Genomic DNA, 57,671 nt, shown 5'->3' on the forward strand with positions numbered 1-57,671 from the left:
TCGCCCTGCCACGAATACCTACCGTGCTGCTCATCCGAACCTCCGCCACGGCCGATCTCGACGCTGGTACCAATAGCCACGTTTCTGTCACCCAAGCGCTCGAAAAGACAAATCACTCGAAATGGAGAGAACCGTCCCGTGCTTGCGTCGCCGCACCGAGACGCCTCTCTGTCGTACGAGTGACATGACCAGCGCCAAGGCGTCAGGCAGATGCCCTGATGCGGCCGACGGAGTGAGGGACTGGGCCAGAACGGTCACGCAACGGCTCCGGTCGAGAAGGTTTGAACCGCACAACACGCCGTCAGCCACGCGAGCCGCTTCCACGACCGGTGCAACCCCATTGACTGACGGCGAACTCCTTTGAAGTCAGGAATGGCGGGTATTTCATTGTCGTTCGGCATCCTCCGTGGATGCGATCAGGAATCCCGGTAATGTGACTGGAGAAGGAGAACGTGGTGAAAACCGTTCGCATGGCAGGACGCGGCCTCGTCGTCGCACTCTCGACGGCCGTGTTGCTGCCCTTCGTCGCGGGCACCGGTAACGCCGGCACCGCGCCCCAGACGAACTCCGTCGGCGCGCACTCTCAGGGCACGACGACCTCCGGCAAGCAAGACGCCCGCCTGCTCCGCGACGGCCGCTGGGTCCACGACCGGTGGATCCGCGACCGCTGGCACCACCGCTGGAACCGTCGCCCCTCCAACGGCATCGGGATCGGCCTGGGACTGCGCATCGGCCTCGGCGTCGGGATCGGTGTCGGAATCGGCACCGGCGACAGCGGCGATGACGGTGACGACGATTGACGCGGCAGTAGCAGCGTCAAATAGCGCGACGTCCGGGTCTCACGCCCGCTCAAGGCCATGACCACGGTGGGCCCGGCAGTGACACCTTTCCTGCCGGGTCCACCGTCCCTCAGACCGCCCCCTGTGGGGAACGGTCGCTCACGAGCAGCCCGTCGATGGTGTAGGAGACGAGCCGCGCCGCCTGTTCCGCAGACGCGTGCTCGCGGGTCCAAGCACCGGCGTTCATCAACGTGAAGACGTCCGCCGCGGTCACATCCGGTCGCACAGTCCCTGCCTCGATCGCGCGCGAGACGATCTGCTCTCCGATGTCGGCCATCCGCGTACAGGATGCGTGGAGCTCGGACGCTTCGTCGTCGATGCCGTCCGCCAGGAGTTCAGCGAGCCCCCGGTAGGTTGCGGCGTGGCTGACCACCAGGTCGACCCACTGGCGCAGCGCCTCCTCGGGTGCTTTTCCCGCCAGCGCCTCGCCCGCGTCGAACAGCGCTTCGTTCCGCTCCCGCAGCACGGCACCGACCAGTGCCCTCCGGTTCGGGAAGTGGCCGTACAGCGTGCCGACCGCGACGTCCGCCCGCCGTGCGATGCCCTCCAACGACGCACCGGTGCCCTGCTCGCGGAACACCGCGTCCGCCTCCGCGAGCAAGCGGTCGTGGTTGCGACGTGCGTCCGCTCTCGGCCGACGGCTCACCCTTGCCTCCCGGTTAATTCGAGGTACCCTCGACTTAAGTACTCGAGCCACCCTCAGTTTAACGGGAGATCGTGATGATCCTGGTCTTCGGCGCGACCGGCAGCATCGGCCGCCACCTCCTCCACCAGCTGCGCGGCGCGGAGGTCACCGCGTTCGTGCGCGATCCGGCCAAGGGCGAGGAACTCGGCTGCCGGTACGTGGTCGGCGACCTCGATGACCCGGACTCGGTCGCGGCGGCGCTGACAGGCGTCGACCGGGTCTTCCTCAACGCGGGCGGTGCTCAGCCCGCCGACGGCGAACAACCGATGGTGCGCCAGCAGCGCACGGTGATCGACGCGGCCGCCAAGGCGGGCGTGGACCACGTCGTGAAGCTCTCGGTGTGGCACGCGCGAGAGGGCGGCAAACTGGCCGAGGGCGCGCACTGGCTCATCGAGGAACACCTGAAGGCGTCCGGGCTCGGCTGGAGCGTCCTGCAACCGAGCGGATTCATGCAGAACTTCCTGACAGGAGCCGCGGTCTTCACCGAACACGGCCACATCCTCGGCGCGTACGGCGGCAGCCGGGTGTCCTATGTGGACTGTGCGGACATCGCGGCTTGCGCCGCCACCCTGCTCACCCAGGACCCCAGGCACGGCGAGACGTTCGTCCTCACCGGACCGGAGGCACTCACCCACACCGAGATCGCGGCGAAACTGTCGAAGGTGGCGGGTCGGGAGATCCGCTACGTCGACCTGCCCGCGTCCGCCTTCGCCACCCGGCTCACCGCACTCGGGCTGCCCGCGCACTTCGCCCACGACGTGGCCGGGTTGTTCGCCGAGGTCGCCCAGGGCAGGCTCGCGCCGACCACGACCGCGGTCACCGACCTCACCCGTCGCCCAGCTCGCACGCTTGAGGACTTCCTGCGCGACAACGCCGACACCATCAGGACGTCCTGGTCCGCCTGATCCGAGCGGCCTTCCCGAGACCGGCCACTGGCCCGGCCAGATCCGCGTCAACTGGCCCAGCACCAAGTGAGCAGAGCGGTGTCCCATTTCTGGGGCGCTTGGAAGGCCAGGGGAGCATCGCAGGCCGCTCAACCGCGCCGGGTGGGGGTTCGGGGCTCGGTGACCAGTCGCAGGCCTCGTGGTGCGAGGGCGGCGCCGATATGCGGTCGGACGCGGCTGCCCGGTGCCGGGCGTAGCCGCCAGTGGGCGGCGATCGCGCTGAGGATGATGGTGGCCTCGGTCAGGGCGAAGGTGTCGCCGATGCACTTGCGCCGTCCGGTGCTGAACGGGATGTGGGCGTGGCGGGCGTCGCCGGAGAGCGGGGTGTCCCACCGGTCGGGATCGAAACGCTCGGGGGCGGGGAACGAGGCGGGATCGTGGTGCAGCAGGTAGGAGCTGAACAGGAAGTCGGCACCGGCGGGAAACCGATGCCCGCCGAATTCGACGTCGGTGACGCTGACCCGGGTCAGCAGCCATCCCACCGGGTACAGCCGCAGCGTCTCCTGCAGCACGTTGCGCGTGAACGGCAGCCGCGGCAGGTCCTCCGCGGTGGCGACCCGCCCGGCCAGGACCGCGTCCAGTTCCGCGTGGAGCCTCTCCTCGACCTGCGGGTGCAGTGTGAGCAGGTGGAACAGCCACGCCACGGTCGTGGCCGTGGACTCGGTGCCCCCGACGAACATGGTCATCACCTGGTCGCGCAGGTCCTCGTCGGTGAAACCGTCCTCGGCGGCACCGGTGTCCATCAGCGCGGCCAGCAATCCGCCGCGCTCCGGATGGGCACGGGCGGCCGCGACGATGCGCTCCGCACCGGCGAAGGCCTCGGCGCGAGCACGGTTGAACCGCCGGTTCCCCGGGACGGGAAGCTGACGCAACACCTGCGAGGGCACGGCGATGCGGAACAAGAGGCCAGCCATCAGGAACCGGATCTGGGTGCTGAGGTGCTCGGCTTCCTGGGGGTCGGCGGTGGGCAGCAGGGTGCGAATCAGCACGCGCATGGTCAGGGACATCAGATCGGGAAAGAGGTCGACCGCGCCGTCCCCTTTCCAGGAGTCGGTCAGACCGGCGATCTCTTCGCGCATCACGGCCGCGTAAGCCGCTATGTGGGACGGACTGAAAGCCGGTTGCATCAACCGGCGCTGCCGCAGGTGATCCTCCCGGGTGGAGGTCCCCAGCCCGTTGCCGAGCAGTTCCCGGGCGTTGTCGAACAAGGGGCCGCCCTTGTCGAAGGACCGGTTCATCAACAGCTCGTGCACCAGGTGCGGGCAGCACACCAGGTGCGCTGAGCGCGGCCCCATCCGCACCCGCACCAGGGGACCCGTCTGTCGGCAGGCATCAAGCCAGGGCAGGGGATCCCGCAGCAGCCGCAGCGCGTGCCCGAGCACCGGGACGGCTCCGGGCGCCAGCGGAGCTCGGTCGACTTGACGATTCCTGCGCACGTGTCAGCTCCATCCGTGTTCTCAAGATTGACGGGGAGGCGAATTTTTCTCACCGTTCAAGTCATTTTCGGGACTGGGCGGACAATCCTTATGGATTCTAATTCGGCGGGCCTGTTGGTCATAGATGCGACCGGATGAGTTAGCGTGCAACTCCACGATCATCGGCATGACAGCGCCCCGTTCTGCGTGCTACTGGCGAGATCGGTCGATCACAATGTGCTTGTTCTCGATGATCGACTACCGCTGTCCCGGTGATTCTCTGTGGTAAAAACCCTGCCCGCAAGGAGCAGTTCGCGAGGTCGAGTCGCCGGTACCGTGGTGAGAATTCGTGATTCCTTCATGCCGTCAGCTCTGGCACGTCACGCCGGATTCCTCCCCTTTTCGCCGCGGGTTGCCGAGATGCTGAGGAAGGCAGGCACCATGACCGCTCACCGTCTGACCTGGTTACCCGACCCGCCGAGCGCCACCTGCTCGGCCGGTCAGATCCTGGACTGGGCCCGGCGGGCAGTGGAACCCGCCTTGCGGACCGCGATCGACCGGCTGTCCGAGCCCACCCGGAGGATCGCCGGGTACCACCTCGGGTGGTGGGACGCCCACGGCCACCCCGGTGAGGAGGTCACTGCGGGCAAGGCGCTGCGCCCGGCCTTGACGCTGCTGTGCGCGCACGCTGTCGGCGCGTCCACCGAGCGGGCCGTTCCCGTGGCGGCCGCGGTGGAGCTGGTGCACAACTTCTCGTTGCTGCACGACGACATCATCGACGGCGATCGCCTGCGCCGGCAGCGGCCGACGGCGTGGTCGGTGTTCGGGGCGCCTGCGGCGATCCTCGCCGGGGATGCCCTGCTGGCCCTGGCCGTGCGGATGCTGGCCGCCCACCCGGGAATGGCGCGCTTGGGCATCACCCTGGTGGAACTGGTCAACGGCCAAAGCGCCGACATCGCCTTCACCGAGCGAGAGGAGGTCGGCTTGGCCGAGTGCGTGGCCATGGCCGGGGGCAAGACCGCCGCCCTGCTGGGGTGCGCGTGCGCCCTCGGCGCGCTGGCCGGAGGTGCCGAGGACACCCAGGTGGAGCGGTGGCGCCGGTTCGGCCACCACCTGGGCTTGTCCTTCCAGCTGGTCGATGACCTGCTGGGCATTTGGGGAGATCCAGCCCGCACCGGCAAGCCGGTTGGCTCGGACCTGCGCGCGGGCAAGAAGTCCCTGCCCGTGGTGGCCGCGCTCACCGCCGGCAACGACGCCGCTCGTCGACTGGCCCGGCTGTACTCGCGCCCGACGCCCTTGGAAGAAGCCGACGTCGCGGTGGTCACCGAGCTGATCGAGCGGGCCGGAGGACGCGCCTGGGCGCAGCGGGAAGCCGATCGGCACCGGCGGATCGCGCTCACCCGCATGGGACAGGCCCGCCCGGCATCGGGCCCCGCCACGCACCTGGCCACGCTGACCGCGCTGATCACGCGCCGCGACCACTAGCCCGCCGTTCTCGCCCGAACCGACACAGCGAGGAGTTCGAGATGCCCTTCGTCGCCGACTTCGCAACGCCGTTCCGGTACCGCCTCAACCCGCACCTGGCGGAGATCACCCCGTTGGCCCGGCAGTGGATGCGCGACTTCGACCTGATCGACGACGCGCACGTGGCCGAGTACGAGATGGCAAGAATCCCGGAGCTGATGTCCGCCGCCTACCCCAAAGCCGACATCGCCGACCTGTTGCTGTCCTGCCACGCGATGGGGGTCATGTTCACGCTCGAGGACGAGGACTGCGGCAGCAACCCCCGGCACACCGTCGAAGGGATCACCGCGCGGTGCAACGCGATGATCTCCTTGATGCACAACGAGAAACCGGACACCGACGACCCTGTCGTCCACGCGTTCAACGACGTCTGGCACCGGCTCCGCGACGGGATGTCCGACGCCTGGGCCGCCCGGCACCGCGACAACTGGACCGCGTTCCTGACCAACCACTACGCGTGGGAGCCGGTGGTCGTCGAGAACCACGGCATGCCCAGCTTGACCGACTACCTGCGCGACCGTGCGGACTCCAGCGGGATGTACGTGCTCTACGACTGGTCCGAGCGCCTGAGCCCCGACAGGATCGAGATCCCCCAGCAGGCGCTCGACGATCCCAGGCTCGCCACCCTGCACCGGTTGTGCATCAACACGATCATCGCCATCAACGACCCGCACTCCTACGAGCGCGAGCTCCGGCGCAACGACCCGGTGCCCAACCTGGTGAAGGTGCTCGTACAGCACGAGAACCTCACCGTGGACCAAGCAGTCGAGTACGCGAGGACAATGCTCTCCGACGCGATCGAGGAGTACGTCGAAGTCGAGTTCGACTATCTCTCCCACTGGTGGCACGCGGGCCTGCCCCCTCGGCAGATGACCGCGGTGGAACAGCGGCTGCGCGATCTTCGGAACTGGACGAGCTCGAACTGCCGATGGCACTACATCACGCCCCGCTACGACCACGTCTCCCTCGACCCCGAGCGCGACCACCCGCGCGGCGGTCAACGCCAGGGTGGTGGTGCGTTCGCAGGACAGACCGCTGGCTTTGCCGACGGCGTAGGAGCCACCCCGCATGAGGACGAAGCAGACCAGTAGCGGCGCCGCGATCCGTGCGAGGGGGTCGATGGCGGGCAGGAACGTCCGCGCGCACCAGTCGCGGCCTCGTGCGCGTTCGCCGATGCGGCGGGAGAGGTACCCGGCGAGCAGCGGGATGCCGAGGAAGACCAAGAAGCAGGTCCGCCAGAGAGATCCAAACGAGGGTGAACATCAGCGCCGGGACGAGAATCCAGTTGAGCACCAACGACAACGCCAACGTGGTCTTGTCGCGGGTCGACGGTGTCGAGCGTGTCGTAGCGGAGCTTCGCCAGCACCGGACACATCAGCAGCAGCCCGAGCGCGATCGGCATCGAGACCTCGCCGATCTTCACCGCCTCCAGCACACCCTGTAGACCGGGAACGAAGCGTCCGAGCAGCAGCCCGGCGGCCCATCGCGACTCCGATCCACACCGGCAGGATCCGGTCGAGGAAGGACAACCGGTGCAGCACCTCGGCCCCGGCAGGCACGGGTGTTGCTCGCTCAACACGGTCTCTTGATCGCGGTGTTCGCGAGGGCGCGCTAGGTCAACGATGCGGCGGCGTTCTCCAGAGCCTCGGGGCGCAGCCGGTAGTAGGTGAACCGGCCGCACGGCTCGGTCTCCACGAGGTGACAGGCGCACAGCGCGCCCTGAGCGACCAGGTGCACGATCCGGGCGCGCAGCTGATGTGATGGGCTGCGGCATCGTCGAGTTCCGAGGAGCATCCCAGGTGAGCACCCCCGAGGTCCTGTTCGTCTGCGTGCACAACGCCGGCCGCTCGCAGATGGCCGCCGCGTTGTTGCAGCACTACGCGCTGGGGCGGGTGCGCGTGCGCTCGGCGGGCTCCGCGCCCGCCGAGAAGGTCAACCCGGCTGCGGCCGAAGCCCTGGCGGAACTGGGGCTGGACATCACCGCCGAGGTCCCGTCGAAGCTCTCCACTGCTGACGTCGAGGCATCCGATGTGGTGATCACGATGGGCTGCGGCGACACCTGCCCGGTGTTCCCCGGCAAGCGCTACCTCGACTGGGCACTGGAGGACCCTGCTGGGCAGGGTCTGGAGGCGGTGCGGCCGATCCGCGACGAGATCGACCGGCGGGTCCGCGGTCTGCTGGCCGAACTCCTGGACCAGTCCTGACCGTGGTGGTCGGGCGGGTGGTGTGCGACCGTGAAGCCGTGCCGTCCACACCCAGCCCGACCACCACGTCGATCAGTGCCGCGCCCCTGTCCGCCGAGCGCGCGGCGTCGACGGCGCTGGTGTTCAAGGCGTTGGCCGACCCGGTCCGGTTGCGGCTGCTGAGCCTGATCTCCTCCTCGCCGGGCGGGGAGATCTGCGTGTGTGACCTGACCGGTGAGTTCGAGCTGAGCGGGCCGACGATCTCTCACCACCTCAAGGTCCTCAAGGCCGCAGGGCTGATCGACGGTGAGCGTCGGGGCACGTGGGTCTACTACCGGCCGCTGCCCGACGCGCTCGCGGAGATCTCCGCGCTGCTGCGCCCCTGACCGGGCGGGAAGCTCGCGATCGCCCGCATGAGGGTGAACACGTCCCGGCTCACCCGACCAGGACTGAGCCGGTGATCAACAGGATCGCCGGTCCGGGGACGACCGCCGACGCGAAGGCGCTGAGCGCGCCCACCGCCAGCACCGAACCCCAACTCGTCACCACCCTCGGGCCGAACCGGTCCAGCCACCGCCCGATCGGCACGCCGACGACCTGCCTGGCGCAGAAGAGCACGCCCCAGCTGGTGATCTCGGCCCGGCACAACACGATCAAGACGCCGCGCAACCCCATGTCGGGGTGCGCGGCGTCCGTTGTCGCTTCGGGCATCTCTCAGCAGCGCGCGGCCGGGGCGGTCAGGGAGACCTCCACCGCACCCGCGGGACCGCAACAGCCACTGGCCGCCGTGTCAGCGGGTTCGTCGAAGACACCGGAGCCGCCGCACACGCCGGTTTCGGGCAGCACCAGCTCTACGCGCTCGGCGGCAGCGCGGTCCCCGGCGATCGCGGCGACGACGGAGCGGGCCTGCTCGTAGCCGGTCATCGCCAGGAACGTGGGCGCGCGGCCATAGCTCTTCATGCCGACCAGGAACACGTTCGGTTCCGGGTGAGAGAGTTCCTTGACGCCGTGCGGGTAGACGGTGCCGCAGGAGTGCACGTTCGGGTCGATCAACGGCGCCAACGCGACCGGTGCTTGCAAGGTCGCGTCGAGGTCCAAGCGCAGCTCCGACAGCCACGACAGATCGGGCCGGAAGCCGGTCAGGACAACGACTTCGTCGACCGGGTCGAGGGTGTGCCCGTCGAAGGACTCCAACACGAGTCGGCCGTCCACATCGGACTCGACCGCTGCGGTGCGGAACCCGGTCACCGTCTCCACGTGTCCAGCCTCGGCGGCCGCCTTCGCGCGCAAACCCAGCGCGCCGCGCGCAGGCAGCTGGTCGGACTCCCCGCCACCGAAGACCGCGCCGACGGCGCCACGCCGCAGCAACCACACGATCCGCGTGCCCGGAGCCTGCTCGGCGAACTCGGCAAGTGCGACCAGTGCGGTGAGCGCGGAGTGCCCGCTGCCCGCGACCGCGATCCGCTTGCCCGCGTACCGCGCGCGCACGGCTTCGTCGGACAGATCCGGCACCCGGTAGGAGATGCGGTCGGCGGCAGCGTTCTCGCCGACCCCGGGCAGACCGTCCCCGCCGAGCGGATTCGGCGCGCCCCAGGTGCCGGAGGCGTCGATGACCGCCCGCGCGGTGATCCGCTCCTCGCCGTGGGCGGTCCGCACGTGCACCGTCAACGGCTCACTCTCGCGCCCGGCGTCGACCACCCGGTCTCTGCCGCGTCGCGCGACGCCGACCACGCGTGCGCCGTAGCGCACCCGGTCTCCGAGGACCTCGGCCAACGGCTGGAGGTACTGCTCTGCCCACTGCCGCCCTGTCGGGTAGGCGGGCCGCTCCGGGCGCTGCCACCCGGTCGGCTCCAGCAACCGGACCGCGGCGGGGTCGACCAGTTCCGGCCACGCGGAGAACAACCGCACGTGGTGCCACTGCGCCACCGCCGAACCCGCCCGAGCCCCAGCTTCCAGCACCAGCACCGGGATCTCGCGCTCCACCAGGTTCGCCGCCGCGGCCAACCCGACCGGACCGGCACCCACCACGACCACGGGCAACTCGTCCACGAACCCACTCCTTGAATAGACGTTCATCGAAGCAACGGGACGGACTGTATCGACGGGCATCGATTGACGCAACCATCGATGTGTGTCGATACTGATGGCATGACCGCTGTTCCGGAAGCCCTCTCGGGCGAGACCGCCTCGACCTACTCGGAGTGGTTCGCCTGCCTGGCCGAGCCGACCCGGGTCCGCATCCTGCACACCGTCGCGGTCGCCGGCGGCGCGATCACCGTGGGCGAGTTGACCGAGCGCATCGGGATCAGCCAGTCCACCTGCTCCCACCACGTGCGCAAGCTCGCCGACATCGGGTTCGTGCTGCTGCGCAAGGAAGGCACCACCACGCTGGTCACGGTCAACCCGAACTGCTGCACCGGGCTGCCCCACGCCGCTGACGTGGTCATGGGCGTGCTCGCACCCCGCCCGTGCTGCCCCACCGACCTGCCCGTCGACGTCACCGTCCGCCCCCTGGAAGCCGGGGACTGGGCAGCAGTGCGGCGGATCTACCGCGAAGGCATCGACACCGGCAACGCCACCTTCGAGACCGAGGTCCCCGCACGCGCCACCCTGGACGCCACCTGGCTGCCCGAACACCGGTGGGTCGCCGAACTCGACGACCAGGTCGTTGGCTGGGCAGCGGCAAGCCCGGTCTCGGCGCGCGCGTGCTACTCCGGGCTCGCCGAGACCTCCGTCTACGTCGACGCCGCCGTGCGCGGCCGTGGTATCGGGAAAGCGTTGCTGCACAAGCAGGTCACCGCCGCCGACGCGGGCGGGCTGTGGACCTTGCAGACCTCGATCTTCCCCGAAAACCGCGCCAGCCTCGCCCTGCACCACACCGCCGGGTTCCGCACCCTCGGCGTCCGCGAACGCATCGCCCAACACCACGGCGTGTGGCGAGACACCGTCTTCCTGGAACGCCGCCGCACCACCGACTGACCACATCCACTGACCGCCGCTCGCCCTGATCCGGGCGAGGGCTTCTTCGAGGTGCCCATGAACAGCCCTGACGCTCTGATCATCGGTGGCGGCCAAGCCGGCCTCGCCGCCGCTCACGCCCTCCGCCAGCACGGCCTGCGCCCGGTCATCCTGGAGGCCGGCGCCGAGGCGGTCGGTTCCTGGCCGCGCTACTACGACAGCCTCACCCTGTTCTCCCCAGCCCGCTTCAGCTCCCTGCCCGGCCTGGCCTTCGGCGGCGACCCCGAGCGCTACCCGCACCGCGACGAGGTCACCGACTACTTGCGCCGCTACGCCACCCGGCTCGACGCCGACCTCCGCACCGACCACCGGGTGTCCACAGTGGAGCACCGCGCCGGTCGCTTCGACGTCACCACCACCTCCGGTGTCGAGTTGTCCGCGCCGTTGCTGATCGCGGCCACCGGCTCCTTCAACAACCCCCACCGGCCGGCCCTGCCCGGCTTGGACACCTTCACCGGCACCGTGCTGCACGCCGGCGACTACCGCGCCCCGAACTCGTTGGCGGACAAGAGGATTGTGGTCGTCGGCGCGGGCAACTCCGCCGTGCAGATCGCCGTCGAACTCGCCGAACACGCCCACGTCACCCTCGCCACCCGCGAGCGCATCCGCTTCGCACCACAACGCCCCTTCGGCCGCGACGTTCACCTCTGGGCCAAGCTCACTGGCGCCGACTCCCTCCCGATCGGCCCCTGGCTGACCAACCCGCCCGGACAACCGGTCTTCGACACTGGCCGCTACCGCACCGCGATCACCGCACGACGCCCCGATCGGCGCCCGATGTTCACCCGCCTCGACGGCGACCGCGTGCACTGGAGCGACGGCACCACCGAACCGATCGAGGTCCTCATCCTGGCCACCGGATACCACCCCGACCTGAACTACCTCACTCCGCTCAACACCCTTGCCCCGTCAGGAAAACCCGACCAACGGGCAGGACTGTCCACCACCCACCCCGGACTCGGCTACCTCGGCCTCGAATGGCAACGCATCCTCGCCTCCAACACCCTGCGCGGAGTCGGCCGCGACGCCGCCCACCTCATCCCACGCCTGCTCCGCGCCCGCGCTCGCCAGCTCGGACGCATGTAACCGGCGTCTCCCCGAAGGTCGTACCGAGACACAGGCCGTGCCCATGTCGCTCGAGGTCACCGGGGCGACCACGACCTCTCCCGATAAGAGCGGCGTGATCAGCCCCGGCTTCCGGTTCAGCCGGCCGCGATTTCGGTCAGCGGGTCGGCGTGCACCGGCGTCCACCCCAGCTCGCGCTGTGCCTTGGCCGAGGTGAACTGCTGGTCGAGCGCAAAGGCGTCGGCGATCGGCCCCATCTGGTCGCGGGCCTGCTCGATGCTGAGGGAGACGGTCTTCTCCGCGAGCCCGGCGCCGCGGGCGCAGGCTTCGGCGACCTCCTTGGCCGTCGGGTTGGCTCCGCTCACGCCGAGGTACGCCGAACCCGCCTGCGCCGACAGCGCCGCCACGTAGAGCCGGGCGAGGTCGTCGAGGTGGATCAGGGCCCAGTGGTTGCCGCCGTCGCCGATGTACGGGATCGCGCCGTTTTCCTTGCCCGGCTTGACGAAGAACATGTCGATCAGGCGGTTGTCTCCGCCGTGGAGGAGACCGGGTCGCACGATGACCGGCCGTCCGCCGTCGGCGACCCGGGCCAGCACCGCGTCCTCGACGGCCTTGCGCCAGGCCACGATCGGCGGCGGGTTCCACGGCGCGCTCTCGTCCTGCACGCCGTCGGTGTCGCCGTAGACCCAGCTGCCGCCGGTGTGCACGTACGTGCCGCCGCCGACTCCGCCCTGCATCGCAGTGGCGGCCGCCAGGTCCTCCTCGCCGCTGGTGGCCTGGGCGAGGTGGATCACGGCTTCCGCCCGCGCCGCTGCGCGGGTGAGCACGCCGAGGTCGGTCAGGCCGCCTCGGACGGCGCTCGCACCTGCTGCGGCCACGGTCGCCTCTGCGCGGTCGCTGCGGGCGAGCGCCTCGACCGTGTGCCCGGCGCGCACCAGCTCGCCGATCGTCGCGCGGCCGATGTAACCAGAACCACCGGTGAGGAAAACCTTCATCGCTGTCCCTTCCTTTGCGTTCCGTTCCTCTTCCACGGTGCCCCCGGCGCCAGGGGAGCGTCCAAGACCCGTTCCGCGCGCTGTGATGCCGCAGCGGCATCACTGGTCTGTGATGATGGGAGCTAGCGGACCGGAAGTGGTGAGCCACGTGGACTTCGACCTGCGCAGGCTGCGGTACTTCGTCGCCGTGGCCGAAGAACTGCATTTCGGGCGGGCCGCCGAGCGCCTGCACATCGCCCAGCCCGCGCTGTCGCGTCAAATCCGCGCCCTCGAAGACGAACTCAAGACGGCGCTGTTCGTCCGCAACCGCCGAACCACGGTCCTCACCGCGGCGGGCGATCAGCTCCTCACCGACGCCCGCGACCTGCTGGCAGCGGCCGAAGCCGCGCACCGCCGGGTCACCGCCGCCGCCGAGGCGAAGCCGATGCTCACCATCGGTTTCATGCCGGGCATCGTGGTCACCCCGGCGGTGCGAGTGCTGGCCCGCCACCTGCCGGACGTCACCGTCCAGCTGCTGCGCACGAGCTGGCACGACCAGGTGAAGGTCATCCAAGACGGCCGCGTCGACGTCAGCATCGTCCGGCTCCCAGTCGACCAGCGCGGGTTGACCGTGCGGCCGCTGTTCACCGAACCCCGTGTCGTGATGGTGCCCACCGGTCACCGGCTGGCCGGCAAGGAGACCGTGTCGGTCACTGAACTCGCCGACGAGCACCTGCTGCAGGACCCCGACGCCGTCCCGGAATGGCGGGACATCGCCCTCGAACTGCGCAAGCGGAACCGCCCCGAAGTGCCGCGCATCAACAGCGTCGAGGAGAAACTGGAACTTGTCGCCGCCGGAGCGGGAATCAGTGTCCTTCCCTTGTCGACGGCGACGTTCTACACCCGCCAGGACGTCATTTGCATCCCAGTCGAGGACATCGGACCGAACCAGGTGTGCCTGGCTTGGCTCGCGACACGCCGCTCACCCCTCATCGACGCCTTCGTCGACGCCGCAGCGAGCCTGGTGCCCTGATCTCGCCAAGCAAGTCGGCTTGCGTGAACGCACCGCAGCGCTGCGGACCCTCGACGGTGGTGTACGAGAAATCCCTCGCAGAATACGACCCCGCATTGGTGATCGCCGAGCAGGAGCGTATGGCGTCGCACAAGGGAGCACGAGACAACGCGAGGGGATCAAAACCGTTATCGCGAAGCTGGCGCAAGAACGGGACAAACCCACGTTCGTGATAGGGCAGCGACAGAAAGCGATCGCACGCATCCTCACCGCCGTCATGATCGCCAGCAGGCAAAGGCGAAAGGCTTAACCCGGAGCAGATCACGCCGGTGCGGCGAGAGACCGCTAACGGGACGGCAGGACACATGAGAGGGCGGCAGAGAAAACCTTGCCGCCCTCACGCTCCAGAGCGTGACGTGCACATGACCTACAACGCCGAAGGGCCGACGGTCGAGGTGACCGTCCGCCCTGTCGGTAAGGATGAAGCAAGTGTCCGAGGGGGACTCGAACACGTATTCGTCGCATCCATGCACAGGATGCGTGTTCATGCGACAGACCATAGCTCTGTCTGCTGTTCGGTCGCCAAGCCGTGCGCGTCGTTGATCAACATAAAGCGTCCTTGCGTCCCAAGGGTTCCGGCACTTCTGCGCTTGTACGATCTCTGGTTGTGTTGAACACTTGCCGTGGCGTCTAGCGACTATTGGAGTGGGGCGATGGCGGCTCAATCGACATGATCTGCATCGTCCGTCGGTAGTCGGAGAACTCGACCGCGCTCGCGACGATGAGGAGACTGCACGAGTAGGCGGCTGTGTGGAGCAAGACGGCAAGTGGGCGCTGACTTGTGCGCATGTACTGCTGATCAAGTCAGGCCGCCGACGACGGTCAGGTCGCTGGCCACCTCGGTGACCGCTGAGCGGGCGGAGTTGAGGAGATCCTCCAGCAGCCGTAGGCGCAACAGGTCATCGCTGACCGCTATGCTGCCGCCCCCTCGGAGGCGTTGATGGGTTCGCTGGCTCATGTGCGGCTGCACGATGACGATGTCCGTGCGGTTCCTGGCATCTCCGAGCTGCAGAGCCTCGAGGAACTCCGATCTTGAGGTGGTGCGAGCGCCGAGGTTCCAACATGCGGGCAGAGCGACGCAGGGTGATGACAGCGTCTTCAGGAGCAGGTCACGGTCGGTGTAGACCAGGTTCTTCAGGGCCTGGCTCACGACGACCTCGAAGGCGCCGAGTGCGACTCGTCGAGCGGGCGCTCGGCTCTTGGCACCCTTCACCTGGATGAAGGCGAGGTCGCCGTTGCCTGCGATGTGGATGAAGTCGGCTGTTTCTCCCGGTCCGTCGTCGCAGATCAGCCACCCGTCTTGGTACCGGTTGACGACCCAGGCGAACAGCGAGCGGTCGCCGTTCCGGGCGATCCCGGCATGGATGCGCTGCGCGTCGGGGAACGGCGGCTTCTCCTGCTCGATGTGGTAGTCGGAGAAGTCTTCGAATGACCAGTTGGGGAAGGCGAAGTCGCGTGGCCGTTCTTCCCAGATGCGGCCGTCCACCAGGGAGTGCCCTGAGCCGTAGTAGACGGCCACCAAGTCTTTGCTGTACTGCAATGCGTCGAGTACTTGTCGAACGGGTGCAAGGTCGGAAGGTGAGCCTTCGAACCCGAGGTCCAGGGCGAATCCGGAGTTAACCGGCTTGGGGTTGGCAGCAAGTCGGCCACCTGTGCTGCCGTTGAGCCCCACGTCCATGAAGAAGCGCGCCGAACTCTGCTGGCCGATCACGTCGAGCACGGCTCCCTGGAGGAGGGCCGACGCGTTGCGCATCTCGTCAGACGCGTTCTGTGGCAGGTGTTCCGGAGGAAGCACGCGTACCTCGTACGCCCCGTTTACAGCTGAAAGGTCTGTGACTTGTCTCGCATAGTGCGGGAAGGGCTCGTTCCCGGAGCCGTCAGCGCGCTCGTTCTCCAGCAGTGCGAACAGTTCGACCACCGCGGCGACGAAAGACGCGAAATCCGGCGCCGCCCTAAACCACACTGAGGACTCCCTCGGCGTACTGCCGACGATCCCGTTCAGCACCAATCGATCTGCCGAACCCGGCAACTCAGAACGCGCTGCGCCGACTGTGTACGAGCCATCCTCATGCGGGTGGGACGCGTCCTGCAGACGAAGCCCGCTGATGCTCTTCGTGTCGGGCTTGGTGGTACGAGGTCGATGTACACCGTTGAGCCAGAGGCTCTTGGCGTCACCATGGTGGAGGGCACACTCCATGACACGCTGTGGAATCCGCGTGAACGCAGGTTTCGGTGGCTTGTCAAGCCACCGCTGGAGGCGGTCGTGACTCGAGCTGTCGCAGTGGACCGCGACAAGGCGTCGACGCCTCAGAGCGACCGTGAGAAGATAAATTGTGTCTTGAAACCCGGCAGCATCAGTCGCCCACGAAGGACGACCACGCTGCTGGCGCACGAAGGCCGTGAGCTGATCGATACCACTGTCGAAATCCAGATCATCGTTCATCGCGACAATCTCAGTTTCTCGCCCCAAGCGGTTCCGTCCCGGTTTGAGGAGTTCCTCGCGCAGCCTCTCGAAAGCTAGCGAAGGGTCGTCCGCGACACACTCCAGCACCGTGACGGAGACGTACGGATGGACCGTCGCCCAGTCAAGCTTCCTCGTCCTGCTGTCCATCGGGTGCACCATCCCGTTCGATCAGACTGCAGCACTTACCGTTGTCCGCAACGCCTGTGCACACTCCGTCGAACCGGCACGAAATCTCGTTAGCCCCGAAGAGTGCATTCACTCGAATGCGCAGCACCTCGGATGTTCGTGACACAAAACGAACAAGCGGGGGGATCGAGAAAATAACAAGGATGCTTTTAAGTAATCATGACGTTGCAGAAAAAAGACTCTACTCGGGCGCCCCTCGCCATATGATCCCGGCGCGAACATCCTGGTCGTGCCACTCGTAGTTGACGGGCCGAAGATCGATCGCGAACAGGTCACTCGTTCGAGTGAATGCGCGTGCAGGCGGAGAAACCGTGCAGCAAATCGAGCCTCTGGAACGCCATTACAGGTGCGGGGATTCCCACAGGTGAGGAGCAGGAACGACATGCCGGTCAGAGGTTCAACGCAGCGGTGGGGGCGGGCGTCAGGTGACGCATGAGTCGGAACCAGACGGCGCTGCGCTGCTCCCGAACCTCAGGGCGAGCTACGAGACGTTCCTGACCGAGGACCTCGAGCGGCTCAAGATGGCGGTCCTGAGGTGGGACAGCGATGCCGGAGACGCTCTACAGGAGGCGTTGCTGCAGGCCTATGAGCGGTGGGAGATGGTGTCCGCCGCGAACAACCCGATCGCCTACGTGTTCGGAATGGCACGCAATATCCGGCTGAGCGAATTGAGGCGGGACCAGCGCCGCAACGAGGTGCTGACGGAGTTCACGACCGGCGAGGTGGGTCAAGGCGACTTTACAGATCTTGTGGTCGCCGCCGATCAGCTGTGGGACGCGGTCCGCCAGCTGCCGTGTGCGATTCGCGAGGTGTTCGTGCTGCGTGACGTCGCTGGTTTCAGCGAGTCCGAGGCCGCAGAGGTCTTACAGGTGGCGGGTTCAACGGTGCGCGGTCACCTGTGCCGTGCGCGGGCGGCACTGCGAAAGCTGCTGACGGACCAGCGACAAGGAGGACGGCGGTGAACCTGGAGGACCTGCTGCGACAGCAACGCGACGAGGCCGCCCGGCCGGCGGGAGAGTTGACTGTGCGTCGTCTGCTGCACGGCATCGAGGCAGAACACCGGCGAAGGGTCGCCTCGCCTGAGTCGCTGCGAGCGATGGGTGAGGTGCACGACGAGTTCATGGCGGCGCGAGCCGCATTGGTCGCCGGTCGGGAAGCAGCGGACCGAGGGGAGCTCGCCGCCGCGGCCGGGCACCTTCGGGTGGCGGCTAGGTCGAGTGCGGGGGACGCTGCGGTCCGTCTCGCTGGAGTGCTCGCGAAACTGGAGATCTACGGCGAGGCACTTGAGTGGTGTGAGGCCGCGGAGCGCGATGGCTGGCAGGAGGCTGCCGATCTTGCCGTCCGGTGCCGCGAGGCGCTCGGTCAGCCGCCCAAGGCGTCGGAGGTGCCGCGGCACGCCTTGGCCGACCGGAGCAAGCCCGAGCCGGTTCGCCGCCCTGACGACCCTTCCGTGAGTGCGGATCCGGGGTTGAGCAGGCGGATGAAGGCACTCGCCTGCACAGCGCCGCTGCACGACCTCGATCGGCACAAGGAGATGCTCAAGTGGTTGCCTGAGGGCGTCTACCAGATGGCTGAGATCGGCATGCACACGATCGACCGCATCGCGCTGGCGATGGATTTCGACACGGGTGCCGCGCATGACGACGTGGTCCAGCGCGTGCGTCCGTTCATCGCGGCCCAGGCGCCTGAACGCTCCACGGCGGAGCACGAACGCGTCGCGCGCTGGGTGCTCGAGAAACTGATCAATGTCGGGACCGTCGACCGGGTTTTCCGGGGTGTGTACGGCGAGATCGACGAGGAGGGCGCCTACCAGCGTCGGCTGTTCGACTTCAAGCTCCTCGTGGAGGTGCCCGGTCCGCGGGGCGGGATCTTCCTGCGCGCATCCGACCAGGCAATCAACGTGCTCGTCGGCGCGCTCGACACCGACATCGAGTCCTCCCAGGTGGCCGCCGAGGTCAAACTCGGCAACCTGATCGATCGCGGTCAGCTCAACGACGCCCGTCTCGCCGCAGAGACGGCGCGGTACCGCACCATCCAGTTCGCGGAATCGTTGCGGTACAAGCTCGACGCCACCCGCCGCGACGTGCGGATGGTGGACTGGGACCGCGCGCTGCCCGACCTGCTGGACAAGGCGTTGAAGCACGTGGAGGAACGGTTCCGCGTCGAGCACGCCATCCTGCAGAACATCACCGACCAGCGCGACAATGCCGACGACCCGAAGCGGAAGCGGCTCGCGGCGGACTTGGTGGCGATCGTGCAGGAGTGCATCCGCCGGCACACCCAGCTCCAGGCGAGGCTGGTGTCCGCGCGCGGCAGCTTCCGCGAGGAGCAGGACCGGCAGCTCTTCTCCGGGCTGCCGCAACGCCCTGCGCTGAACCTGCAGACGCAGCTGCTGTTGCCCCTTCTCGAACTGCCGATCGCGCACGCGGCCGGCCCGTCGGACGTGTTCTTCCGCGCCGCGTCTGGCCCACACGTGCCGGACGTGTTGTCCCTCACCGGCTTGGTCATGATGTTGTTGCGCCCCAGCGCCGACCGCGGTCGGACCGCGGGACCAGTGGCGGACCCACATCTCGACGAGGCGCCGGACCTGGCGCGGTTCCCCCTGCACCTGTGGGACCGCGCAGAGGAACTGCTGGACCTCCCAGGTGAAGTGGTCGAGCTGAGCGAGCTCCTCGCCGCGGCTGCGGAGCTCGACTCGGATCTGCCCGCGCTCGTGGCGTTGCTGGCCGCACGTGCGTGCAATCCCGCCGTCTCCGCCGCCGTGGCGAATGGCGATAGCTCCATCCTGATCGCGGTGCCTTCCGGCATGCCCATCCCACCTTCGCCCGGCATAGACGTCCTCGGTGACGACCTGTTGCTAACGATCGCCGAGGTCGTCGACGTCGAAGCGCACGAGAAACACGAGGGAATCGCATGAACCCCGCCGACACGGCCGAGGCCGCCCGTCTGGTGGCCATGGGCCTGCGGGCCAAACACATTCCCAGCCGTGAGACCGAGTACCGCGATCTTGTCCGGCGGTACCAGGAGGACGAGCTGTTCGCCGCGACGGCGGACGCGGTGGCGACCGGGCTGGGGCTGCACGTGCTCGACGTTTCGCAGCGCAGCGGGATCATCCTCGCGGCCGACGCCGGTTCGGTGTTCGAGGTGAAGATGGAGGACTACGCCCGCAGGAGCCTCGCGAGAGGTGAACGCCGTGACACGGAGAAGGTGTTGCACGGCATCGTGCACCTCGCGGTGGCTGCACTGTGCTTCCCCCGAGCCGACGACCTCGCCAACAGCTCCTACGTCGGACGAGTGTCGGTGGACGTCGTGGACGTCGTTGTGCGCGATGCCTGCCGAGCTCTCGACGAGCGCACGGCCGTCGAAGGCGACGGCGACCCGACCGCCGAGGAGCCGGAGCTGGAGAAGGCGTGGCGGGCCTACGTGCGCAGGCCCGAGGTGGCGGCGACGAAGGACAGCAGGCACAACAGCGACACGACCCGCGCGATGATCTCGCGAGCGTTGCGCTGGCTCGCCGACCGCGGACTGCTGCAGTCCGTGGGCGACGAGAAGGATGGCGTCTTCCGCACCACCAGCAAGTACCAGGTGCACGTCCGGCAGCTCGCGTCGCACGCCACGTTCAAGTCGTTGCTGAGCCTCGGCGTCGTGCCCCCGATGGGCCCGAGGCTCTTGCACGCCGTGCCCACCCCAGAACTTCCCTGAACCGAGGACTTTCCCCATGTACGAGCTTTCCCGTGTCCGCCTCTACTCGATCGGCCCAGACGGCGCGCGCTACGAGAACGTGACCATCGACCTGTCGGGCGGCGGCGAACCCGTCCGCCACTACCAGCCGATGCTGGGCCAGGCAGACGTGCTCAGGCCGTCGCCCGCCACGATCCTGTTCCTCGAGAACGGTGGCGGGAAGTCGGTGCTGATCAAGCTGATCTTCTCGGTGATGCTGCCGGGCAAGCGTCACGTGGTCGGCACCTCGAACACGAAGGTGCTGGAGAAGTTCGTCGGCGCTAAGGAGGTCGCGCACGTCGTCCTGGAGTGGATGCACACCGAGACCGGCCGCCTACTGCTGACCGGCAAGGTCTCGGACTGGCGCGGGCGAAGCACGGCGTCGGGCGAGAATCTCGTCGACCTGTGGTACAGCCTGCGGCCCGGCCAGTCCGTCGGGCTGACGACCCTGCCGTTCTCCGAGGACGGCCAGAACCTCGTGGCGACGGAGTTCCGGGCCCGGCTAGACGAGCTGGCGAAGGCCGATCCGTCGCTGGAGCTGGACTGGTCGGAGAAGCAGGGGAGGTGGCTCGAACGGCTCGACCAGCTCGGCCTCGATCCGGAGACGTTCCGCTACCAGCGCGACATGAACGCGGGCGAGGGCGAAGCCGCCGACCTCTTCACGTTCGCGAGCGACGAGGCGTTCGTCAACTTCCTCCTCCGCGCGGTGCTAGTGCCCGCCGACACCCGCGGGCTCGCCGAACTCATCGCCGAGCAGTCAGAGAAGCTCGCAGGACGCGAGGAGATGGAACTGGAGCGGGACTTCGTCGCCGAGGCGCTGTCGCTGCTCACTGACCTGGCCGACCTGTGGACGGCCGGCGAGGCAAAGCGCGTGAGCGCCAGGAAGGCGAGCTCCGAGTTCGAGCGGTTCGTCGCGTCCCTGGTCCAGCGCGTCGCTCAGGACGATGCGGCATCTGCAGAGCTTGAACGAGCTGCTGCGGAAGCCGAGGAAATCGCCAGGACGGCGGGAGAGCGGTGCGCGGCGGAGGAGGAACGGCTGGTCGCGTTGAAGCACCGCTGGGCGCAGCTCCTCGTGGAAGAGGCGGTTCGTGCTCAAGAAGCGGCCAAGAAGGCCGTGCATGCCGCAGAGGTCGACCTGCTGGGATGGCAGGCGGTCGACCAGCTCATTGAACAGCAGGCGGCGGCCAAGACCCTCGAGTCTCTGCGGAAACTCCTGGACGAACGTGAGGACATCTCACGTGCGGCGAAGAGTGAGCGGGACGGCTGGGCCCGCAAACTTGCGCGCGCCCTGCAGAGCGCGGTCGACGAGTCGACAGGACTGGCTGCGAAAGCGGACGAGCTCGCGCGGAGCAAGCACGAACTGGCGACAGGAGCGGAGAATCAGTGGGCGAAGGCGATCGAGGCCAAGGCGACCGCCGAAGCCCTAGCCGCACAACTGCACGAGCAGATGACCGATGTGCACAAGCAAGTCGAGGACGCCGTGCGGGCGGGCTTGCTCGCGGCGGGAGAGTCGGCGGCGAAGACAGTCACACCGCTCGAGGAGCAGGTCTCGTCGACGACCTCCCGACTGGAGACCGAGGAACGCCGGCTGGTCGAGCTCGACGAAGAGCTCCGAAGCGCAAACGCTGAGCTGGATTCCGCCAAGGACCAGCACACCGCCACGGCCGCCCGGCACAAGGAGGCCCTCGCGGCCGAGCAGACCGCCAAGGACCGCGCCGCCGAGCTAGAACGGGAACCGCGGCTGGTGGAACTGCTCGACACGGCATCCGTTGTGCTGGAGATGGACGCCGAGACGTTGCTCGACCAGCTCTCGGTTGCGCAGGACGACCTCGAGCACAAGCGGACGAGGCTGCGGATTGACGATGCGGTGGACGAGACCGCACGTATCGCCTGGGAGTACGACGAGAACGCGTTGCTGCCACCGCCGCCCGAGGTGACCGAGGTGGTCGAGTCGTTGCGAGCCAATGGGATCGACTGCTTTGCGGGCTGGGATTACCTCGCCGAGCAACGGGATCCGGTGCTGCGCGGGGAACTGGTGCGACGGCTGCCGCACCTGACCGGCGGTGTGCTGGTGAATAAGGCGACCGATCTCGATCAGGCGCGGACCGTTCTCGCGGAGCGGGACCGCAAGCCGCGCAACACCATCGCGGTCGCAAGCACCCAGTCGTTCAAGGTCGCGGTCGACACCCGGTTTGACGCCGCCCTGAACGACGCGTGCTTCGTCGTCCCCCCGAACGAGGCGCTGTTCGACGCTGACGCGGCCCTGGCGGAACGGGATCGCGTCATCGCTGAACACGAGCAGCGCACCAGCGCACTGGTCGAGCTCGACCAGTGCTACCACGCGGACCGCGAACTGGTGGTGCGGATCAAGGCCTGGCGGGCCGAGCACCCCAAGGGCATGCTCGCCCAGCTCGCCGAGGACACGGCGACGGCTGGGGAAGCCGCACGCGCGGCCGGGCAGTACGTGGCGGACACCCGGATGGCCGTCCAAGTCGTTGCCGAGGCCAAGAACGAAGTGGAGCAGGTGCTGCCCAGGTTGCGCACCGCGGTGGCACAGCTGCGCGAACGACTGGTGAAGGTCCGCGTGCTCGCGGAACGCGAGAGCCGCCTGGCGGACTGGCACTCGGAGCGCGAGCAGGCACTCGGTCGGACCGCCGAGGAGCAGGGCCGGGCGGAGGCGCTGCAGGCGAGCGGGCAGCGACTGCGGCAAGAGGCACGGGAGCACCAGCGCGCCGCCGACGACCACCTTGCTTTGGCGGCGCGTACGCGAGAGGAGATCGAGAGCCTCGACGGCGCCGCCGAGATGACTTCCGACGACGCGATTCCGGCCGAACCCGTTCCCGTGCTGCGGGAAACATGGCGCCGGGCCCAGGCGGCGTACCAGCGGGCGGAAGTGGGCGACGATCAGTTGAAGGAACTGCGCGTCGCCGAGGAGAAGGCCGCTTCCGCCACAAAGGCTTTCACCTGTAACTCCGACGAAGTGCGTGAGGCCGCACAGCGGTTGCTGGCCGGCGCGGAAAGCACTGACGTCGCGTCACGCGCCGCTGCGGCCGACCGCGCGCGGCGGACGCACGACGCCGCCGAGCTGGAACGGCGAGCGGCCGACATGCGCGCGGGAAAGCGGGAGGCCGAATTGGGCTTGCTGCGCGTACCGCGGCTTCCCCTCGCCGAGTCTCCGTCCGATGTGGAGCGCGCGGGCGCTCTGACCGCTGAAACGCAGCAGACGGTCGCGGATCGCAGAGCCGAGTGGGAGAGCCACGTGCGAGCCGCCGACGCCCTCACCAGGGAATTGGCGAACGTCCAGCGCGCGACATCGGAGTTCACCACGATCGTGCGTCTGGTCGGCAAGGAACTGGAGGCCGACGGTCCAGCCTCGGAGCCGTATGAAGGAGACGCCGAGTCCGCGCGCGAACGCTGTTCCGCGCTGAAGAAGCAGAACGAGGAAGCGTGGAGGGTGGTGGAACTGGCTGAGGGGAGGCAGCGCGAAGGCGCCTCGGTTCTGGTTAAGTGCGCGTCCAACCCTCGGTTTGACAAGCTCGAGACGTCTGTCCGCACCCATGTGCTGGGCGTCTCCCTGACCGAACTGCCCGCACTCGCCGCCGACTGGGCATCCTCCCTGCGTCCCCGTCTGCGCTCCTTGACCGACGACCTGGAACAGATCGAGAGGCACCGCACGCTCATCGTCGAGCGGCTTCGCGGACTCGTCGACACAGCGCAGGGCATCCTCCGCGCAGCTCAGCGGTCGTCGAAGCTGCCGGAGGGACTGGGAGACTGGACGGGTGAGGAGTTCCTCCGTATCGCTGGCACCCCCGTGTCGGCGGAACTGACCGCGCACGAGCTGGGCAAAGTGGTCGACGACGCGATCGACAGGTTCAAGGACAGCAAGAAGGTCGACGGCCTCGCGGTTGTGCTGGCTGGCGTGCACACGATCGTGCCCAGGGGGTTCAAAGTCACGATGCTGAAGCCCGACACGGTGCTGCGCGCCGAGCGGGTGCGGGTCTCCGAGGTCCGCGACGTCTTCTCCGGCGGGCAGCACCTGACCGCGGCGATCGTGCTGTACTGCACCCTCGCCGCGCTGCGGTCGAACAACAGGGGCAGGACCCGGCACCGGCACTCCGGCGTGCTCTTCCTCGATAACCCGATCGGCCGGGCGTCCGCGAGCTACCTGCTGGACGTACAGCGCGGCGTGGCGAAGGCCCTGGGAGTACAGTTGATCTACACCACCGGCCTGTTCGACGCCGAAGCACTGGCCCAGTTCCCACTGATCATCAGGCTGCGCAACGACGCCGACCTGAGGGCAGGACGCAAGTACCTGTCCGTCGAACAGCGCCTCCGGCCGTTGCTCGACGCGTTGCCCGCCTCCGACGGCCGGGGTCGCATCACCTCGGCCCGCTTCCTGCTGAAGGAGCGCAGTAGTGCCAACGCGGACTGAGCGGCTGGCTGAAGAGCTGCACGACGTACTGGCCGCCCATGCGAAGGGCGGCAAGTGGTGCGGGACGAAGCGGACCCGCATCGACCTACCCGCCGTGCGAGCGGCGTTCGCCGGGATCTACGGCGAGGTCCCGGGCGAGGACGTCAACCTGGTGTTGTCGGCCTGTCTTGCACACCTCGGGCAGCTCGGCCGGCTCACCGCGTTCAGGAAGGACAACCGAGAGAAGATCCCCCTGCCGTTGGGGATCCACCTCGAACCGATCGCCGAGCGGCAGCCCGTCACCGTGCCACCCGCACCGCTGTGGCACCCGGACCTGTGCGAGGTCGCGGACGTCTGGGCCACGGCGAAGCCGAAACAGAGGGCGCGCTACCGGGCGATTAACAGCTGGTTGATGAGCAACCCTGACCTGACGCACGTTCCGCTTCGCGAGCGGGCTCTGGAGATCTTCGCGGGATTCGGTTCCGAGGCCGACTTTCCAGTGCCCGAGAAGGCACTTGACGGCTACGAGTCGGGCCCGTTCTTCAGCGACCGCAAGTGGGTCGACGACGTCCTCAGGGTGGAGCGGTTCGTGGCCCCGTTGCTCAGCGACCGACCGCTGCGGGAGATCGGCGATGGGTACTACCAGCGGATCGGCACGGGCAACCTGCTGCTGGTGGTGGAGAACAGCGCGACCTACTGGTCCGTCGTCCACGCACGGCCACCCCGGCACGACCTCGGGCACATCGCCTGGGGGCTGGGCAACAGCTTCACTGCGTCGGTCCGATCACTGGCCGCGCAGAAAGAGATCGCCGAGGTGAGGTACTTCGGTGATCTCGACGTGTCCGGTGTAGACATACCGCGTCGGGCTGCCGCCACGGCTGAGGAGGAAGGACTGCCACCGGTCGTGCCCGCGGTCGAGCTGTACTCGGACCTCCTCGCGGTCGGACGTGCTTGGGAAGGCAAGGAGATCGCTGCGGACGAGGACCACGCGCGTCAGCTGGTGAGCTGGCTTGCCCCCCGCCATCAGGACGCGGCGGTGTCGCTGTTGTGCGACGGTCGCCGCATCGCCCAGGAGTGGGTGGGGTTCCGGCACTTAACGAGGACCGACAAATGGCACGCGGACCTGCGGAGAACCGACGAGTGAGCACGATCGACCTAGCCCTTCGATATCGTTGAAGACCTTCGCGGACACGAACTGGATCGTCTGCGACCACCACGGCCGCTGTCTTAGCTGAGCAGCGTCATCGAAGGTCACCAGCTCTGTGACTCCATCCGGCCAATCAGCACTCGCGATGGACTGGAACGCCAACACCGTCGACCAGAGCCATCGACTGGGAGGCGCATCAGCGTCCACGGCTATGCACCCCCCGAGCGGACTCACCTGATACAGAAGCACCCCGCGGACTTGAAATCCGTGGGGTAAGAGAGTGTCCGAGGGGGACTCGGACACGTATTCGTCGCATCCATGCACAGGATGCGTGTTCATGCGACGACGATGGCTCCTCTTGATGATCAAGCACCAGTTGGCTGCTGCCCTCATTCAAGCCAGAAGCTCCTGCGCCCCATGGCATCCGGCACTGCACACTGCTCGCTTGGCAGCATCAGAAGGGCGGTCCGGGCTCGAGATGGTTGGCTAAAGCTGCGAGTGCAGGGCGTTCTTCTGGGGGACGAAGGGCGAGATGGTTCTCGACGAACCTCGCTGCTGAGAAGTTTTCCTGCCAGCTGGTGCTGGCGAAGCCGCCAGGCACGGTGGCGCGGATGATGCGATCGACCCATTCTGTCAGGTCATCGGCGCAGTCGGCGACAGGTTCGAGCACCTTGAGGGCTTCTCGAAGCGATTGAGGCATGAGAGTTACGCGGTCGTCGGGGGCGAACCATAGTCCGTAGGCAAGTCCGATGCGGTAGTCGCGAGGCCAGGTGTTGAGGTCGTCAGAGGCCAAGCACGGCTCCAGACCGTCCCACCGCACCACGAATGTCTCGCGCATGACGCGTTGGCCGACTGCGACGCCGATGGCGCGTTGATGGCGTGCCTCGATAGCGGGCAGATTAGCGGCCTGCAGTCGGCGCGCGAGCAGCCCAGCATGGAAGTTCTGCGGCTGCGTCACGAGGTCGTTGATGAGATTAGTGGGACGGCCTTCGGAGAAGTAGCCGAGTCTGCGGAGCGCCCACCGGGACCACAGCAGTCCTGCGTCGAGCGCTAGACTGACCATTTCGTCGCGCAGGTCTGGCGTACGGGCGCGACCGTGGCCGCCACCGAACTCATTTCTGATTTGTCCGAGGTTTCTGGCGATTTTGCTTGCCTGGGTGGCGACCTGCCCGAAGACGGACGTGTTGGCCAACTCGCGTCCGGGCTGACCGGCCAGCAGTTGGTGCGCACGGTTGACGACCGTGTCGAAGGGGATGTTCGGATCGGCGGGGGTGCCTTCGATGTCGAGCACGATCCGGGCGATGCTTTCCACAACGCACTTGATGTCGCTGAGGGCCTGGGAACCGTCGCCAGCGTCCAGCGAGCGTCGCAGACGGTTAGCTTCGTGCTCAACGCAGCGCCAGTGATCGTCGGCAAGGTAGTCCGGTCGCGTGATGTCAAACCACATCGGAGGGAGAGTCACGCGCACCACATCCTCGAGTCGGGGTGATGTCCGACCTATCGAGACGCAAAGCCATGGCGTGACGCCGGTGACCTATCCGCTATCCAAAGGTCACCAAGGCGATGTGCTGCAGGAGGCGTGGTCAATGCCACCAAACTGAGCCAAGCCCTGAGGCCCCGGTAGCCGCCGCACCGTGGGACGGCTGATGTGCGTCAAGGATGGCGGAGTGCGATGCGTCGCAGGGAGATCCATGCCACTGAAGCGAACCTAAATGCGCGGCGAGCGCCAGACCTGGTGGACTGGCGGGCCGCAACGCTAACTTTCATCACTGAAGAACTCGCGGGAGTTGCACAATCCGCCCATTGACCGAATCCAGGTATTCCCAAATCTCACGATGCCTGAACTGATATCCCGCACCAGAAACTCTCAGAATGCCCGCGCTTCGCCCCCGGCTAAGGAATCGAGCAAAGCCCCACGGTAGTCGATACTTAAAGTATCCATAAGTTGCAGCAGAAACGTATCTCATGTATGCCGAGCAGCAAAATCTACCTATGGCACACATGCCGCCGAACCATATGGCGACGCTGATGCCATAAATGGGAAAGTAATAGAGGACGCCGTACGCGCCAAAGAGAATCCCCGAAAGTGCCGCAACATTACGATCATTGCGGATAACCTGCAGTGGTGAAAGTACGTCATCCGCATACGATGTCGAGGTTCCTGTGGCCAGTATCAGCATCAGAATTGCAATGACTCCAAAAAGTGCGCCGTGCACGGAATCGTACACGTATGCCATGAGGACAGCGAATCCAGATAGCAGCATTATGAGCAGGACGGACACGACGACAGCAAGGGGATGCCGAAGGTTCTCAAGACTCAGTCGACTTGGTTCGCGGTCACGAGCGGACCTATTAAGCGCTATGAGGCCGATAGTGACGCAGTTGGCGCCAAGAGCCACTAGAAGCCAGATTCCTTCCAGGCCACCTTCCGCTATTTTGTCGTCAAACATACCTAGAGTGTAGCTGGGAAAGTGTAATAGCAGAAATGCGATTGCAAGATGGACAAGGCGGGACGGTTCTTCTCCCACGTTACGCCACCAGTGATGCAGGACGATTTCAGGATTTTGCCACTCACTCGTCTTTTGGCAAGTTAGCCGACGCGCCAATATTAGAAGTTGCGCCATATTTTGTGCAACGTATCTCGTGGGCACACTAGCGGTCACGCGAGCACACACGAATCCATCCATGAGAACGGCGCTCACTCGCCGCTGGTACTCTCCGCCGGAACTCACATTTTCACTCTTCTTAGGAATAAGCGCAGCCGGATCACCTCCGTCTAAGAAATAGATGATGGCGGCCGTCAAGCGCCACGGAGTTCCCAATAAATCGCACACCTCGTGATTGCTCTGCGAATTAATCCAATTGAAGACATTGTGCCACTCGTCAAAGCGTTCAGAATGCTCGCAATGAGTACGTATGTGCCGCTCTATCTGGCGACCCGTCAATGGGGAAATGACAACTATCTTAATGTCTCGCAGGCGCCTTGCCAGGCGACCATAGAGGCGAGCATCGCGAGAGGTGATGACGAGACGGCAGTCAGGAGTGGTTGCGATGTAATCATTTAGGCGCTCGACAGCTCGCATGGATCTGCTAGTTTCGCCACTAGTGCCCATTTCATCAAGTCCATCAAGAAGCGGGATAATTCTCTGCTCTCGCACTAGTCTCTTTGCTAGGCCCTCTTTTACGGCCAGCTCGGCCACTGTCCCGGCGATCAGCCAGTCTTCAAGATCGATCTTTGACGAGTCCCATGTGGCCAAGGAAAGAATGAGTGGAATTCTCCCACTTTGTTGCGCATCAGCAAATAGCTGGTCCGCAAGCTGAAGTAACAAGACAGATTTTCCCGATCCTGGGGCCCCTAGGATCACCATCCTTCCCTTCGCTTTCTTGGAAAAGTAATTCCCAAGTTCTCCGCGCTCGATATTTTCGCTTTTCGAACTCGAATTTTTGGCTTCTGTCAGGTCTAGGCGAAAGGGTGCCGACCTAGAGTCCAACCCGTCCGTTCTGAGTAGCTGAGCCAGCGTTCGCGCGCCGCGCCGACGTGCTTTTATCGACAACTTTCCTACAATAGCGTCTAGGTCGTGGTCGACCGATATTAGATTACCCCCCTTCTCTGCCCAGAGTACAAGGAATCCGACAGCGGCCAGTGAGAATGCGAGGATGTTCGCCCAGCCGACCTGGCGATCGAAGATTTCAGTTTCGGCCCCAAATGCTTCCATTGGGAGCTTAATTGCCGAGAATATAATTCCAGCAATCATTGTGAGAAGTGCCAGAAAGCGCAACCTTCGCCACCAGTGTTGCGATAGCTTGAGCATGTATTTGTCCGCATCGTCCAGCTTGTGTACGTCTCAACCAGGCGGGTCATGATGCCTTCGCGCACGCTGGCGTGGTCCGAAACCTTCAAACTTCACCCATCCAGATTAGGCAAACGTCTGACAGGAAGTGAATCCTGTATGGCCGCTACGGAGTATGGGCAACTACCGGCAGTGGCGTGGGCGCCCAGGCGGCATACGGCCGATGCCCGCAGCGATGACTTTCCACGGAGCTTCTGGGGCAGCGTCACCTACGTTGCGCTCTCAGAGGAGTGTCAGCGTTGCCTTCCCAGCTACTTTGCTGATCACACATCAGAGCCCTCACCCACCCTGTAGGGAAAGGGCCTGCACGAGCGGCGGGCTGGGAGTTCCAGGCCGCCCGCAGCTAAGCCTGCGGACATGCTCACGCAGCTGCGTGAGTCGGATGGTGACGGGCAATGCCCAGTCTTTACTGAGAAGAGCGGCCCGCTGGGATGAGCGCGCGGAGGGGTTCTGGGTCGGCGTCGCTGAGGAAGCGGTAGCTCTGTGGGGGCTGGAAGTGGGCGTGGTCGCGTAGCCAGGCGAGGCTGTACGGGTCCGGCAGGGCTCGCGGTGAGCTGATGCTGAGCGCGCAGCCGAAGTCCGCGCCGACGAGGTAGTCGTAGAACTCGCTGCGGGTCAAGCCCATCTGCGTGCGGTATTTGCGCCACAAGGTCGAGGGTCGGGCGACGCTATCAGCGGCACAACCGGTGCAGCAAGTGTCAGAGCGCTGAGCTGGGGCAGATCTCCCATGTCGACATGCCGCTGGAGTTCTGGGAGCAGGGGCCGCTCCGCGCCGCACTCGCCGAGCAGCACTTCGGCCATGTGCTTCGGGCCTATCGTGCGGCGCGGAAGCCACCGCTGTCGCAGACCGCTATGGGGAACCTGCTTGGTCTCAGCCAGGCCGAGGTGTCGCGGCTGGAGATCGGGAAAGCTCCTCGAGACCTGCCTTCGATGCGGTCGTGGGCAACCGCGCTACGCGTGCCGACCCACCTGTTGTGGTTTGCTCCTGCAGCAACCTCACCTGGTCAAGCTCATGGAGCCTCCGCCGACCAAGCGAAATCTGCGTGGATTCACGGCCAGCCGACCAGCACACTGGTGATCATGCCGCTGGACCGTCGCATGCTCCTCTCCGGTGGGGCAGCCACCGCGTTGACCGCGTTGCTCGGACCAGCACCGAGCACCGAGTCCGTCACGATCGACCTTGACCCGCAGGCCGCGCAACGCTTCGCGCTCACCAGGGCAGCCCTCGTCGCCAACGACTCGCACGCCGGGCCTGGGCCGCAGATCCGCGTCACCATGAAGCACATCGCGGAGATCGAAGACCTTCTGCTTACAGCTCCCGTGCACTCCCGTGTCCCGCTGTTTGAGGTGGGCGCGATGTTCCGAGTTCGCGGGATGGCTTTACGACGACATCGGACGGCCCGACGCGGGCAGTGCGTGGACAGGCCGCGCGTTGGAATGGGCCCATGCCTCCGGCAGCCCGGACATCTTGGCCTACGTCCTGATGCGCAAGGCACAGCAAGCCACCCTCGTCGGCGACTCGGCATCCACGATCGCGCTCTCGCGCTCGGCTGCGTCCCAGAACGGAATCGCGCGCCGCGTTCGAGCCGCCGCGTTGCAGCAACAAGCACACGGACACGCGCGCGACCTCGACGAGATCGCCTCCCTGACTGCCCTCGATCACGCCGGAGACCTTGTTTCCGGCGGGGCCGGGCCGACGCTGCCGTTCGATCTGGCCAGCTACTGCACACCGCACTCCGTGCAAGCGCAGCGGGGCGCCTGCTTGTTGGCGCTGCGCCGGCCTCGGCAAGCGCTCCTGGCATTCGATGCCGCCCTGGCCGCGTGGCCCCAGGAGTACCGGCGAGAACGTGGACTGCACATGGCGCGCAAAGCAATCGCGGTGGTCGCAGCAGGAGAACCCGAGTCAGCCGCAACAACCGCCCTGGAAGCACTCAACGTCGTTCGAGCTACGGGCTCAGCCCGCATCATTTCTGAGCTCACCGTGGCCGATACGCTGCTCGGACAGATCGAGACGCGCGCGGACCAGGTCCAGGAATTTCGGGCACAGGTACGTCCGCTGCTACCAGCGACAAGTCCGAGTTGAAAGGCTGCCCGGGATGGCCGACCAGATCGAGATCGATGACCTTGTCGGCCGCGAGGAGTGGCACACCGCGCACCAGCAGGGGCGCCCGTTCGTGGTGTACAAGTTCGCCGCGACGCTGGACGGTCGGATCGCCGCTGAGGACGGGACAAGTCAGTGGATCACCAGTGCGGCCAGCCGTGCTGAAGTCCACCTCCTCCGGGCGGGTTGTCACGCGACGGTGGTTGGTTCCGGGACGCAGCAAGCCGATGACCCGAACCTCGCCGTACGCGGCAACGACGACCCGCGGCTTGACCTGTCGATGGTTGCTGTGGAGCGGCAGCCGCTGCGGGTCATCGTCGACACCCACGCCCGGACCCCGGCGGATGCCAAGGTCCTCAACAACGCTGCGCCGACCCTGATCGCGGTCGCCGAGGACGCCGACACCGCTCACCTGGCTGGGCGAGCGGAGATCGTGCGGCTGCCCCGTGCCGAACGCGGCTTGGACGTCCGTGCGCTGCTGTCGGCGTTGTACGAGCGTGAAGTTCGGGCGATCTTCCTGGAGGGCGGGCCGACCCTGGCGGGCAGCTTCGTCAAGCAGGGCTTGGTGGATCGGGTGATCACCTACATCGCGCCAGCCATGCTCGGCGCGGGCAAAGCCGGGCTCGGGGACGCCGGAATCCGTTCCATGGACGGCATTCTGCGGCTGAAGGTGGTGCGCGTGGACACCAGCGGCCCTGACATCCGGGTGATCACCACGCCCGAACGCTGAGCCCAACGGTTGAGGCAAGGCTGCCCCTCGCAAGACAGTGTTCTCCGGGGTGTCAGTCCTCCAGGCGCTTGGCCTGTCCGATCACGGCGCGACTACCTGGACCTAGGAGATGCGCGTTGTGGACGTTTCCGCTGTGCACGACCGTGAGGTTTCGCATGCCCGCCAACGGTTGCAGGTCAATCAGTTGGCTTGCTCTCTGCAGGCTCAGCGTCCGCAACGGCAGCCGCGCCAGCGGGGTGAGGTCTTCGATCCGTTCGCAGTCGGCTAGTGACAGCGACCGGAGGTTGTCAAGTTTCGCCAGAGGCGAGAGGTCACCGAAGTTGTACCCTTGGAGGTTGAGCACGCGCAGCTCGCGCATGGCACCGACACGGTCGAGCGAGTGGATGCCAGGGCACCACCGCAAGGTCAGCGACCGCAGCATCAGTTCGGCGTCGCGTGAGCCCAGTACGTGCAGTTGTGGACAGTCGGTGAAGGAAAGTTCGCGCAGGGCGGGGAAGGCGTCGAGGTCGGGGAAGCCAGCGAGCCCGCTACAAGCGTCGAGTGCCAGTCGATGCAGCGACGTGCTTGCACCGAGGTCGGCGAGAGTCACGAGCTTCGCACATCGGCGGAGCCCGAGCTTCTTGATGTCGGCAGGTCCCCGGAGCAGATCGGCGATCTCGCCCGAGGAGTAGTCGTCGCTGGTGAAGCTCTGTAGCCGCTCGCATTCTAGCACCGCGTCACGGTTGACGATTGCCTTGCAGGACAACAAGGACAGCGCCACCAGGTTGGGCAGTTCGGCGAGCCCTCGAACGTCGGTGAGGTTCGGGCAGTCACGCAGGTGCAGCTCGCTGACGTTCTCGTGGTCGTGCAGCCACTGCAGTCCTCTCACGTGAGAGTTGTTGGCCAAGGTCAGCGAGCGCAGCACGGCAGTGGGCTGCAACACTTCGAACTCTGCCGGTTTGACCGACCCATCGAAGTCACACGTCAGCTGGGTCAGGTGAGGGAGGTGGGCGATGCCGGGCAGGACACCGGCGTCGGTGATGCGGAGTCTGCCGCCCGGCAATGGTGCCTGCACCACGACGTCCCGGGCGTATTCGACCGGATCGAAGAAGCTCCAGATGCGGACAATCTCGCGGAGAACCGGTGCACGGCCGTCCTTGGCCAAGGCGGCGAGGACGGACACTGCTTGCGGGCCGCCGACCAAGCCTGCGGTCTGCGCCGTGGCGACGATGACTTCGGGCGATGCGTCGTCGGGAACCTGAAGCAGCGGAAGAACGTCTTCCCCCATGACGGCCAGTGTTCTGGCGTCGGTCGAGGATTTGGGTGGGATGAGCTGGCTGAGGCAGTCGGTGATCTGACTGTGCAGGGCCGGGTTGATCTGTTCTGCCGTCTCCAGGCACGCGATCGCAAGGAGCTGAAGTTTCGCCCGACGGGCTCGCGATACGCGCCGCTTCTGGGCGGCGTCGAGGATGCCGGCCAGCAGATGTTCCTTCTCGCGCTGCCGGGCATGCCCTGCGGCAAGCACGATGACTTCACGGTAGTGGTCGTTCTCGGCTTGCTTCACGAGCATCTCGATCGAGTCGGTCTCCACGACCCGCTTTGCCGCCAGGTATTCCTGAAAGGTCTTGTGGATGAAGTCGACCTTGCCGACGCTGTGTTCCCGTAAGAGCCCGCTACGCAGCAGCAGGCTGGCGTAGACATCCTTGGCTTTGAGATTCTTCGAGGGCATCGAGAGCAGGCAGGAGTTGATGCGCTCGATGACACGCGGGACGTCCGCGTCGACCATCTGGTTGAGAGTCAACCAAAACGCCAGATCGGCGAGCACTACCAACTTATCGGAGAAACTGAGTGGCATTTCCCACGCATCGGGCACCCGACGCTCGGCATCTCGCCTGCTCAGCAGCATTTCCAGCGCTGTACGGTAGAGTTCCATTCGCCCGAGCGGTAGCTGTGTTCTGCGGTCGTGGTTCAAGGCGCAGATCAGCGCGCACAGCAGTGGGTTCGTGACGATCTTACGCAGGGCGGGGTTGGTGTCGATGGACGCCAGCAGCGACCACTCGTAGGACGACAGGTCGTCCTCGTCGTCGAAGGGACGATCGGTCGCCACCGCCTCGTGCCAGTGCTTGATGAAGGAACGCGTGCGAGTCAGGGTCATCGGCACCAACTCGGCTGCAGTGAAGCCTTCCGTCTCAAGCCACCTGTTGTCCACGGCAGGCGGACGTGATGTCACGACGTATCTCGATCTCGGGAACGCACCGACCAGGTCGGCCAGCCATTCGCGTACCTTGGGTCGTTCCGACGCCGCGATTTCGTCGATTCCGTCGACCAAGATCAGGCCCCGGCCGGACGTCAGCACTTTGTATGCCCACCCGACGGGCATGTGCTCCTTGATCTGCCACGCGATCGTGCCCAGGAGTTCTCCCGGAGTGGGTAGTTCCTTGCCGACGAACCTGCGCAGCTCGACGAAGAACGGCACCAGAGCGTTCCACGACGCCAACGATGATTCCAGAGTGCCCTGAGCGCACTTGACCGCCAGCCACCGCAACAAGGTGGTCTTGCCGGAGCCTGCTTCTCCTCTGATCAGCGTCCGCGGACTCCCCGACAGCGCGTCGTCGACGCTGATGTCCTCGGCGATCTCCAACTCCATCGACACCGAGAGCCCGATGTAGGCCACGCTCAGCGGATAGCGGCGGCTCGGACCGGACAGCGTCACGCCGAACAGCTCGACCTCATCTAGCTTGCGAGCGACCTCCCGCCGGTACTCCAGCTCGAACTCGTTCGCGCTGGAGATCGAGGAAACGTGTCCTCTCGTAGGCATCCTGTCCAGGATGTCCCGCAGGCGATCGATGATCTCGGTGTCCCGGTCCAGCAGGGCACGCAAGGCTCGGTTCTGGAAGCTCGGCAGCGTCGAGATCACCTCGGTGAGGTAGGCGACCGCCTCACGAAGGACGATCCGAAAGAAGTACACCCCTTCGTCTGTGAGCTGCAGCTCGGCCGACACCGTGTTCGAGGCGGGCTCGACGAGTTTCTCGACCGAAGCTGATGACAGGTTCGCGCCCAGCACACGCTCATCGGAAAGATCCGACATCTCCAGCGCTCTGGCAACTCCGCTCAGTGCCGCGAGGCGCTCGTTGTCGGTGAGGCCGCGGACTTCCACCGCGACCAAGGGCTCAAGTCGTTCCGCGATCGTTTCAGCCAGCTGTTCGAACTGACGGCCCAGTCGGCGCTGGGGAATCAGCCCGAGTCCCCGTGCGCCCGCGAGTTCGGTAAGACTGAGGTGACGCTCCGCTTCTCCTCGTCGCTTCCCCAGCCAGCTCGTCCCCGCAGCCCTCGCGACAGTCGCCCCGATCTTGAGGATCGCCGATTCGATCGTACTCACCGCATCCCCTTCGATCGTGCGATCGCGTTGATCAGTCTCTGCGAGACGATTCTGTTCGCCCACCACAAGCCGGATCGTGGAGGAGCGACCTTCTCCAGCGCTGTGGAGGTTGCCGATCGTGCTCGCCAGACGTCACGTTGCCGACCACGATCAGTACCAGTGAACTCTGTTCAATGAGCCTGGAACGGCGCGACACCTTAAGCTTGGGGTTCTAGAGTTAGGCGTTCGCCCGGGAGCAAGCGTATTCGCCCACCGCGCGGCCACCCACCCTGTCATCGCTCGGACCTACTATGCCTAGACCGACTGCGACGGCGTACCTCGCCGCCAGAGACGCTGTCGGCCGGACACACCAATCCGGACGATGCGATCCTCGCCCTTAACGCCACGCCCGTCCTGTGGGCAGTCACGTTCGCCCCGCAGTCGGCGCCGCCCTGCCCAACACCGATCTCATCCAGGAGAACTCGCCGGGGGGCCTGGACTTCTCTCAGTGAAACGATCACACGGCCCTCAACAGCGCTCGGCGCGGTATCCTCGCCATGGCCACGGAGCTGAATGCCCTGCAACCCATCAACAGCGCTTCGTTGATCGTCCTCGGCAGAGACGACGGCATCTACACGTGGGAAACGCTGGCGACGGCTCCACTTCTCGGTGTTACGTGACCCATGTGCCGCGCGGCGATCACCGCCCGGCACACGGCCGTCCGTGACGACGTCAGGCGAGCGGGTGTGGTTCTCCAGTGAGCGCTGCCAGGGCGCTGGCGACCTCGTGCGCGGTGGCGCGGATGTAGGTCGTGGTGGCTCCGGGCTCCCCGCCGGTGTCGGTGTGTCCGGCGTAGGCGCGGGCGATGCCATAGCCGAAGTTGCGCTCGACCCAGGTCAGGGTGGTGTGGCGGAGCCAGTGGGTGGAGATCTGTTGGCTGGCCGCCCAGGGGAGGTGTTTGCCGATGCGCTGCCAGAGGTGGTCGTAGCGGCGGTGGGTGATCGGCGAGCCGTTCGCGTACCGGAGCAGCTGTCCCTCGCACGGAGCACCCCGCTCCTCGACGTGGCGGACGAGATGGGCCATCAGCGTCGGTGAGACCGGTTGCCAGCGAACGGTTTCTCCCTTCTCTCGCAGGAAGATCAGGCACTGCTGCTCGTCCAGATCCCGTGGGCGTAGCGCGAGTGCTCCGCCGCGTCGGCAGGCGGTTTCGGTGTGCAGCCGGAGCAGGAGCGTGTCGAGGGCGGGGTCGTTGCCGGTGGTGGCGACGACGTGGTTGATCTCGGCCAGCCGGGTGTCGGCGACCGCACCGCGGGTGGAGGGCAGACGCCGCGGTTTGGCGACTTTACGGGCGGGGTTGTTCGCTTCGTCGATGAGCTGGTCGAGTTCGGCGTGGCGGTAGAGGCAGCGCAACGCGGCAATGAGATGTTCGGCCGCGCTGCGCCCGCCGCGGGCGTTGCGCCGAGGTACCACGTTGGCTTTGACGTGGGCGACGAGTTGCTTGATCTCCGTCGGCGTCGGTTCGTCGAGGGTCCGCTCGCCCCACTGCTTCTCGATCCGGTTCCAGTACGAACTGTAAGCGCGGCGGGTGCCCTCGGAGACCGCGTCGGCAACGACCGGAATGTAGGCGGTGAACGTCGGCACCGGCTTCCGCACGACCGGTGCGGCGAGAAGCTGCTCGACGGAGACGCCCATCCGATCCAGCAGAAGCCGGGCCGCCTCCACTTCCGGTGAAGATCCAGGCGAAGTCGTCATGGACGATCACCGCCAGCGAGTTCGGCGTGCCGGGCTACGAGCAGCTCGTCCAACGCGGCCGGCGGGTGCACGACCAGCCACCTCCTGGCCGGGGTCGGCGACCAGGAGGACGCGGTCGCCGGGGACCAGGCCGCAGCAGTGCCGCACCGACGCGGGCAGCCGCAGGTGCCCTTGCTTGGTCACCGCGAACACCCCGCCGAGCGCGGCCTGGACAACGAGGAGTCCACGCGCTTCGTGGATGTCCAGACGCATGCCCGGCTTCCACCGCAACGCGGTCATCACCACGCGGTCGGCGACACGGCCCCGGCAGTCCACCGCGGCCAGCCCGTAGACGACGCCGCTCGACCGCGCGGCCGGGATCACCGAGAGCGGCAACGGAGAACGAGCCGACGACCGCGTAGCCGAGCGGAGCGCAGCGGGTGGAAGAACAACGGGTGCGATCACCGGACTGGTCACGAGGACCACTGCCACGCACAACAACCCAGCCCGAATCGGGCTGGGTTTGTCTGTTCATGGGGCTTCGAGCACTGGCCCGTCAGATGTCGCATGTGTGCGACGAAATTGTGTCCGAGGAGCGAGTTGCACACTATCCACCCGCCTCGTCCTGCCTGGCATCACCTAAGCAAGGTTGTTACTCAGCGCGCCTGACCGACTGATGGTCCTGGTGACGCAGTTGTGGTTCAACACCACCTCGCCCCCGCTGGGACAGGCGTGCTCATCGGGCGGCGTCTAGCCTTCCAGCGTCAAAGCCATGGAGCCAGGTACCTGATGAGCGTGTGATCGTCGCCTGAGACGTCCGGCGGATATGCCCTTGAAGGGGGATGTTCGGGCGTTCACACAGTTCATCGCCGCATGCGAACCCTCCGTGCCCGCAGAGTCGCAGGAGGCTTCTCAAGTGGACACCAGGGGACCATCCGGAAGGCTACATTGTCCCTATGAAGATCGAGAGTCGCCGGGGTTCGGAGAGGACGAAGATCAACCGTGAGCGCCGTCGGCGCCGCTTCGTTGCGGGAACGAAGAGGGGAAAAATTCGCCAACACGGTACTGTTGAGCAGAAGCGATGGTGGCCTTGGATTACCATCGTAGTAGTTCCCGCTATCATTGCGACCGCAGGAGCACTATATTCGGCCCACCTGAGCTTGCAGCAGGCAGGACGCCAAGAAGCTCTTGCTCAAAGTGGCGCAAATCAAGCGGTGGACGCGGAGTTGTCGGCCAAACCCGCAGTTATCGCATCCGTTCGAGAAGCTGATTACACAAACTCTTCTTGGGTATTCTCGAGGCCGCTCAGTGAATCGACGGTCAAGAGTATTGCAGGGTATCCGTACGCCTGGTGGAGAAATAAAGGTCAGCACTTGCCTCATGATGTCGTTTCAAAGATGGAGCAGGAGCTTGTTGACAAGAAGCGTTCACTCGGCGGATTTCTTACGGTATACGACTGCCTAGATTCTTCTTGCAAAAATGGAAGCTCGCACCTTGTAACCGTTGTGGGAAATCGTCGCGAGAAGGTGCGAGTAGTTGACATTCGCGTGAAAGTGCTCGATCAAACAGAGGCACCCCACGGAACCTTGATCGTCTACCCCGGAGAAGGGGCGAATGCAATCGAGCGGATTGGGATTGACTTGGATGATCCCAGTCCACGAGTCATGCTCATTCCGGAAAATGGCGGAGATCTCCGCCCGCTTCTTGATGTCAAATCAATTGACCTTGATCGTGGCGAGCAGCAAGGTTTCGAGATTATTGCTTTAACTTCAAACTACCGAGTCAAGTGGGAGCTGGAGCTGACTGTCGCTTATGGTCAATCAACGAAGGAGAAAATAAGAATTCGAAGCGATGGAACCGAGAATGGTGCACCGTTCGACACTGTACCGGCCAATCGGGATGGAAACTATAGCGGCGGAGTTTACGTGAGAGACAATTCGACTGGCGAGTTTCCCAGAGAGCGCTGACGCGGGCATAGAAACAACCCCACGGACTTGAGATCCGTGGGGCAAGGGAGAGTCTGCGAGGACCTTCACGCTCTCCACCCGTCGCGCCCTGGGAGCGCAGGGCTAGGAAGACCTCACATGCTTGTCGTTGCGCGTCCATGAGTGTCACGAGCAGCTTTGGCCGAGAAGTGCCCTGAACTGCGACAACAGACACGCTCTGGGGCATCGCAAGCAGGGCACCGTCATCTCCTGGGTCTACTCGCGGTTGGCTTGCGCAGTTGGTATACAGTTTGTTAACAGCTTGCGGCATAATAGAGGCGTGAGAATCCATTTTGATGATGCCGACTTCCAGCTGCGGTGGCCGCGTAAATTATTTGTTGCCGAGTCGGCGCGGCTACTCAACCAGCGCAAACAGGTTGGCTGGGATGAAGCATGCGAGCTTCTCCTGGAAGACGCATTTGTTGGAGGTGCCGACGGCGGTCCATCCAGCGAGTTCCGTGAGATTGAGATTCAGGAAGCGGGGCAGCCGGAAGACCCGTGGAGTACGGTAGCTCGCCGAGGTGGTCGGACTCCAAGGCAGGAATTCTTGCGAACCCTAATGGCCTCAGCGGGTCGCTTGAGAGAAGACTCTGTACACCGCAAGCCTTATTGGTCTCAGCGCAAGAGTGTCGAGCCTCCCCTTCGCATCCGGCAAGAATCGACGGTACGACAGTACGTCGCATTAGTGCATGATCTCGATGCGCGCGGCTACTTCGAGAAGCGCTTCGGGAAGGATTGTGTTGACGACCCCTCATCCATCGATCCTTCTTCTATAGTGGAGCAGGAACTTGGCGTACCCGACTTGTGGCCTCTATCGGCACACCAACTCACCGACAGCGACTTACTCTGCGACGTGATCGAGGTTCTGCACGACCTCGTAGCAAGACCCGGAAACCGAAGGGGACACTCGTACGGAGGCTGCGGCTGGCACCACAGCAATTTTTCGACCGAGGCGGGCCGCGCGATTTATCGATGGCGAGTGAATCAGCTACTTGACCGTAGTGAACTCGGCCTCAGGCTAGCCGACGACGGTGATGACACTGGACGGTTAGTGGCAGTCAGTGACGAGGCGCGTGAACAGCTTCTTCACACGCTGCTCAGCCGTCACGAGAGTGAGACGGGCGAGCAGCTCCGTCATGCGATCGCATTGTTCAGAGCACGCGTTTCCGACAAGCACAAGAAGCGCTCTGCCGTAGTTGCACTAGCCAACATCCTTGAAGAAAGACGCAAAATGATCAAGGTCGAGCTAACGAGCAAGGACGAGGATGCCCTCTTTCAAATAGCAAATAAGTTCAATATTAGACACCAGAACGCTGCACAGAAGAAAGATTACGGTGTTGAATTTCTGGACTGGATTTTCTGGTGGTACCTAGCGACAATCGACTTGACTGATCGGATCTCCGTTCGACATCATGCCAGTCCGGACGTTCAAATCTCGCCCGACTCGCATCCCTAAAAGGAACCTATTGAAACCAGATTAGATGCGCAAAGCATTCAGCCTTCAGTCAGTTTCGGTAATGACGGGCATGCTTTAGTGTGCCATTTCCCACTTGGGTCACAGGGGGCCAAGGCTGATGGCAGGCATTCAATCCATGGGAAAGCCCGATCTCCTAGTGCAGCAGCTGCACAGTGTGCTATCCCAACCCGAGTTGGCGCTCTTCTGCGTGCCGGGCTACAGGATACGAGCGCAACAACAAGACGCGGCTCCTGATCTTTGGCAGTAGTCGAGCCGTCCCAGCCTGGGGCGCGACGGGACGGGCGCACAGGAGCTGCTGAGCTGGGGTGAGTGGTCGAAAGCACCTCATGGGACGGGGTTCCGTCAACCTGTCCCACCCGTCCATCGGCCGTTCTGAGACGGCCGATGGCAAGAAGCACCGGAAGGACGGGACGAGCCAATTAGATGCCCATCGTCGTGGCGCGTTGGCCTGTCCGGTGTGCCGTCAGCGACGGCGCTGGTCCATGAGCGCGATCAGTTCATCGTTCGCTGAGTCGTTCCCGGCGTCTGCGTTGGACATGAACGCCGCAAACAGCGCCCGCGCGGCGCCTGGCTGACTGTCGATCACAGGCTTGGCTGGAGTTCGGTCAGGCTCGTTCGAATCGCTGCTCATTGGGCGCTGTCCGGGAAGGCGTGCAGGATGCCGAGGCAGTTCGTGCACGGTCGGCCGGACGGAGTTGCCATGGGCATCGGCTCGACGAGGTGTCCGCATAGTGCGACGTAGCGCCCGGCTTGCTGGCCCTTGTGGAAGGCCGTGTCGGTGACGTGGTGTTCCCGGCCGTCGTATCCGCATGTGATCGGGTTGGCGTAGATCCGGTGCTGCATCGAGCGGGAAGTCGTCGGGCGTCGCCGGAGTGGGATCGCGCGAAGTAGGTCGATCAGAGCCCATACGCCGGTTACGAGCGTAACGAGGGCGAGTGGGGCCAATGCCCACCATCCGACTTGTGTCACGGCAACCCCCGCGTGGAGTGGGTGTCCGGCGGCGCGTCGAGGGGCGGAATGGTGCGCCGCCGGACAGTCAAGGGACCGCGCGAAGGCGGCTCGTGTCAGACTGAAATCAAGCGTTCATCAGCGCTTGGTCAGCTGAAACGACCTGCGGGCGACTTGGCGACGACATGCGGCGACCTGGGACGGGGGCAACCGATGCGGACGTTTCGCACCGTGTTGGAGCAGAAGATCTGGGAACGGCGACTGACGTTGGAGGAGTTCGTCGAGTACGCCGAGGTGTTCGCTCGCGAGTACAAGGAGCCCGGAACGCTTGGTGTCCGTCACCTGCAACGGTTGATCGCGGGGCGCAAGCCGTCTGGTGAGCGCCTCGGGCCGATCAAGCCGGTGACGGCTCGGCTGCTGGAGCGGATCTTCGACACGAGCGTCGACGAGTTGCTTGCCGAACCGCGACGAGCGACCACAGAGGGAGAGGTCCCTGTTCGTGCGCGGCGGGAGCGCGCGGACTCGGACCTCGCGGTCGCGCTCGACTGGCTTGACGGACGCGCCGGATGGTCACCGGGGACGAGCCGGAGGAAGGTCAACGGGCGGCTTGCGGAACTCGACGAGGGGAAGCTGCTCGACCGGAGCGTGCGGCGCGGAGGCGTGAGCCGGACGAAGCTCGCGCGGGCGCTGGTCGACTACTACGGAAGCGGCCTCGCTGGTTACGCGCCGTACCGGATACGTTGCGGGGGAAGGGAAATCGCGACGAGCGTGCTGACTCGCGCTGACTGGCTCGACCTGGCGGAGCCGCTGTTCTCCGGTGATCGGTTGGCGTTCACCGATAGGCAGTCCGAGGCTCGGCCCAGCCTTGACGAGGTGGGAGCGGCGGCGGCCGTGTCGCGGCTCGCGGAGTCGGCCGCGCTTGGCGTGCGGATCACCAACTCGCCGCTCTACCGGCTCTTGGACGTCAACGTCGGTCCTGCGATCGAAGGGACGGTTGGGCTTGTTCCGTTCGTCGAGTACGCCCTGACCATGGATCTGCTCGAAGGCGAACTTGTCGACGCCGTTGTTGGCGGAGCCGAGGTACGACCGGGAAGCCTGCCGCTCAGGGACAAGTACATGAGCGACTTGGCGTCGGTGCTCGACATGCCGAGTCGGGTATGCGCGGGCGGAGTGCTTGCCCTGTGCGCCATCGCTCGACCGAGCGATCCGTTCCGGGGTGGGCGGGACTACGCGCTCCTTGCGCAGGAACGGTCTGGCCACGTGCTCAACGCGGCGCGTCGGCTCGCGGTGATCCCGAAGGGCTTCCACGAGCCGCTGACGGACCTGCGGGCCGACGCGCAGTTGGGCGCGACGCTGCGGCGCGAGATGGAAGAGGAGCTGTTCGGTCGCGAGGACATCGACAGCACCGCTGCCGGAGATCGGGCGGCCGTGCCGATGCACCCGAGCCGGATGTCCGAGCCGATGCGGTGGCTCATGGAGAAGCCGGGTCGCTTGCGCGTGGAGTGCACCGGGTTTGGGTTGAATCTGATCAGCGGTAACTACGAGTTCGCCAGCCTGATCATCATTGATGACGACGAGTTCTGGGCGCAATATGGCGGAGATATTGAAGCGAACTGGGAAACGGCCGGATTGCGGTTGTACTCCAGCCTCGACGGTGAGTTGATCAGCGATCTTGTGTCGCAGGAAAACTGGAGCAACGAGGGCCTGTTCGCGTTTCTTCAGGGCCTTCGACGACTGAGCGAGGTCGGCGATGAGCGCGTAAAGTTGCCCAGCATCGACGTCATGTCTGCGACGGCCAGCGGACGGTGATGACCACCGAGTCGGCGAGTGCTTCCCAGGAGTGATCGACGCCCGGTCCCCACATCACGTAGTCGCCTTGGCGCGTCAGCGAGGCGCTTCCCTCGGTGAGGTCGACGCGGAAGTTGCCTTGTACCAACAGAGCCATCGTCGTGCGCTGGTCGTCAGCGGTCCACTGTGCACGCTTGTCGCCTGCGGGATGGACGCCCCACTTCACTTCGACGTCCTTCGACGAGCGCACGTCCTCGGGAGGGTCGATGAAGTGCCCGACCACCCAGCCTCGGTTCCCGCTTCCCTCATCGGCGGCGTTTCCGATGTGCCAATTTGCGGTCACCGTATCTCCCATTCAATCTCTGGCAGGTTCACGCGGTGTCCGCCGATCTCACGCAGGCGTCGAAGCCCTTGGAGAAACGCGAACAAACCCTCGTTGCTCCAGGCTACATCACCGACGAGTTCCTCTAGAAGGTCAGCGTCGAGGCTCGAATACTGGTGGAGCATCGAGGACTCCCAGTTGGCTTTCACCTGCCCGCCGAAGCGGTTCCAGAATTCCTCGTCGTCAATGACGACCAAGCTGGCGAACTCGAAGTTGCCGCTGACGAGGTTGAGGCCGAAGCCGGTGCACTCCATGCGGAGCCTGCCCGGTTCCTCCATGAGCCATCGCATCGGCTCGGACAGCCGACTTGGGTGCATGGGGTCGGCGTGGCGCTGCTCGCCGAGGGTGCTGTCGATGTCGTCGCGGCCGAACAGTTCCTCTTCCATCTCGCGGCGCAGCGTCGCGCCCAACTGCGCGCCAGCTCGCAGGTCGTTCAGCGGCTCGTGGAAGCCCTTCGGGATCACCGCGAGTCGGCGGGCGGCGTTGAGCACGCGCCCTGAGCGCTCCTGGACCAGGAGTAGGTAGTCGGCTTCGCCGTGGAATGCCCTTGCGGGACGGGCGATTGCGGTCAGCGCGAGTGCGCCGCCGGAGCAGAGGCGGCCGGAGACGCCGAGGACCGACGCGAGGTCCGGCAGGTAGCGATCACGGAGCGGGAGCGAGCCCGGTTGTGTCGACGCGCCGGAGCTGAGCGCGTCGATCAGCTCCCCTTCGAGCAGGTCCATCGTGAGCGCGTACTCGACGAAGCGCGTCACACCAACTGATCCGGCGACGAGCTGCTTGCCAACGCCGATGTCGAGCAGCCGGTACAGCGGCGTGTCCACGAGGCGGATACCGAGCGCCAGCGTCTCCGCCAAGCGTTGAGCAGCCTGCCGCGCGGTCTCGTCATTCAGCGAGAGCCCACTCTGGGGCGTCGTGCTGGTGAGCCTGAGCCGGTCGTGCTTCGCGGTCAGCGGACAGTCGAGGTTCAGCCAGTCTGGCTGCGTGAGAACGCTCGTCGTGACGTCGGTGTCGGAGCCGAAGTGCGCGCCGTAGCGGCCGTGGCTTTCCGTTATGCCGCCGTAGTAATCGCCGAGCGCCTGGGCGATGCGACGTTGGTCCACGCGCCCTCGGAGGACGCCTCGGTCGTGAAGGTCGCGAACGTCCAACTGGCCGAGCCGCGTCGCGACTTCCCGCCGGGCTGTCCCTGGTTCCCAGCCCGCGTTCACGTCCAACCAGTCGAGCGCGGCGGCCATGTTCGGGTCTGAGCTGAGTCGCCGCTCAGCGTCAACCGCCGCGCCTTCGGGCACCTGCGTGGGCGCGTCCTGCGTGAGTTCGGCGAACCGCGCCTGGACGGACGCGGCTGCCTGTTCAAGCGCCGTGTCCAGGAGCTGCTGCATTTCTGACTTCGGACGAAGGCTTGGCTTTTGATGCCATGCGGCGACGGTTCGCGAGCCGATGCCGAGGTGCTCGGCGAACATCTCGTTGCTCAGCCGCAGCGCCTTCTGCAACGCGCAGGCCGTTTCGCCGGTCCAACCGTTTGCCAAGCTCACGCCGTCACCAGCCGACCTGCACTGGATGTGCGGTGAATGTGCATCGGCGATGCATGGGACTGAGCGCTGATTCGCAGTGGAATTATCGACATGAAGAACAGCCGATTCCACAAGGAACAGCTACCCGTTCTTGCGGACATGCTCAATCACCGTCGAGAGATCCGACTTGAGATCGCTGAGTCGCTCGGTGATGTCGCTCAGGCGGTCCTCGAAGGTGTCGAGGCGCGACCACAGGGTGTCGGTCGGGTCCGTGACCGGCTCGTCGAAGTTCGGCGGTTTACGGCCGTGGAGCACGGCTTCGAGGTGCTGCGGGTGCCAGCCGAGCGCCGTGGACAGCGACTCCAGCGTCCGCGGACTCCGTCTGCGTTCGACCGTGTGGTGCTGGACCTCGCGAACGATGGCTTGCGAAACGTGCGAGCGTTCCGCGAGTTCTCGTTGACGCCAACCGAGCGCGTTCACGCGCTCGTTGATGGCCTTGGCGACTGCCGCCCAATCTTCCGACACGTATTCCTCCGCGCTCCGCCTCAGCGCTGAGATTAGCTGCCTTCCGCTCTTGTGTGGCGTGACACGGCGCTTCTCGCGTCGGTCGCAGATAAACGTGCCCTCGTGAGCGCTGAAATCATCAGCATATTGCTGAAATCATCAATTCTTCTTGAAGGGCCTTTCTCATGCGCACTTCTCTGTCCAACTCCCATTACTCCGTTCGCGAAACCGCCTGGCTGCTCGGCAGCACGCCCTCGGCCGTCTCCCGTGCGATTCGGGTCGGCACGGTGCTCGCCATCCGGCGTCGCGGTCAGCTGGTTGTTCCAACCACCGTGCTGGCTCGGCTGCTCGGCGAGCCCAGCTCCGGGGGTACGCCTTGACGGACCCGTGGCTGATCGGCATCGCTTGGCGGCTCGACCGCCTGCGGTGGGTGCCGACCGACGTGCTCAACGACCTTGTCCAACGCGACGGCTCGTGCATGTGGCAGTCCTACGACGGACTGCCTGATGAAGAACTGACTGACCGAGGTCTCGCAGCGCGGCTGTGCGCGGGCTGCCCGGTTCAGGACGAGTGCTTGGAACTGGAACTGCGGACCGCTGGTGAAGACACCGTCGGCGTGTGGGGCGCACTGTCCGATGAGGACAGGCGCGACCTGCACTGGCACTGGCTTCAGCGCGGTGAACGGTGGTCGATGCCATGAACGCAACTCAGATCATGGCTTGCCTGGGCGTGTTCCTTGTGCTCGTTCTCGTCTGGCGAGCGGGTGCGCGCCGAGCGAAAGCCGGTGCTAAGCGGAGCGGCGTTCGCCTGCTGTCTCTCGCGGGTCGCGTGTCGTTCAACGCCGCGCTCATCGTCGGCGTGCAGTGGGTCGCGATCACTTACGGCGGCAACGGGTGGCTGCTCCTGGTGGTGCTCGCCGTGCCCGCGCTGTTCGCGGCCTACGCCGTGACCAAGGCGCTGACCGTGACCGCCTACGAGGTGCCGCGCCGTCGAGGTGAGCGGCGATGAGCGAGCCGATCGAACGCGTGGCGACGCAGGTGGACCGGCTGTGCTGGACCGGGATTCTGCTCGGACTCGCCTTCACCATGACCAACGTTCAACAGTTCGCGGCGGCTGGTGCTCCGGCGTGGTCGCTGGTGTGGTGCGCGGCGTGGTTGCTCGACCCGATGGTGTCGCTGGTGCTGCTCGCGATCCTGCGCGCTGAACAGGTCACCGCCCGGCACGGCGTCCACATGGGCGGCTGGGTGCGCGGCGCGAAGTGGTTCACGCTCGCGGCGACCTACGTCATGAACACCTGGAGCGCGTTCACGGCCGGTTCGGCAGCGCTGGTGGTGCTGCACTCCGTTCCACCGTTGGTCGTGTTCGTCGCGGCCGAGGCGGTCACGGAGCTGCGGGACAAGCTCGGCGCTGCGGTCGTGAACGCCATGCCGAAGACCCCGCGAACGTCGTTTGCGGACTACCTCGCGATGGCGCAAGCGGCGCGCACGCCGGGCGTGGCGGTGACGCCCGCTTGGGTTCGGGAGGTGACCGGGTGTTCGCGCGGACTGTCCTCGCGGCTCGCTGCGGCGCTCGTGAAGAACAGGGGCCGTTCATGAACGGTGACCTGGTTCCCGTATACGACGGCGAGTTGGTTGAGCAGCCGAAGCTCGTACGGCGCTTGGAAAGCAGGTGGCAGCGCTCACGGGTGATTCCGCCCGCGATGAAGTCTCGCCAGGCTCTGAAGGACGCGCTCGCATGGTTGGTTCGGATGCCCGCGCGGTTCCTCGGTGCGGTCTGTCGAGGTGCTGTCGTCGTGGTCCGGGCGTGGCGACGGTGGGTGCGGGTGCACGACTACCGGGAGGCGGCGGAGCAGTCCGAGAAGCTGGCGGACAAGTTCGTCGAGATCCGTGAGCTGACGCTGTTCCGGTGGAAGGTGACTGGCGCCGTCGCGCTGGCCGCTTCGGCGGCGCTCACCGCCGCGTACGTGCTCTACGGCGGGCGGGCACTGTCGCTGGCAGTGGGAGTTGCGGCGGTGGCGCTGGCCGTTGCTGGACGGCGGAAGGACGGTTCGCCTGGCAGGAAGGCGGTGCTCGCTGGTCCGCGCACGCTGACGTGGACGATGGACCCCCAGGTGCTCGTTGATGCGTTCCGAGACGCGAAGCTGATCGGAAAGGACGAGACGCTTCGGCTCGTCGAGCGCGCCGCGCGGATCGGCGACGGGTGGTCGGTGACCGTCGACCTTCCGGCGACGCGCAAAGCGGCCGACGTGATCAAGAATCGGGATGCGCTCGCGTCGGCCCTGGCGGTCGACGAGGTTCAGCTCATCGTCGAGCGCGTCCGAGGTCGCGGTGGACACGCCGGGCGGGTGTTTCTGTGGGTGGCGGACGAAGACCCGTACGCCGGTCCTCCCTTGCGGACGCCACTGCTCGACGTGGAGCAGTGGGACGCCTGGCGGCCAGTGCCGTTCGGCCGCGACGCCCGCAATCGGCGGATCGACCTTCCGTTGGTGTGGACCTCGCTGCTTGTGGGCGCGATTCCTAGGCAGGGCAAGACGTTCGCGACCCGACTCGCAGCTTCTGGGGTGGTTCTGGACCCGTACGCACGGCTGTACGTGTTCGACGGCAAGGGCGGGAAGGACTGGGAAGCCGCGGAGCGGATCGCTTACCGATTCGTGTGCGGCGACGAACTCGAACACGTCAGGACGGTGTGCGGCTACCTCGTTGAAATGGTGGCAGAGGTCCAATCTCGGTACGCGCGAATGTCCACTTTGGATGATGAGGTCTGTCCGGAGTCGAAGATCACCCCGACGATCTCGCGAGACCTGGGCCTCGGGATGCCGATCACCGCTGTGATCATCGACGAGGTTCAGGTCTTCCTGGAGAACCCGACGCGCGAACAGGTCGGCGGCAAGAAGACCACTCTCGGCGCGTACATCGCGGACCTGCTGACGTACTTGGTACGCAAGGGGCCTGCGGCTGGGGTGGTGGTCATCCTCGCCACGCAACGGCCGGATTCGAACACCATCCCGTCGCGGTTGCGGGCGGTGCTCGGCTCGCGGTTCGCGCTGCGGGTGATGGACTGGCGGGACTCCAACATCGTGCTCGGCGAGCAGATGAACACGCGTGGGTACGACGCGTCGACGCTGCTACCGAGTCACAAGGGCGTGGGCATCCTGCGGCCGGACGGCGAGACGGACGCCGGGGCCGACTTGCTCGCGATGACTGTGCGGACGTACTACATGCCCAACGTCGACTGGCGGGAGATCTGCGCTCGCGGACGAGCACTTCGCGAAGCCGCTGGGACGCTCGCCGGTCACGCGGTCGGCGATGTTGCTGTGAGCGCGGTCGACTCGGCGGCGGTGGTCAAGGCGCTCGGCGCTGGCAGTCGGGTCGAGCTGCCCGAACCGCTGGCGTCGGTCATCAGCTATCTCGGCGACGAGCTGGACGAGCGCGAGTTCGTGCCGACAGCGGAGCTGGTCGACGCGTTGGACGTCGAGCCGACTGCCTTCGGGCGCGAGATGGGTGAGTTGGGCTGTCGGCCGCTGCGGCAGTACGTGCCGGACGGCGACAGCACGCGGCGGGTGCGCGGCTACCTCACAGCGGATCTTCGAGCAGCCGTCGGGCGCATGGAAGCTGATGAAATCGGCTCGGTCGGCCATGAGCGCTGACCAGGATGTCGAGGTACGCGTTCCCACCTCACTTCCCGTGCTTACTGTTCGTAGCAGCCGTATTCTGCTTGCCATACTGGTCGAGCTGGCCGAGGTGAAGGTCCTGGACGGGCCTTCGGAAGGGGGTGACCGTGACTGTTGAAATCAGCCGCGATCCGTGGTCTGCGCTGGATGACCTGCTCGGCGTCGAGATCGTGACGGCAGGTGACGAGGGCATCGGTCCGCTGGCGGTCTACGGGCGGTGCTCGACGGAGGACAACCAGGACCCGGAGACCTCGCGCGGGTGGCAGGTCGGCAACGCGCGGAAGTTCGTCGAACCGCTCGGTGGAACCGTGGTCGAGGAGTTCTTCGACATCGGCCAGTCGCGGTCGGTGCCGTGGGAGCGGCGCGACGAGGCGTCGCGGCTGCTGGCGGCGCTCAAAGATCCTCACCGGAGCTGGAACGCCGTGGTGGTTGGCGAGGGGACGCGGTGTTGGTTCGGCAACCAGTTCTCGTTGATCGCACCTCGGTTCGCCGCGTACGGGGTTGATCTGTGGGTGCCGGAGTTGGGCGGGAAGTTCGACGCTCGGAACCCGTCGCACAAGATGCTGATGAGCGTGCTCGGTGGGATGAGCGAGTCTGAACGGCAGCACGTCCAAGCGCGTGTCCGCGCGGCGATGGACGCGCAGGTGCTCAACGAAGGACGGCACCAAGGCGGGCGTGCGCCGTACGGCTACGTGGTTGTCGACGGCGGCCCGCACCCGAACCCGCGCAAGGCAGCGGAGGGGTACCGACTCCGGGTTCTCGCCATCGACGAGCCGAGCGCGGAGGTCGTGCGGCGGATCTTCGCTGATTACCTGACTGGTGAGAAGGGTGACCGCGCTATCGCGAACGGGCTGAACCGGGACGGCATCGCGTGTCCTTCGGCGCGGCGGCCGGATCAGAACCGGCACCGGCTCGCGGATGGGTGGCAGGGCAGCACCGTACGGTCGATCCTGGAAAACCCGCGCTACACCGGGTTCGCGTTCTTCGGGCGTTGGACGCGGCAGGAAACGTTGATCGACCCTGACGATGTTGCCGCTGGGCACACCGTCCGGTTTCGGCGCTCGGCACCGGAGAAGGTCGTTCGGTCGAGAAAGCCCGCTCACCCGACGATCGTGGAAGTCGGGGAGTTCGTCGAGGCGCAGCTGCTGCGGCGCTCGCGCGCTGCTGGCGGGTTGGCGGCGGGCCGGAAATTGGAACGGGGACCGAAACGCACCAAGCGCGCGTATCCGCTCCGTGGCCGCGTCCGATGCGTCATCTGTAAACGACGGATGGAGGGCACCCCACGGGCCACGCGGACCTACTACCGGTGCTCGGCGCGAACGCTCGTTCCGGGGTCGCCCGTCCTGGAGAACCATCCGAAGAACGTCTATCTCCCAGAAGCCGCTGTCATGCCTCCGCTGAATAGCTGGATTGGGCAGCTATTCGATCCCGAGAACCGGGACGAGACGGTCAAGGCCCTGGTCGCCTCACAGCACGGCACCACGAAAGCGCACATCTCGCGTAAGGCGGCACAGAAGCGGTTGGACGCGGCTGAGACTCGGCTCAAGCGGCTCCGCGCCGCCATCGACGCGGGAGTCGACCCCACGGCGCTGGTCGAGGACATCAATCAGGCCCAAGCCCAGCGCACGGCGGCGCGCGCCGAACTGGACGTCTACCGCGCGCCGGAGCTGCTGACCGAGGCCGAGGTCTACGCCATGCTCGATTCCCTCGAGGACATCCGCTCGGAGCTGAAGCGCACCAACCCGGCGAGACTGGAAGAGCTGTTCGCGGAATGGCGCCTGGAAGGGGCCTACAACGCAGAAAGGCGGACGGTCGATGTGACCATCCGCCCACTGAGTAGGGTTAGTGCTGGTGTCCGAGGGGGGACTTGAACCCCCACCCCATTTCTGGGACTAGCACCTCAAGCTAGCGCGTCTGCCATTCCGCCACCCGGACTTGGTGTGTGGGCACACAGTAGCTCATGGGGGCCGGAGCAGGTGCGCCGGCCCCCTGTTGTGTCCGAAGAGGACGGTCAGCTGTGGCGGAGGAAGCGGTCGAGGACGCGGGTGCCGAACTCCAGGGCTTCGACGGGGACGCGTTCGTCGACGCCGTGGAAGAGGGCGGAGAAGTCGAGGTCGGCGGGGAGTTTCAAGGGCGCGAAGCCGAAGCAGCGGATGCCGAGACGGTCGAAGGCCTTGGCGTCGGTGCCGCCGGAGAGCATGTAGGGCACGACCTTGGCGCCGGGGTCCTCGGCCATGATCGAGGCGGACATGGTGTCGACGAGGGGGCCGTCGAAGCTGGTTTCGAGGGCGGGAAGGTTGGCGATCCACTCGCGCTCGACGTCGGGGCCGAGGACCTCGTCGAGCTCGCGCTCGAAGGCGGGTTGGCGGCCGGGGAGGATGCGGCAGTCGACGACGGCTTCGGCGCTGGAGGGGATGACGTTGGCCTTGTAGCCGGCGTTGAGCATGGTGGGGTTGGCGGTGTCACGGAGGGTGGCGCCGATGATGCGGGCGAGGCCGCCGAGCTTGGCGACGGCGCCGTCGATGTCGTCCTCGGGGAACTCCAGGCCGGTCATTTCGGTGATGGCGGCGAGGAATTCGCGCACGGAGTCGGTCATGACGAGCGGGAAGCGGTGGCGGCCGAGGCGGGCGACGGCTTCGGAGAGGCGGGTGACGGAGTTGTCGTCGGTGAGCATGGAGCCGTGGCCGGCGCGGCCCCGGACGCGCAGGCGCATCCAGGCGATGCCCTTTTCGGCGGTCTCGATGAGGTAGGCGCGGACGCCGTCCTTGACGGTGATGGAGAAGCCGCCGACCTCGCCGATGGCCTCGGTGCAGCCGTCGAAGAGTTCGGGGCGGTTGTCGACGAGCCATTGGGCGCCGTGCATGCCGCCGGCTTCTTCGTCGGCGAGGAAGGCGAAGACGATGTCGCGGGGCGGGACGATGCCGTCGCGCTTGAGGCGGCGGGCGGTCGCCAGGGTCATGGCGACCATGTCCTTCATGTCGACAGCGCCCCGGCCCCAGACGTAGCCGTCCTGGACGGCGCCGGAGAAGGGGTGCACCGACCACTCGCTGGCGTCGGCGGGGACGACGTCGAGGTGGCCGTGCACGAGCAGTGCGGGGCGGCTGGGGTCGGCGCCTTCGAGGCGGGCGAAGACATTGCCGCGGCCCTTCATGCCGTTGCCGGACTCCACGTACGTCGTGTCGTAGCCGACCTCGGCGAGCTGAGCGGCCACGTACTCGGCTGCCGCGCGCTCACCCACCACGGTGTCGGGGTCGCCGGTGTTGGTGGAGTCGATCCTGATGAGCTCGCTCGCCAGGGTGATCACCTCCTCCTCGGCCTGTCGGAGGGTGACCTTCGCTGTGCCGTCAACGTCGTTGCCCACCTGGCCTTTCTACCACCCGGAGGCGGCGGGTGGACCCCGATTTGGAGCCTGCCATGTTGATCAGTTAACCTGTGTTCACTCACCGAGTCCGGGTGGCGGAATGGCAGACGCGCTAGCTTGAGGTGCTAGTCCCAGAAATGGGGTGGGGGTTCAAGTCCCCCCTCGGACACCAGCACTAACCCTACTCAGTGGGCGGATGGTCACATCGACCGTCCGCTCTTCTGCGTTGTAGGCCCCTTCTAACCGCCATTCCGCGAACAGCTCTTCCAGTCTCGCCGGGTTGGCGCGCTTCAACTCCGAGCGGACGTCGCCGAGGGAATCGAGCATGGCGTAGACCTCGGCCTCGGTCAGCAGCTCTGGCGCGCGGCAGGCATCCAGTTCGGCACGAGCGGCTGCCCGCTGTGCTTGGGCATCGTTCATGTCCTCAACCAGCGCCGCTGGGTCCACGCCAGCGGCACGCTCGTGTGCGACGTAGTGCGCATGACCGGGCGAAGCAGGCGGATGCTGGGAATCCGTCGCGATCGCACTCATGTTCGTGGTGGCACTGTTACAGCCCCACTACAACGAACGGGGCCCAGTGTCGAGGGGCGCTGAACGGCTTGCGAGTGACGGCTTTGCGCAATCGTGATCGATCTCCGAACCGGTAAGCAGACCGATCTAAGTCGACACCTCTGAGATTGATGTCGGGGTGGTTGTGGATGAATTTCCTCATCTCACGTTCGGAGAGTTCACGCAGCCACAGCTGTGCACCGGTCAACGCGAGTGCCGCACCCCCAGGTCGAGCGCCGTCGAGCTCGATCGCGCAGAGAAGTTCGTGAAACTTGACCATCAGCAGACACGTGGCTAGATCGTTGACCGGCCAGAGAGACGCCACCACCGCAGCCGTGCCCGACATTAGGAACGCGCCAGGTAGACCCACATACTCGTTCGCCCTTCCCAGCACGCCGAACTTCCCCGACTCGCAGGCAGAAGCGACCACCAAGCGGCTTTCGACTCGCGTGCGTTCGGAGATTTCTTCAACGGTCAACGGCCCGTCCGACAGGAACAGGGCTGACCGGGCGGGATTCTCCAGGTCATTCATACCGTGACAAGCAAGATGCAGGTGAGTGGCGTCGCGCGCCACGCTCAGGAAGAACGCACGCGTGGCATCGTCGCCAACCCGAATAGTGTCCGCATCGGTTTGGTACAGCGAGTTGACGGCCCGTAGCTCGGCGCCCGCCCAACCCAGCCGCCTATCTTCATCTGACTCCTCGGGGTCACCCACGCCGGCGAACAGAGGGGTACGGCGTCCCAGACGTTCAACTCGGCGCTCACACGCGTTCAGCACCATCGCCGACGGAGCAACCGTCACAGCGGCCACATCGCTCAAGCAACGCGCCTTCGGTCGCGACCACCATTTGGTACTATTGCTGATAAAAGCCGCTCCCAGTGGGAACGCGCTGAGCATCCCGGACGGCACGACGGCGACCTCCCGAGCACCGATGCCGCATAGAACTGTAGCGAGGTCGTTTGCAAACGCCTTTCCGAGGAGCGCTTGCGCTTCACCGAGGGTTTCGTCCAAGCCTGCAGGCTTACTAAACAACAGGCCCGACCAGCCGTTCGGCGTAGCCGCGGAGAGGCATCTGACAAGGTCGGCACTGGTAATCGAACTGTCCGAGACCATATTGATCAGGAGTGATTGATCGTCACCGCCATCGGCCCGAGCAAGCAGGCACACCGTTCCTACGGCAGTTGAAATCAGGTAGACGAGAGGCCTCGTTGGCCGTGTCGCCAGCCAAACCTCCAATAGGGACGTTCCCGTCATAAAGTTCGCGAGTCCGGGAAGCAATCGAATCTCGGACACCACTCTTCTGAGCTCTTCTTGCGCAGGGCCTCGATCGTCACACGCCGTCAGTTGCTCCTGCCGACTGCGTTCTCGATAGTCACGGAAACGCTCCGCGAGGCGGAAATCTAGTGACTCCAGGAGGTTTAGATCCGCCTCGTCGCGGATCAACGTGGAGCCGAGAACTCGGGCGCGGGACTTCTCGATGACCAAAACTGCCTCGTCGAAATGCCCGGCCTTCGCGAGTACGTAACCAGCCCACTCGGCCAGCTTGGGGTAACGGGATGCTTCGAGCTCCCTTCCGTTGGCCGTTCCCCGATCACCGTAGAGTTGATCCAATTTCGTCACTGCGAGCGAGTAGAACTCAGCCGACGCCGTCCAGTCTCCGCGACGGGCGTAGATTGAACCAAGCTCCGCAGCCGCCCTTAGCAGTTCTCGACGCATGTCGGAGGTCTCGAAGAACTCGACGCTTCTCCGGAGGTGGTTAATGCCGACTTCCTCAGGAGCGCCGGTCATCTCCGCGATCCTAGCTAGCAGCTCGTGCACGATGCCTTGGCCTGTTCCCTCCGTGTCCGCCTGAAGCGCCAGAGCGGCCTCTGCATCGCGGCGAGCTGACTCCACGAGCTCCGTATTGACGGCGTTAAGATCGTCGGCCATGATCTCGGTTGCCCACCATGGCACCTCGTCTTCCCCGAATACTCCCGGGTTAATCTGAGCCATGTCGACGAAACCTGCCAGGATCGCGGCGATGTCGCCGAGCGACGTGCCGTCAGCGGTCAACCAGCTGATGACAGGTTGGTCAGCAGACTGCACCAGGCGATTGGCAATCCGCCTCCTGTTCTCCTGACGCCGTGCATCGAACAAATCCAGCAAAGTGGACGCCCTGTTTCTCAGTACGTATGCCTCATGGTCCGCTAGCGCAAGGTCCGAGTAGGCCTTACGCGCGTCTTCGTATAGGTCAATCGCCTCTAGTAACCGCTGTTGCTGCTCGTCGGACTCCGTCAAGATATCCGCGTATTTCGCAAGTGTGAACGCTAGATTCGTAATCGAGAAAGCCCAATCGAGCAAGTGTTGTTTTGGCGACCTTACTCTCAACGAGGCTCGACACAGGTCGATCGCCTCCCGAAGATTGTCAAAACGTGCACCTTTCTCTCGTTCCGCGAGAAGAATTGCCTTATTCATGACACACTTGGCCCACTCGCTGGGATGGGTATCCTCAGTGTAGTGAAAAAGAGCCTGATCGATCAATTCGATGGCGTTCTCAATGTTTTCCTCGCGATCGCCGTATGAAATTTTAGCAAACACCATCGACATATTCACGGAGGCGTGAGCGTAACTCTCTTTGTCCACTTCTTGAGTAAGCTCTCGAACCATCAGAAGGTCTGCGAGTACGGCATTGAGCTCCTCGCTAGTAAAAAACTGCTTGCCGCCAAGTATCTCCCCTGAGCGCCTTAGACGAAGTGCAACTTCCTCCTGTGTATCGCCTACCGATTGCGCGATTTTGATTGCTCGCTCGAACAACTCCCTGCGTGCTCCAATGTCTTGCACCTCACCCGAAGAGAGTGATTCACGGATGCGATCTTGCTCAGGGAAGAGAAATTCTGTTACGTACTCTTCCGCAGTCTGCAAACCTCGCCCCCACGCCACCGTCGGAGACTCCCCGCGTGCAAGGTCCTCGAACAAAAGGATGTGCAGGTCCGGCGGGTTGTGCTCTTCGACATCTACGCCACCGAACTCGTTCTGCAGGGTGCGCAAGAATTCGACGAAATCTGGCGTTGCCGCCTCGGGATGAGCGTTGACCAGTCGCTCCACGTCGCCGGCAGATTCAAGCTTCAATGACGCGAAGAAGGCAGGATGAAGGACTTGCAGTCGTTGCACCCTGCGGATTTCGGACTCCAGCAGCGTGAGTTCCCCTTTCATGTCAGCACGCGCTAGTTCAACCTTCTTCAGCCCCTCCATAAGGCAGTCATCTTGCATCATCAGCACGAGGGGAGTCAGGGCACGCGCCATGCTCACCACGAGCCCAGGTGGAGGTGGATAAGATTCCCCTATCGCATCCGCGACTTCACGAGGCCCGAAGGCCGGACGGCTATCAGCTGCCGGACAAGAAACGATAGGTAGGTCGACACGAATGTTAAAGAGCAACAATGGGGCCTTGATATGCAAACTTCGCTCACATCTGCCGCAAGGAAAGTTGGCGAGGCTGTTCGCATCTGCCGCAACCTCTGGATGCTCCGTTACGTCCAAGACGGTCCACACCAGTGGACTGTTGAGGTACCCGCACTCACACTCAGTAGGATCGATGATCCTACGCGAAACGCCCATCGCCAGAACCCCGCAAACTGTTAGTACGGCGGAACCCGTAGTGTACGGTCTCTGCCATTCGTGCCGACATGGAGGTCGTTGTGAATCGGAACGTCGTTACTTTCGCCGATGTCGCGCTCAGCTCCGGTGCAACTCGCGGAGATAGCGATAGGCCAGGAAAGGCCCTACCTGGCCAGTTGACGGCCGATGACTATTGGAGCCGCTTGGCAAAGTACGTTCCCATTGAGATGATCAGCGCGTATGTGCTGTTGAAGGGACTGATCGAGTCGGCTTACAAACCGGGACAGACCGCGCTCACGGTCGCACTTGGCGTGCTGGCGGTCTTGGGTGCGGCGACGACGTGGTTATTCTCCCGCCGCGTCCTGCGTGTCGTGCGCAAGTCTCAAGCCGTGCTGAGCGTCTTCGGCTTTCTCGTCTGGACCATCGCCACAGGCGGTGTCTTCGCCACCATGTCTTGGTACCAGCCGTGGATGGGCACAGCGGCAGTGATCATGTTCGGTGTCG

General features: G+C 65.3%; 48 protein-coding genes, 2 tRNA genes and 2 pseudogenes (2 of these 52 cut by a window edge). 28 read left to right on the forward strand and 24 right to left on the reverse strand.

Annotated features, from left to right (window positions below):
- On the reverse strand, positions 1–34 hold the beginning of the coding sequence (locus tag ABD798_RS02555) for a hypothetical protein (protein ID WP_344870818.1). It extends 434 nt beyond the left edge of the window; only the first 34 of its 468 coding nucleotides appear in the window; its start codon is at positions 32–34; the stop codon falls past the left edge of the window.
- A gap of 421 nt (positions 35–455) precedes the next feature.
- Here ABD798_RS02555 and ABD798_RS02560 point away from each other — a divergent pair, with 421 nt between their 5' ends.
- Complete coding sequence (locus ABD798_RS02560; protein WP_344870819.1) at positions 456–800, forward strand: hypothetical protein; 345 nt, start codon at positions 456–458, stop codon at positions 798–800.
- A gap of 109 nt (positions 801–909) precedes the next feature.
- On the opposite strand, the gene ABD798_RS02565 is transcribed toward ABD798_RS02560, so the two are convergent.
- Positions 910–1,485 (reverse strand): TetR/AcrR family transcriptional regulator, encoded by a 576-nt coding sequence (locus tag ABD798_RS02565; RefSeq protein ID WP_344870820.1) that lies wholly within the window; start codon positions 1,483–1,485, stop codon positions 910–912.
- A gap of 74 nt (positions 1,486–1,559) precedes the next feature.
- Here ABD798_RS02565 and ABD798_RS02570 point away from each other — a divergent pair, with 74 nt between their 5' ends.
- Positions 1,560–2,429 carry an NmrA family NAD(P)-binding protein gene (locus tag ABD798_RS02570; protein ID WP_344870821.1) on the forward strand — a complete coding sequence of 290 codons (870 nt, stop codon included), beginning with the start codon at positions 1,560–1,562 and terminating at the stop codon, positions 2,427–2,429.
- Positions 2,430–2,557: 128 nt separating this feature from the next.
- Here ABD798_RS02570 and ABD798_RS02575 read toward each other — a convergent pair whose 3' ends face one another.
- On the reverse strand, positions 2,558–3,904 hold the full coding sequence (locus tag ABD798_RS02575; protein WP_344870822.1) for a cytochrome P450: 1,347 nt from the start codon (positions 3,902–3,904) through the stop codon (positions 2,558–2,560).
- Between the two features lie 420 nt (positions 3,905–4,324).
- On the opposite strand from ABD798_RS02575, the gene ABD798_RS02580 reads away from it, so the two are divergent.
- Entirely contained in the window at positions 4,325–5,368 is a 1,044-nt protein-coding gene (locus tag ABD798_RS02580) for a polyprenyl synthetase family protein (RefSeq protein ID WP_344870823.1), read from the forward strand.
- 263 nt (positions 5,369–5,631) lie between these two features.
- Entirely contained in the window at positions 5,632–6,498 is an 867-nt protein-coding gene (locus tag ABD798_RS02585) for a terpene synthase family protein (RefSeq protein ID WP_344871085.1), read from the forward strand.
- On the opposite strand, the pseudogene ABD798_RS02590 reads toward ABD798_RS02585, so the two are convergent.
- Together ABD798_RS02590 and ABD798_RS02595 are read right to left on the reverse strand one after the other, a co-directional pair.
- Positions 6,415–6,966 (reverse strand): annotated as a pseudogene (locus ABD798_RS02590) (arsenic resistance protein); the annotation flags it as partial. The gene ABD798_RS02585 and the pseudogene ABD798_RS02590 sit on opposite strands and share 84 nt — an antisense overlap.
- A gap of 52 nt (positions 6,967–7,018) precedes the next feature.
- Positions 7,019–7,201 (reverse strand): hypothetical protein, encoded by a 183-nt coding sequence (locus ABD798_RS02595; RefSeq protein ID WP_344870824.1) that lies wholly within the window; start codon positions 7,199–7,201, stop codon positions 7,019–7,021.
- A 5-nt stretch (positions 7,202–7,206) separates the two neighbouring features.
- Here ABD798_RS02595 and ABD798_RS02600 point away from each other — a divergent pair, with 5 nt between their 5' ends.
- Positions 7,207–7,611, forward strand: coding sequence for an arsenate-mycothiol transferase ArsC (locus ABD798_RS02600; protein ID WP_344870825.1), 405 nt, complete (start codon positions 7,207–7,209; stop codon positions 7,609–7,611).
- A gap of 38 nt (positions 7,612–7,649) precedes the next feature.
- On the forward strand, positions 7,650–7,976 hold the full coding sequence (locus ABD798_RS02605; RefSeq protein WP_344870826.1) for a metalloregulator ArsR/SmtB family transcription factor: 327 nt from the start codon (positions 7,650–7,652) through the stop codon (positions 7,974–7,976).
- Between the two features lie 49 nt (positions 7,977–8,025).
- On the opposite strand, the gene ABD798_RS02610 is transcribed toward ABD798_RS02605, so the two are convergent.
- Both ABD798_RS02610 and ABD798_RS02615 read right to left on the reverse strand, forming a co-directional pair.
- Entirely contained in the window at positions 8,026–8,301 is a 276-nt protein-coding gene (locus ABD798_RS02610) for a hypothetical protein (protein ID WP_344870828.1), read from the reverse strand.
- 3 nt (positions 8,302–8,304) lie between these two features.
- Complete coding sequence (locus ABD798_RS02615; RefSeq protein ID WP_344870829.1) at positions 8,305–9,639, reverse strand: NAD(P)-binding domain-containing protein; 1,335 nt, start codon at positions 9,637–9,639, stop codon at positions 8,305–8,307.
- Positions 9,640–9,738: 99 nt separating this feature from the next.
- Between ABD798_RS02615 and ABD798_RS02620 the strand changes: the two genes are divergently transcribed.
- Both ABD798_RS02620 and ABD798_RS02625 read left to right on the forward strand, forming a co-directional pair.
- Positions 9,739–10,569: a helix-turn-helix domain-containing GNAT family N-acetyltransferase gene (locus ABD798_RS02620; RefSeq protein WP_344870830.1), complete on the forward strand. Its 831-nt coding sequence runs from the start codon at positions 9,739–9,741 to the stop codon at positions 10,567–10,569.
- A 57-nt stretch (positions 10,570–10,626) separates the two neighbouring features.
- The gene (locus tag ABD798_RS02625; RefSeq protein ID WP_344870831.1) at positions 10,627–11,694 is read left to right on the forward strand and encodes a flavin-containing monooxygenase; all 1,068 of its coding nucleotides are present in this window, start codon (positions 10,627–10,629) and stop codon (positions 11,692–11,694) included.
- Between the two features lie 116 nt (positions 11,695–11,810).
- Here the strand turns inward: ABD798_RS02625 and ABD798_RS02630 are convergent, their stop codons facing one another.
- Positions 11,811–12,668 (reverse strand): NAD-dependent epimerase/dehydratase family protein, encoded by an 858-nt coding sequence (locus tag ABD798_RS02630; RefSeq protein WP_344870832.1) that lies wholly within the window; start codon positions 12,666–12,668, stop codon positions 11,811–11,813.
- Positions 12,669–12,816: 148 nt separating this feature from the next.
- Here ABD798_RS02630 and ABD798_RS02635 point away from each other — a divergent pair, with 148 nt between their 5' ends.
- A complete protein-coding gene (locus ABD798_RS02635; protein ID WP_344870833.1) occupies positions 12,817–13,680 on the forward strand; it encodes a LysR family transcriptional regulator in 864 nt (287 codons plus the stop codon).
- Between the two features lie 838 nt (positions 13,681–14,518).
- Here ABD798_RS02635 and ABD798_RS02640 read toward each other — a convergent pair.
- Positions 14,519–16,330, reverse strand: coding sequence for a hypothetical protein (locus ABD798_RS02640; protein WP_344870834.1), 1,812 nt, complete (start codon positions 16,328–16,330; stop codon positions 14,519–14,521).
- Between the two features lie 560 nt (positions 16,331–16,890).
- On the opposite strand from ABD798_RS02640, the gene ABD798_RS02645 reads away from it, so the two are divergent.
- The 5 genes from ABD798_RS02645 to ABD798_RS02665 are packed head-to-tail and all read left to right on the forward strand — an operon-like array spanning position 16,891 to position 25,644.
- Positions 16,891–17,331 (forward strand): RNA polymerase sigma factor, encoded by a 441-nt coding sequence (locus ABD798_RS02645; protein WP_344870835.1) that lies wholly within the window; start codon positions 16,891–16,893, stop codon positions 17,329–17,331.
- Positions 17,328–19,286: a YfgM family protein gene (locus tag ABD798_RS02650; protein ID WP_344870836.1), complete on the forward strand. Its 1,959-nt coding sequence runs from the start codon at positions 17,328–17,330 to the stop codon at positions 19,284–19,286. The genes ABD798_RS02645 and ABD798_RS02650 overlap by 4 nt, the downstream gene beginning before the upstream one ends.
- Positions 19,283–20,071: a hypothetical protein gene (locus ABD798_RS02655; protein WP_344870837.1), complete on the forward strand. Its 789-nt coding sequence runs from the start codon at positions 19,283–19,285 to the stop codon at positions 20,069–20,071. Before ABD798_RS02650 ends, ABD798_RS02655 begins: the two co-directional genes overlap by 4 nt.
- Before the next feature lie 16 nt (positions 20,072–20,087).
- Positions 20,088–24,521 (forward strand): coiled-coil domain-containing protein, encoded by a 4,434-nt coding sequence (locus ABD798_RS02660; RefSeq protein WP_344870838.1) that lies wholly within the window; start codon positions 20,088–20,090, stop codon positions 24,519–24,521.
- Positions 24,505–25,644, forward strand: coding sequence for a Wadjet anti-phage system protein JetD domain-containing protein (locus ABD798_RS02665; RefSeq protein WP_344870839.1), 1,140 nt, complete (start codon positions 24,505–24,507; stop codon positions 25,642–25,644). The genes ABD798_RS02660 and ABD798_RS02665 overlap by 17 nt, the downstream gene beginning before the upstream one ends.
- Before the next feature lie 457 nt (positions 25,645–26,101).
- Here ABD798_RS02665 and ABD798_RS02670 read toward each other — a convergent pair whose 3' ends face one another.
- The 3 genes from ABD798_RS02670 to ABD798_RS02680 form a co-directional block, all read right to left on the reverse strand.
- A complete protein-coding gene (locus tag ABD798_RS02670) occupies positions 26,102–27,094 on the reverse strand; it encodes a hypothetical protein (RefSeq protein WP_344870840.1) in 993 nt (330 codons plus the stop codon).
- Positions 27,095–27,413: 319 nt separating this feature from the next.
- On the reverse strand, positions 27,414–29,459 hold the full coding sequence (locus ABD798_RS02675; protein WP_344870841.1) for an NACHT domain-containing protein: 2,046 nt from the start codon (positions 29,457–29,459) through the stop codon (positions 27,414–27,416).
- 445 nt (positions 29,460–29,904) lie between these two features.
- Positions 29,905–30,123, reverse strand: a complete 219-nt coding sequence (locus ABD798_RS02680) for a hypothetical protein (protein WP_344870842.1) — start codon at positions 30,121–30,123, stop codon at positions 29,905–29,907.
- 110 nt (positions 30,124–30,233) lie between these two features.
- Here ABD798_RS02680 and ABD798_RS37175 point away from each other — a divergent pair.
- A pseudogene (locus tag ABD798_RS37175) lies at positions 30,234–30,455 on the forward strand (helix-turn-helix domain-containing protein); the annotation flags it as partial.
- 92 nt (positions 30,456–30,547) lie between these two features.
- Here the strand turns inward: ABD798_RS37175 and ABD798_RS02685 are convergent.
- The gene (locus tag ABD798_RS02685; protein ID WP_344870843.1) at positions 30,548–30,670 is read right to left on the reverse strand and encodes a hypothetical protein; all 123 of its coding nucleotides are present in this window, start codon (positions 30,668–30,670) and stop codon (positions 30,548–30,550) included.
- Positions 30,671–30,828: 158 nt separating this feature from the next.
- Between ABD798_RS02685 and ABD798_RS02690 the strand changes: the two genes are divergently transcribed.
- Both ABD798_RS02690 and ribD read left to right on the forward strand, forming a co-directional pair.
- Positions 30,829–31,581, forward strand: a complete 753-nt coding sequence (locus tag ABD798_RS02690; RefSeq protein WP_486303715.1) for an NsdA family TPR-like regulatory protein — start codon at positions 30,829–30,831, stop codon at positions 31,579–31,581.
- 13 nt (positions 31,582–31,594) lie between these two features.
- Positions 31,595–32,329 carry a bifunctional diaminohydroxyphosphoribosylaminopyrimidine deaminase/5-amino-6-(5-phosphoribosylamino)uracil reductase RibD gene (gene ribD, locus ABD798_RS02695; protein ID WP_344870845.1) on the forward strand — a complete coding sequence of 245 codons (735 nt, stop codon included), beginning with the start codon at positions 31,595–31,597 and terminating at the stop codon, positions 32,327–32,329.
- 52 nt (positions 32,330–32,381) lie between these two features.
- Here the strand turns inward: ribD and ABD798_RS02700 are convergent, their stop codons facing one another.
- The 3 genes from ABD798_RS02700 to ABD798_RS02710 all read right to left on the reverse strand — a co-directional run bounded on the left by ABD798_RS02700 (position 32,382) and on the right by ABD798_RS02710 (position 37,889).
- A complete protein-coding gene (locus ABD798_RS02700; RefSeq protein ID WP_344870846.1) occupies positions 32,382–35,687 on the reverse strand; it encodes an NACHT N-terminal Helical domain 1-containing protein in 3,306 nt (1,101 codons plus the stop codon).
- A 711-nt stretch (positions 35,688–36,398) separates the two neighbouring features.
- Positions 36,399–37,418: a tyrosine-type recombinase/integrase gene (locus tag ABD798_RS02705; RefSeq protein ID WP_344870848.1), complete on the reverse strand. Its 1,020-nt coding sequence runs from the start codon at positions 37,416–37,418 to the stop codon at positions 36,399–36,401.
- Between the two features lie 6 nt (positions 37,419–37,424).
- The gene (locus tag ABD798_RS02710) at positions 37,425–37,889 is read right to left on the reverse strand and encodes a hypothetical protein (RefSeq protein ID WP_344870849.1); all 465 of its coding nucleotides are present in this window, start codon (positions 37,887–37,889) and stop codon (positions 37,425–37,427) included.
- 464 nt (positions 37,890–38,353) lie between these two features.
- On the opposite strand from ABD798_RS02710, the gene ABD798_RS02715 reads away from it, so the two are divergent.
- The gene (locus ABD798_RS02715) at positions 38,354–39,364 is read left to right on the forward strand and encodes a hypothetical protein (RefSeq protein ID WP_344870850.1); all 1,011 of its coding nucleotides are present in this window, start codon (positions 38,354–38,356) and stop codon (positions 39,362–39,364) included.
- Positions 39,365–39,662: 298 nt separating this feature from the next.
- Positions 39,663–40,838, forward strand: a complete 1,176-nt coding sequence (locus ABD798_RS02720; protein ID WP_344870851.1) for a hypothetical protein — start codon at positions 39,663–39,665, stop codon at positions 40,836–40,838.
- Between the two features lie 648 nt (positions 40,839–41,486).
- On the opposite strand, the gene ABD798_RS02725 is transcribed toward ABD798_RS02720, so the two are convergent.
- Complete coding sequence (locus tag ABD798_RS02725; protein ID WP_344870852.1) at positions 41,487–41,702, reverse strand: hypothetical protein; 216 nt, start codon at positions 41,700–41,702, stop codon at positions 41,487–41,489.
- 174 nt (positions 41,703–41,876) lie between these two features.
- Here ABD798_RS02725 and ABD798_RS02730 point away from each other — a divergent pair, with 174 nt between their 5' ends.
- Positions 41,877–43,616: a transcriptional regulator gene (locus tag ABD798_RS02730; protein WP_344870853.1), complete on the forward strand. Its 1,740-nt coding sequence runs from the start codon at positions 41,877–41,879 to the stop codon at positions 43,614–43,616.
- Here the strand turns inward: ABD798_RS02730 and ABD798_RS02735 are convergent.
- From ABD798_RS02735 to ABD798_RS02745, 3 genes are all read right to left on the reverse strand, one after another.
- Positions 43,588–43,938, reverse strand: a complete 351-nt coding sequence (locus ABD798_RS02735) for a signal peptidase I (protein WP_344870854.1) — start codon at positions 43,936–43,938, stop codon at positions 43,588–43,590. The genes ABD798_RS02730 and ABD798_RS02735 overlap by 29 nt on opposite strands.
- Complete coding sequence (locus tag ABD798_RS02740; RefSeq protein ID WP_344870855.1) at positions 43,935–45,506, reverse strand: transcriptional regulator; 1,572 nt, start codon at positions 45,504–45,506, stop codon at positions 43,935–43,937. Before ABD798_RS02740 ends, ABD798_RS02735 begins: the two co-directional genes overlap by 4 nt.
- Before the next feature lie 120 nt (positions 45,507–45,626).
- On the reverse strand, positions 45,627–46,010 hold the full coding sequence (locus ABD798_RS02745) for a helix-turn-helix domain-containing protein (RefSeq protein WP_344870856.1): 384 nt from the start codon (positions 46,008–46,010) through the stop codon (positions 45,627–45,629).
- A 164-nt stretch (positions 46,011–46,174) separates the two neighbouring features.
- Between ABD798_RS02745 and ABD798_RS02750 the strand changes: the two genes are divergently transcribed.
- From ABD798_RS02750 to ABD798_RS02775, 6 genes are all read left to right on the forward strand, one after another.
- Entirely contained in the window at positions 46,175–46,369 is a 195-nt protein-coding gene (locus ABD798_RS02750; protein ID WP_344870857.1) for a helix-turn-helix domain-containing protein, read from the forward strand.
- Positions 46,366–46,689 (forward strand): WhiB family transcriptional regulator, encoded by a 324-nt coding sequence (locus ABD798_RS02755; protein ID WP_344870858.1) that lies wholly within the window; start codon positions 46,366–46,368, stop codon positions 46,687–46,689. The genes ABD798_RS02750 and ABD798_RS02755 overlap by 4 nt, the downstream gene beginning before the upstream one ends.
- A complete protein-coding gene (locus tag ABD798_RS02760; protein WP_344870859.1) occupies positions 46,686–46,997 on the forward strand; it encodes a hypothetical protein in 312 nt (103 codons plus the stop codon). Before ABD798_RS02755 ends, ABD798_RS02760 begins: the two co-directional genes overlap by 4 nt.
- Positions 46,994–47,584 (forward strand): hypothetical protein, encoded by a 591-nt coding sequence (locus ABD798_RS02765; protein ID WP_344870860.1) that lies wholly within the window; start codon positions 46,994–46,996, stop codon positions 47,582–47,584. The genes ABD798_RS02760 and ABD798_RS02765 overlap by 4 nt, the downstream gene beginning before the upstream one ends.
- A complete protein-coding gene (locus ABD798_RS02770; protein WP_344870861.1) occupies positions 47,581–49,635 on the forward strand; it encodes a cell division protein FtsK in 2,055 nt (684 codons plus the stop codon). Before ABD798_RS02765 ends, ABD798_RS02770 begins: the two co-directional genes overlap by 4 nt.
- Positions 49,636–49,766: 131 nt before the next feature.
- Positions 49,767–51,530: a recombinase family protein gene (locus ABD798_RS02775; protein ID WP_344870862.1), complete on the forward strand. Its 1,764-nt coding sequence runs from the start codon at positions 49,767–49,769 to the stop codon at positions 51,528–51,530.
- On the opposite strand, the gene ABD798_RS02780 is transcribed toward ABD798_RS02775, so the two are convergent.
- Both ABD798_RS02780 and ABD798_RS02785 read right to left on the reverse strand, forming a co-directional pair.
- Positions 51,509–51,594: transfer RNA gene (locus ABD798_RS02780), tRNA-Leu, on the reverse strand. The genes ABD798_RS02775 and ABD798_RS02780 overlap by 22 nt on opposite strands.
- A gap of 76 nt (positions 51,595–51,670) precedes the next feature.
- Positions 51,671–53,020 carry a M20/M25/M40 family metallo-hydrolase gene (locus ABD798_RS02785; protein ID WP_344870863.1) on the reverse strand — a complete coding sequence of 450 codons (1,350 nt, stop codon included), beginning with the start codon at positions 53,018–53,020 and terminating at the stop codon, positions 51,671–51,673.
- An 86-nt stretch (positions 53,021–53,106) separates the two neighbouring features.
- Between ABD798_RS02785 and ABD798_RS02790 the strand changes: the two genes are divergently transcribed.
- Positions 53,107–53,192: transfer RNA gene (locus ABD798_RS02790), tRNA-Leu, on the forward strand.
- Here ABD798_RS02790 and ABD798_RS02795 read toward each other — a convergent pair.
- Positions 53,171–53,551: a hypothetical protein gene (locus ABD798_RS02795; RefSeq protein ID WP_344870864.1), complete on the reverse strand. Its 381-nt coding sequence runs from the start codon at positions 53,549–53,551 to the stop codon at positions 53,171–53,173. The genes ABD798_RS02790 and ABD798_RS02795 overlap by 22 nt on opposite strands.
- A gap of 16 nt (positions 53,552–53,567) precedes the next feature.
- Positions 53,568–56,852: a CHAT domain-containing protein gene (locus ABD798_RS02800; protein WP_344870865.1), complete on the reverse strand. Its 3,285-nt coding sequence runs from the start codon at positions 56,850–56,852 to the stop codon at positions 53,568–53,570.
- A 395-nt stretch (positions 56,853–57,247) separates the two neighbouring features.
- Between ABD798_RS02800 and ABD798_RS02805 the strand changes: the two genes are divergently transcribed.
- Positions 57,248–57,671, forward strand: partial view of a hypothetical protein gene (locus ABD798_RS02805; RefSeq protein WP_344870866.1) — the 5' portion only. The gene runs 53 nt beyond the window's last position; 424 of the gene's 477 nt are visible here — the first part of the coding sequence; its start codon is at positions 57,248–57,250; the stop codon falls past the right edge of the window.

This window comes from Allokutzneria multivorans (assembly GCF_039537405.1).
In the GTDB taxonomy this organism is placed as follows: Bacteria; Actinomycetota; Actinomycetes; order Mycobacteriales; family Pseudonocardiaceae; genus Allokutzneria; species Allokutzneria multivorans.

Excerpts from the sequence above, each read along its gene's own strand:
- ABD798_RS02570 (WP_344870821.1), top strand. The coding sequence starts at position 1,560 with ATGATCCTGGTCTTCGGCGCGACCGGCAGCATCGGCCGCCACCTCCTC.
- ABD798_RS02580 (WP_344870823.1), top strand. The coding sequence starts at position 4,325 with ATGACCGCTCACCGTCTGACCTGGTTACCCGACCCGCCGAGCGCCACC.
- ABD798_RS02585 (WP_344871085.1), top strand. The coding sequence starts at position 5,632 with ATGTTCACGCTCGAGGACGAGGACTGCGGCAGCAACCCCCGGCACACC.
- ABD798_RS02595 (WP_344870824.1), bottom strand. The coding sequence starts at position 7,201 with ATGCTCCTCGGAACTCGACGATGCCGCAGCCCATCACATCAGCTGCGC.
- ABD798_RS02610 (WP_344870828.1), bottom strand. The coding sequence starts at position 8,301 with ATGCCCGAAGCGACAACGGACGCCGCGCACCCCGACATGGGGTTGCGC.
- ABD798_RS02620 (WP_344870830.1), top strand. The coding sequence starts at position 9,739 with ATGACCGCTGTTCCGGAAGCCCTCTCGGGCGAGACCGCCTCGACCTAC.
- ABD798_RS02625 (WP_344870831.1), top strand. The coding sequence starts at position 10,627 with ATGAACAGCCCTGACGCTCTGATCATCGGTGGCGGCCAAGCCGGCCTC.
- ABD798_RS02630 (WP_344870832.1), bottom strand. The coding sequence starts at position 12,668 with ATGAAGGTTTTCCTCACCGGTGGTTCTGGTTACATCGGCCGCGCGACG.
- ABD798_RS02640 (WP_344870834.1), bottom strand. The coding sequence starts at position 16,330 with ATGGACAGCAGGACGAGGAAGCTTGACTGGGCGACGGTCCATCCGTAC.
- ABD798_RS02645 (WP_344870835.1), top strand. The coding sequence starts at position 16,891 with ATGGCGGTCCTGAGGTGGGACAGCGATGCCGGAGACGCTCTACAGGAG.
- ABD798_RS02655 (WP_344870837.1), top strand. The coding sequence starts at position 19,283 with ATGAACCCCGCCGACACGGCCGAGGCCGCCCGTCTGGTGGCCATGGGC.
- ABD798_RS02660 (WP_344870838.1), top strand. The coding sequence starts at position 20,088 with ATGTACGAGCTTTCCCGTGTCCGCCTCTACTCGATCGGCCCAGACGGC.
- ABD798_RS02670 (WP_344870840.1), bottom strand. The coding sequence starts at position 27,094 with ATGTGGTTTGACATCACGCGACCGGACTACCTTGCCGACGATCACTGG.
- ABD798_RS02675 (WP_344870841.1), bottom strand. The coding sequence starts at position 29,459 with ATGCTCAAGCTATCGCAACACTGGTGGCGAAGGTTGCGCTTTCTGGCA.
- ABD798_RS02680 (WP_344870842.1), bottom strand. The coding sequence starts at position 30,123 with ATGGGCTTGACCCGCAGCGAGTTCTACGACTACCTCGTCGGCGCGGAC.
- ribD (WP_344870845.1), top strand. The coding sequence starts at position 31,595 with ATGGCCGACCAGATCGAGATCGATGACCTTGTCGGCCGCGAGGAGTGG.
- ABD798_RS02705 (WP_344870848.1), bottom strand. The coding sequence starts at position 37,418 with ATGACGACTTCGCCTGGATCTTCACCGGAAGTGGAGGCGGCCCGGCTT.
- ABD798_RS02715 (WP_344870850.1), top strand. The coding sequence starts at position 38,354 with ATGAAGATCGAGAGTCGCCGGGGTTCGGAGAGGACGAAGATCAACCGT.
- ABD798_RS02725 (WP_344870852.1), bottom strand. The coding sequence starts at position 41,702 with ATGCAGCACCGGATCTACGCCAACCCGATCACATGCGGATACGACGGC.
- ABD798_RS02730 (WP_344870853.1), top strand. The coding sequence starts at position 41,877 with ATGGTGCGCCGCCGGACAGTCAAGGGACCGCGCGAAGGCGGCTCGTGT.
- ABD798_RS02750 (WP_344870857.1), top strand. The coding sequence starts at position 46,175 with ATGCGCACTTCTCTGTCCAACTCCCATTACTCCGTTCGCGAAACCGCC.
- ABD798_RS02760 (WP_344870859.1), top strand. The coding sequence starts at position 46,686 with ATGAACGCAACTCAGATCATGGCTTGCCTGGGCGTGTTCCTTGTGCTC.
- ABD798_RS02765 (WP_344870860.1), top strand. The coding sequence starts at position 46,994 with ATGAGCGAGCCGATCGAACGCGTGGCGACGCAGGTGGACCGGCTGTGC.
- ABD798_RS02770 (WP_344870861.1), top strand. The coding sequence starts at position 47,581 with ATGAACGGTGACCTGGTTCCCGTATACGACGGCGAGTTGGTTGAGCAG.
- ABD798_RS02795 (WP_344870864.1), bottom strand. The coding sequence starts at position 53,551 with ATGAGTGCGATCGCGACGGATTCCCAGCATCCGCCTGCTTCGCCCGGT.
- ABD798_RS02800 (WP_344870865.1), bottom strand. The coding sequence starts at position 56,852 with ATGGCGCGTGCCCTGACTCCCCTCGTGCTGATGATGCAAGATGACTGC.